We start from the raw sequence: 57,671 nt of genomic DNA on the forward strand, positions 1-57,671 counted from the left end.
TAGCACACTGAATTAGTGTAACTTTATCAACACCCTTTCAGTTTTAGCTTGGTTTTTATACGACAAAAAGACGTATCGCTTACCTTTTAGTCTTAAACTGTTCTATTTTGTAAAATATGTATTGCTATATTAAAAATATACGCATATTATCCACAATGTTATTAAGTTAACTTGTATTTAACTGTTTACCCTTCTGTTATTCATAACTGCACTCGTAAACCCACACTACAAGTCACGCCTTTTGGTTAAACATTGTCATTTGTTTGTCATATGCCTGTGTTCAACTAGACAAAGCAAGTAAGTTGGCGATTAAAATAAATAATCAACACGACTTGTCAGTGTAATAAGCACAGTTAACTTAAGCACACACATTAGCTTCAATAAGCCCAAACTTACGCAACACAACTGCTTAAGGATTTTTATTGTTATTACTTACTCACCAGATAGGTGAAAATTAAAAAAAGGAGTGTGGCATATGTCATACAACATTAATGGTCACGAAATTACAGTCAATTTCCCTGTAAATTCAATATCATCAAACAAAAACTCAATAGCTTTTACTGACAGCCAAGGTAAAACTAAAACAACTTTTTCAAAGCGCACTGAAGCGTTAAAGTTTATGAAATGGTTGATAACGGCTAACAAGTAACACCTTCCATAACGCTTGCGTTATTCATTTGCTCAGTTACTCAATAAACATCGCTTCTCGGTATTTCCTCTCACACTTTACCGGACGTTTATTAGAACTGAGCAACATGAAACAACCCCATTCGCTTCACTTCCAGCACTAATACTTAAACAACTTTCTTAGCTACAGTTAACTTACTGACCATATTTGCGTATATACCTAGCTAGCATACTTGGATTACCCAATAAACCACCTTGGTGTAAATACATAACAGGCCAAGTATTATCGACAGTTTCCGCTTTATAATCTTTATTTAAAAAGTGCTCCAGCATGATAAATCCCACAGGATCATAAAGTAGCTCAAACTCAATGCCAGAATCACACACACGACGCCACATGTCATAACACTGTCGATTAAGCTTTCCAAAGTGATACTTAGTACCATTTGATACAATATGCGGGTGAAACTCACTCTGTGATGTTAACTGACTAAACTGATGCGTTAGGTAATTGTTTCCCCCCACGCAACTGCAGGTTATTACATTAACTGTTACAGTAGGCTGACTCGCCTGCGAAAGGTAGCGCTTAAAAAATCGTTGCAAGAATAATGCTGTTGTGCCCGTACCTGAAGGCAAAAACAGATTTAATCTAGTCATATTCTGCTGATGCATCCAACTCAAAATTTGCATGCCTAATGTTTCAAGCCCTTCTGCAGCATACTCACATCGTCCACCTTCAGGAATATAGATCTCATTCGCAGATGCTTGCTTCGCTAAATCAGAAACATAGCTATCAAGATTGCCGCTTACATGTTTAGGTTTCTCGACAATATTGGCGCCATTATTAAGCGCTGCTAGGTAGTTCCCCTGTGGGTTTTGTTTAAGATAATCAGCGATATGATTCACATGATAATCTAACTGCCATCCGCGTAACTTAGCCAGCACTGCAAGTGAATGTAATGAATTAGCTTGAGGTGAACCGTATCCAATAACCTTATTGATATGAGGAAAGTCCTGGGTCAAGAAAAACTGAAACTTACGGGCTTTGTTTCCGCTAAAATCAGGATGAATCAAGTCATCTCGCTTAACAAAAACCTCACGTTCAGCAAATCTCATTTTATCAACGGGCGTGTCGATTGAGATATCAGCAAGAGATACATTAGAGCCAGCTGCAAACATAAGTAACGTCGCTTAAATAAAGAGTTATGGTCTGTAGTGGTATTTTAACTAACTATTAGCGATTTTCGCTATCATCAATTGTCGACAGCCCAAACTAAGTCAAGTAATGTCTTCTAACCCTCTAAACAAATCAAAATAAAATCAATAATTATCAACCACTTAAAATAAACAGAAAAGCTAATAAAAATATTGGCATAGTTTTGGCTTTCTAGTGATTATTATCACCAATGGAATATTGGTCATTTCATTAACCAGTTTTGTATGACTTAGGGAGCACCAATGTCAGTCTTGAGATTAATTTTTAATATCGCATGGTTCATCATGGGCGGATTTGTAATGGGTCTAGCATGGTGGCTAGCAGGCTTATTGTGTTTTATCAGTATTATTGGTATTCCATTTGGCCGTGCTTGCTTCGTGATTGGTGAAATGGCGTTCTGGCCATTTGGACAGGAAAACGTTAACCGTAAACATTTAAAAGGATTTGAAGATATTGGTACTGGTCCATTGGGCATGATTGGCAACGTTATTTGGTTCTTATTCTGTGGTATTTGGCTCGCGATTGGTCACTTAACCCATGCTGTAGCTTGTTTTGTTACCATTATCGGTATTCCGTTTGCAATACAACACGTAAAACTCGCTCTACTGAGCTTAACACCAATTGGCCAAACCGTTGTGGCAAAAGAAAGCTACTAACACGAGTGGCTAACACATGACTTATTACAAAGCGCCCGATTACAAAGTGCCCTATTTAAAACTAGCGTATTGAAACATGCCGCCTTGCAAAATTCAGGAAAAGCTCTGAAATAAAAACTGCTGTTATAACAGCACTGTAATAAAAAGCGCTATAACGAAAACACCTTATTTTTTTAGATATAAGGTGTTTTTCTTTATTAAATACAAACTTATTAAACTGGCGCACTTACGCCAAGTTAACAATGTACTTAAACTCAGCTTCAGTCACAGGTTGAACACTCAACCTTGCCCCTTTACTCACTAATACCATATCAGCAAGATGAGGATCAGCTTTAAGCGTTTTTAAGGTAATAATCTGCTTAAAGGTTTGCCGATAAGTTAAATCCACAGCAACCCAGCGCGGATTTTCAATATCTGATTTAGGATCATAATAACTTGACTCATTATCAAAAGCGCTCTGGTCGGGATAAGGCTCAGATGATACTGTCGCCAGGCCAACAATACCCGGCACTTTGCAACTGGAATGATAAAACAATACCGTATCGCCCACTTTTACCGCATCGCGTAAAAAGTTACGCGCTTGGTAATTACGGATCCCTTCCCAAGGTTCAGTTTGGTTTTCACATTGCTGTAAATCGTCAATACTGAACTCGTCTGGCTCAGACTTCATTAACCAATACGCCATTTTGCAATCCTATTGTTTAAACTACTTTTGATGAGTGTTTTAGTAAATTTCTTTTTTTAGAACTTTGATTTTGCAATCGGCAGAGATGCATCACTGCCCCACTCACTCCACGATCCATCATATAAGGCAGCATCATATAACCTTGTATCTGTACCACTTGATATAAGCGCTACCAAGCCAATATAAGCAGTAATCCCTGAGCCACAGCTAAATACAACCCGCTTACTATCTTCAGGTAATATGCTGGAAAATAAATGGCGCAATTCAGTAGGATGCTTGTATGTATTACCATTTAGCACATTGGCAAAAGGAAGATTTATTGAGTCAGGAATATGGCCGCTTCTCACCCCTTGTCTTGGTTCATCAACCAAGCCATTAAAACGCGCAGTAGCTCGAACATCAATCACAGTAAATTTTTTATCAGTGAGATTGAGTAACACTTCTTGTTTTGACACAAGCTGACGGGCATCGAAACAAGAGTCCATAAATGAGATCATATCACTGCCAACATTAGCTAGGCTTTCTACGTTTTTCGTATCAATGGTTAGATATTCAGATGAAGTTGGATAGCCCTGTTTAATCCATTCAGGCAGACCGCCATCTAAAATAAACACATTACTCAAACCAAACGTGTTAAATATCCACCACGCACGTGGAGACGAATATATTCCCTGATTATCATATAAAACGAGGGTTAAATGTTCTGAAATACCCAGCTTATTGATAACCTTATTCACTTGGCTTTGGCTCGGAAATGAGTGCACGCCAGCACTACCGGTATCGACTAAATCTACGTTAATATCAAGAAAATGACTATTAGGTATCGTCACTAATTCATCATAAATAATAGGTTCTTTGCCAATCACCTTATCCATACTGACATCAATAATCATCACAGCGTCATCATTGCATTTTTCATACAAGCAGCTAACGGACATTAACGGGTAATTAATTGGTTTTCGATTCATGTATTTTCAACCATGCTTTAATTAGCTAATTGCTACTCATTGTTTTTGATACATTAACACAATGAAAAGGTGAGGTTTAAGCTGGCTTGCAAAAGATTTTTTAATTGGGATATGCAGTTGCTTCCCTATCAATATGCTTCACAAAAGATGGCAACAAAACGCCACGACTTCGGCCTTTCAGCTCCCTAACGTCATTGGATACAAAAACACGATAAAGACGTGCAATTCACAAGCTTTTATTGAGAGACTGTAGATACTTGAATGCTAAGTTAAACGACTGTCGATTGATGTTGTTTACTATCAAACAATGCGAACTCTTCTAAAATAAGATCGGTAAATAATTGCCCCGCTCGCCCTAACGGCCGCTCCAGTGTAGACACCAATTGTGGGGTAAATCGAAAGCGGTGACCACCAACAAAATCGACAATGGCTAATTGCTGAGTTTCAATTAACTCACTGATTAAAAACTCTGGCATCCAACCAAAACCTAAACCTTTTAATAAGGCGTTTTTCTTCATGATAAAGCCAGATAGGTAAAATACTTTATCACCGCCAAATTGCAGTTCGTCTCGCTGCTTTGTGGGTGATGAATCTTCAATGGTTAATTCAACATGTTGCTGCAGCTCTGACAAGCTAACATTACTTTTATTAGCTAGCGCATGTTGGGTTGAACACACCAATAAACTGGTGACAGTGGGCAATGTGGTGGCAGAAAAATACGGCGCTGCGATATAGTCTTTCACTAGCATTAAATCGGCTTTATCTTGCTCAAATCTATGTTGCACCCCACCTAAAAATTCCATATTAAGTTGCACTTTCGTCGGCACATTATTCTCTGACATGCGTTTTAGGGCAGTCATGATTGGCTCCATTGGTAATGCGCCATCAATCACGAGCTCAAGTTTCGGCTCCCAACCTTCGCTAAAGCGGCTGGCTAAATGCTCGATATTGGATAAATGCTGCAGCAAACGCTGGCCTTCGGCCAAAATCACGCGTCCTTCTGGTGTGAGCTCTGCACGATACTGATCTCGATTAAATAATTCGACGCCTAAATGCTGCTCGAGCTTTTTAACTTGATAGCTCACTGCAGATTGCGCCTTGTGTAGTTTTTCGGATGCTTTAGCAAAACTTCCTTCCTCAACAAGTACTTGCAGTACATTAAACGCTTCAACATCAATTTTCATCGTACGCCCCAAGCTCAGTTGCTGTTCAGTTGCCGTGACACTCTTGTAAACAAAATAATACCATCTAAAAATCTGATGGAGTTACACGCTTTATTATTCTTTTTTTTGTTCATACTAGCAACTAAATTGATAACTAGATCACAAAGTGGTTGATTTAATTGCGCTAGAAAACCCATGTTGCAGATGCGTAAAGCATGTATTTAGCACATACAAATAACAAAAAAGAATGCGCCAATGACGAAATCGATCGCTTATATTTGAATTTAAGGAGTCAGTATGCCGGTTTATGTTCAGCAAGGTCAGATACCTGCTAAACGCCATATCGCTTTTGAAAAAGAATCAGGCGAGCTTTACCGTGAGGAGCTTTTTTCAACTCATGGTTTTTCAAATATTTACTCCAATAAGTATCACCACAACATGCCAACTAAAGCCTTGGCTGTTGCGCCTTATGCATTAGATCACGGTGAAGCTTGGCAAGATTCGTTAATCCAAAACTACAAATTAGATTCGCGCCAAGCAGATTGTGACGGTAACTTCTTTAGTGCCCGTAACAAAATTTTTTATAACGCTGACGTGGCGATGTATACCGCTAAGGTAACCCAAGATACTCACGAGTTTTACCGCAATGCTTACGCGGACGAAATTGTATTTGTGCACAATGGAGAAGGCACACTCCTAAGTGAATACGGCGAGTTAGCCGTTAAACAATGGGACTATTTAGTCATTCCTCGTGGTACCACCTACCAGCTTAAATTTAATGATTTAACGAATGTCCGTTTGTTTGTCATTGAAGCTTACTCGATGGTGGAAGTACCGAAGCATTTTAGAAATGAATACGGCCAAATGCTTGAGTCTGCTCCTTATTGTGAGCGAGATATTCGCACTCCACTACTTAAAGATGCAATAGTTGAACAAGGCGAATTCCCATTAGTCAGTAAGTTTGGTGATAAATACCAAGTCACCACTTTAGAGTGGCACCCATTTGATTTAGTGGGCTGGGATGGCTGCGTCTACCCTTGGGCATTTAACATCACCGAATATGCACCTAAGGTTGGTAAAATTCATTTACCGCCGTCTGATCACATCGTTTTTACTGCTAATAACTTTGTCGTATGTAACTTTGTACCACGCCTGTATGACTTTCATCCGCAATCGATTCCTGCACCTTATTACCACAACAACATCGACAGCGACGAAGTGTTGTATTACGTCGACGGTGACTTTATGAGCCGCACAGGCATTGAAGCGGGTTATATGACTTTACATCAAAAAGGTGTCCCCCACGGACCGCAACCAGGTAAAACCGAAGCCTCAATAGGTAAAACTGAGACTTATGAGTACGCCGTTATGGTCGACACTTTTGCACCACTGAATTTAACCGCCCATGTAAAAAACTGCATGAGCGACGATTACAACCGTTCTTGGATTGAATCATAAACACTGATTCACCTTTACATAATCAAACGTCACCAAAGAGTGGCGCTAAAAGCAAAATAAATTAAGGAAAACACAATGGCGAGCGAAACAAACCCACTTGGTCTTTTAGGCATTGAATTTACAGAATTTGCCAGCCCTGACACTGATTTTATGCATCAAGTGTTTATTGACTTTGGTTTTTCTATGCTTAAAAAAGCAAAAGCGAACGATATTGTTTACTACAAGCAAAATGACATTAATTTTTTACTGAACAAGTCTAAGCAAGGCTTCTCGGCGGACTTTGCTAAGTCACATGGCCCTGCTATTTGTTCTATGGGTTGGCGCGTAGAAGATGCTGAATTTGCTTTTAACGAAGCTGTTGCACGTGGTGCAAAACCAGCTGACGATGCAGCTAAAGATATGGCTTACCCTGCTATTTACGGTATTGGCGACAGCTTAATTTACTTTATTGATGTGTTTGGTGAAGCGCAAAACATCTACAAAAATGATTTTGAAGATTTAGCCGAGCCAATAATTGTTGAAGAAAAAGGCTTCATGGAAGTCGACCACTTAACCAACAATGTTTATAAAGGCACCATGGAAAAATGGGCAAACTTTTATAAAGACATTTTTGCTTTCACTGAAGTTCGTTACTTTGACATCAGCGGCGCACAAACGGCATTGGTGTCTTATGCTTTGCGTTCACCAGACGGTAGCTTCTGTATTCCAATCAACGAAGGTAAAGGCAACAACAATAACCAGATTGATGAATACTTAGGTGAGTACAATGGCCCAGGTGTGCAGCATTTAGCATTCAGAAGCCGTGATATTGTTGGCTCACTTGATGCGATGGAAGGCACTGCGATTAAAACGCTAGATATTATTCCAGAGTATTACGACACGATTTTTGATAAGTTGCCACAAGTGACTGAAGATCGTGATCGCATTAAACATCACCAAATTTTAGTTGATGGCGATGATGAAGGTTATTTACTGCAAATCTTCACCAAAAACTTATTTGGCCCTATCTTCATTGAGATCATTCAACGTAAGAACAATCTAGGCTTTGGTGAAGGTAACTTTAAAGCTTTGTTTGAATCTATCGAGCGAGATCAAATGAAACGTGGTGTGCTTTAACCTATTTGTCATGCGAATTAAGGCTTAATCCTCTCCCCGAATTACGCCCTCAAGCGCATGTTAAGGCTAAAGCAAAAGCCCGCTGTTATTAACAGCGGGCTTTTTACATTAAAGGGGTCAGGAAATATTTATCAAAGATTAACTGATGTACAAAAGAGATGACTAAAGTTGTCATCGACACAAGCGGCTGGCTTTTACCAAATTAAAACGGCACTTCACATTCAATATTCATCAATTGTTTGGTAACTGGATGGGTAAAGCTTAAATAGCTAGCATGCAATAGTAACCTTGACGCAAGAGCATGTGACGCACTATTGCAATATAAGTCACACCCTAAAATGGGATGGCGTATATATTGGCTATGAATTCTTAATTGATGAGTACGCCCTGTTATTGGAGTGAACTTCACTTTTGTGATTGGTATTTGTTGAGTGCTAGCGCTATCTACTATTGTCAGCATAGTTCGCTCAAGTACTTCAAACTCTGATTTCGCTTGTTTGCCAGAATCAGGGCAAATCTTCATGTAAGGAAAGTTTTCAGTATCTTTCGCAATTGCGGCATTAATCTCTCCATATTGAGCGAGCGCACTCGATACGTGACCATGCAAGGTTGCATGGTATGTTTTATCAATGGTTTTATCTTGAAACTGTTTCGTCAGTAGTCCATTGATGGATTTATTTAATGCCACCAGCATAATGCCAGATGTACCAAAATCTAACCTATGCACTAAGGTTGCACTTGGAAAATCTTGCACAAGCCGATAATGAACCGAGTCTTTATTCAATGGGTTCTTGCCAGATAAACTCAATAAACCACTGGGCTTATTGATTAGCAGTAAATGCTCGTCTTGATACAGAATTGAGATTTGCTCAGCGCAAGGTGGGGCAATAAATTCAGTCATGGTTACCTAAACCGTCAATCAAGGTTGCATAGTAATAAAAAGGTGGCCAATAGGCCACCTTTTGTACTTAACTTGCATTAAGCCAACCGTGAAATTACAACATTAAACCCACTCTTATTGAGAGTCAGCTAACTTAAATCGAATCAACTCACTAAAAAGCAGTTGATTGACTGTCAGTAGCACCTTGGTTATCAGTTACCGTTAGTTGCACACTATTCGCTGTTCCTGCACGCTTTAACACCAAGCGACGATTAACCATATAGCCATCATTAAATAGCCACTGCTGAGATGTGATATAGCCATCCTCGTCTGTACTAACTGAAATGAACAGATCAACGAACCAAAGGTCGATATGACGAATATTCGCAACTGGTGGAATATTCTCGATAAGATCTACCACCTCGACAACTTGGCTTTTGCTGCTAAGTAACCCTTGAGAATCTGTCACTGTCAACGTGATGGTATACGTGCCATTACTCCTGTACTCATAACCAGCCACATTACCTGAAGATGTCGCTCCATCCCCCCATGACCATTCATGCGTTAGTTGCTCATCATTATCGTCAGTTGATGTAGAAACAACATTGACAACACCACCTGCCAGAGCCCAAGTAAAATCAGCTATTGGCGCTTGATTGCTGGGTAAAAACTGTAACTCAACAATCATAGGATCATGATCCGAAGAGCGATATGCATCAGCTTGATAATAATCACTTAGTTGCGCTTGTGATTTGTTCTCTTCATTGTAATCAATCACAACAGGTTCATCGGCATTTATATGCCACTCTGACACATTTAGCACATGTTCAATTAATGCACTATTTGCTAATGCATGATCTAATTGCCCTGCTTTACCATTATATAGATACGAATAAGCGTTTGATTGGCCAGCGTGTTCAAACAACTCAATATAACCAGCTTGTTTCAATGCCGTAATAGGATCTTCTTTAGCGTAAGCATTTAAATCGCCTATCACTAATGCCTTTAACTCTTCACCATTGTCCGTAAACTCTTGTGCTAACCAAATAGCTAAACCTTGAGCGGCACGAGTACGAGTTACATTGCAATTGCCTTGACCGTCATTCATATCTGGATCGCCAATACTACTGCAGCTGCCCCCTTTAGATTTTAAATGATTCACTGCAACCACGAACGATTCGCCAGATGCATCATCAACAAATACTTGCGCTAACATTGGACGGTTTTTGCTACTATCAAAAAATACAGCGCCATTTTCATCTAATGGCGAATTAGCACTTGAAAGGATTTTCGCCTCACCAACAGGACTTACCTTATCCGCTTGATACAACAGCCCTACTGCAATTTGATCTGTACCAATAATAGAGTTAGTTGCGCTAATGAATTGATATTTTGCTTCCCCCACTGCAGCATTAAGCTCAGCGACTAAGGTAGAGATAGCTGAGTTTGCGCCAAAGCCATCATTTTCAATTTCCATTAAGCCAACAATATCTGCATCAATATTTAATAATGCACTGACAATTTTAGCTTGCTGACGCTCAAACTCACTGACGCTATCAGCGCCACGGCTGGTTGGAAATCCTTGGCCTGCGCCATCACCGTTAAAATAATTCAATACGTTATAACTGGCTATTGTGACATCAGCCGCCAAAGAGCGCACAGGCGATACTGTACGAGGGTTAGTCGACACGACATTGACCATTTCAGTCGGCATCACTCGGTATTCATTAAAACCAAAATGAAGTACACCCGTTAAGCTCGATACAGAATCACCTGCACGTAATGTATTTGTAGCGGATAATTGCGGTGCAGGATAAGGGACGACATCAGGGTTTGAAGCCGTTGTTCCATCGTCAAGTATCACACGGTCATATTGGTAGCTAGCTTCTAGTGCAAGCGCATCAGCGCCTGGACTCATTATTTGTGTCCCAATAAAATGCCTGCTGCTACCTAATTGAGCTTCACCATATTTACCTAAATTACTAACTGAATTAACCACTAAGCTCTGCTCAAAACGCACTCGCATACCTTCGTACGGTTCCAGTCCCACACCTTCTAATGTGGGTAATGTCACCATTGCTGGCGTCGGTAAATTTTGTTGGGTTTGGCAAATTGTCCATGCTGAGACATCCGCGAGCTCAGTTAGGTTATTATACTCTTTCACTTCTGCCTGAAGGCGGACACGGTCACCTGCATTCACCGCAATCGATGCATTTTCGGTATAAACAAATATGCCTTCTGACGTCATCGGATCGGCATCAGATTCAGCATCTGCCATTTGTAAGTAAAAGCCTTTTAAACCAGCTTGCATATCAGCCGTAACAATCGCCTCAACCACGACAGTCTCACCCAGTAGTGGGCTAATATCGGTTGCACCTTGAATCGCATGAATAGCTGTTGCTGTCTCGCCGCAAATTAGCTCCACGGGATCAACAGGATCAGTTGGATCAGTTGGATCAGTAACTGAGCCATTAAAGCTCCCTAAATCTGAAAAGTCATTTTGAGCAAAACCGAACCAGTTGGCTAACGTCACCTCGTCGTCTACAACAACATCAGCCACTACGCCATCATGATCACGTCTTAACGTATTGTCTTTAGTTGATAACTCACCTTCTCCCCATTGCGAACCGGGATCAACCCCAACTTGACCGAGCGAGTCAATAATTTCTGATTGATTAAGTAATACAATGGCATCATCGCCATTAAAAAAACTACTCGTTGACGTTTGATGTGCCTTGTCTAGTATTTCGCTGCTAGCATCATTATCAGCAAGAACAAACGTCGCCCCAGCTTGCACTTGGCCGACTAAGTCGATACTAGTGCCACTGGTTGTATTTCCATTAAAGTAAAACTGTAACTGATAACCCGTTAAATCAATGTCGCTTTCTGTCGGGTTATAAAGCTCAATTGCTTTATTGTTACTGCTACCTTCAATATATTCAGAAATAATAAGATCATCTGCATAGGATGCTGAAGTTATCGCCGTACAAGATAATAGCCCCAGCGATAATGCGACTTGGCTTGGCTTAATGTACTGCTTAATGTATTGCTTAACGTCATTTGGTTTAGCACTTAAAAACATGTCGAGACCCCTAGATTTTTTCTTTCGTTATGTATTCGCCTTTTTGGCGTTTTGGTAAATCTAAAAACCAATCGACTATAATGAGCGTCGGTTGCAAAAATGTTAAATTCAGATTTCAATTATCTGAATTAATTGAAAATAACACTTTCGACTTATAAAACTTGATAGGTAGTTTGCCAGTCTTATAAACCTGCTTTAGGTTAAATGCCAGACACAAAAAAACCGCTCATAGAGCGGCTTTTTAGCTTGATGTACGCCTAACAACTAAAATATAACACGACGTTTAAGCGCTAAAGTTTTCGGTTAAAATTCTGACAGCGTCTTTTTAATTTCTTTTAAGAAGTCTGCGCCAAGTTTTGGATCTCTTAAACCGTACTCAACAAACGCCTTCATATAGCCCAACTTATCACCACAATCATGAGATTTACCCGACATATTAAATGCTTCAACCGTGTCTGACTCAATCAACATATCAATAGCATCTGTTAATTGAATTTCATCGCCTGCACCTGGTGGTGTTTTAGCCAGTAAATCCCAAATTTTTTCAGAAAGTACGTAACGACCTACAACAGCTAAGTTAGATGGCGCTTCTTCTACTTTCGGTTTTTCAACCATTTTAACGATCGGAGATGACTGACCCGGTAAAATTGCTTCGCCATTACAATCAGCAATACCGTATTTGTTAACTTCTTTCTCATCAACTGGCGCTACCATAATCTGACTAGCCGTTGTTTCGTTATAGCGACTGATCATCGTAGACAAGTTTTCAGTTCGTTGATCAGCACTGTAACCATCAAGAATCACATCAGGAAGCACAACGGCAAATGGGTTTTCGCCAATACACGGTTTCGCACATAAAATCGCATGGCCTAGTCCCTTTGCCTCACCTTGACGAACATGCATAATCGTTACGTTTTTAGGGCAAATAGACTGAACTTCGTGTAATAATTGGCGCTTAACACGCTTCTCTAACGTAGATTCAAGCTCGTAAGATTTATCAAAGTGGTTCTCGATAGCGTTTTTACTCGCATGAGTCACTAAAACAATTTCAGTGACACCAGCGCTAACACATTCATCAACAATGTATTGAATCAATGGTTTATCGACAATAGGTAGCATTTCTTTTGGGATCGCTTTGGTAGCGGGCAACATACGTGTTCCAAGCCCTGCGACTGGTATTACAACTTTCATATCAATGTCCTTGTTAAAGATTAAGATTTTTGTCGATGAGATTTTTTGTCTGATGGCAGATAACGAACTTGCCAACACAACGTAATAATGGTGAGAAATAGCAATGTATTTGCAGGTGACTGTAGGTTAAAGTCGACCGAAATATGAATCAGCATGAACACGATGGCCATTGCACAACCAAAGGCGATTCCCTTATATAGTTTATTGTTTCTTAGATACATAGTTCGGCACGCTAACCACAGTGCATACAACACCCAAAGCCCTAAAAAACCCGTGATAATCACACCATACTCAATTGAGAACTGAATATATTCATTATGAGCATGGTCATAAAAACCACTGTAAAACTGGGGTTGATAAGCTGGAAAAACCGTATAAAAGCTCCCCCCACCTGTGCCTGTTAAAAGACGTTCTTTAATGATAGGTAAACTGTCTATAACAACTTGGTCTCGAGTCTCAGAAGCAAAGCTTGTATCTTGAATTCGTTGTTTAACTTTATCGACACCAAACATCGAACCTATGATAATTAAATCAAGGATAAAGATACTCATCACCAAAGGTTTAAAGAACCTAGGCTGTCGTTTATAAATAAAAATCGCGATTAATGACGTCAAACCTAACGCAGTAAAAAAACCTGCATTTCCCATTCTAGACCGGCTTAGCACTAAGCCTATCACCATGATGACTATGGATAAGCGCAATATTAACTTGCGGCTAAATAAAGTGGATAAGACAGAAACAACAAACTCTCTAACATCAAATTTAGCACTTGATGTTTTTAACTCAGACACTAACCAACCAAATGCAATACATAGGCACAAACCAAGATAATTAGCGAAATGATTTTGATATACAAATGATCCTCTTGCTTGTGAGCCATCATTAAAACCAAATACCGGTGAAGCATCTAAGTTTACTAAGCTTAATCCTGTACCATAAGTGGCTTGAAAACATCCTGAAATAACAATAGCAATCAACAATAACTTGAGTGTTTTTAGAGTTTGAAAATACTCCGATAACAACACAATATAAATGACAAAACAGCACGTTTTTATCAGCTGTTGAATTGATTGATAACTGTCAACTGTTGATATGCTAGGTATCCATCCCACAATTTGAAGGCATTGATAGGCAACAAAAAAACCAACAGGTAATAGCAGTTTTTTTTGCCACTTAAACGTCAGAAATAATCGATCATGCTTAACACAGTTAAGTAAGTGGATTAACCCTAATATGACAATAAATATTTCAAGTAAGGACAGTGCCCAAATACGATTACTACCTAGAGGAATGGGTGCCCAGATCACTAGAGCGCAAAGGCACCAAGTCATCAGCATCGAAAAGAAAGTGGTTTTCGCCATTATTAATGCACTTCTTTAATCAGGTTTTCAGAACAAAGCGCACGATTTAGCCAATCAATATTTTCTTCTGATAAAGGTTTTTGTTGATAACGAAAAAAAGAACAAAGAGTGTTCTGCCTGTTATATTTTGTTGATAAGTATTCTAATTTTTTGCGTAAACGCCAATTTGAATTAACCGCTAAAAGTGATAAATCAAAAATACGACTCTTTTGCGTTGCAGATAGATTTGGCCAATAAGCCAGTCCAATCGCCAAGGCCTGTTCAATATTTTCAGTAATATAAGGTCCGTATTCAAAACTTTGCTCACTGTATTGCCAAGCTTTTGGAAAATCATGCTGAATAAAGGCTAAGTTGTAGGCGTAATCAGCATAAGCATTTGGCCAGGTGGGACGGTTCTCTATTGCGCGCATGTATAAATGATTGAACAACTCATTATTAGCAACGGAGTAACCTTCAAACACTCCCCACTCCATCACTTTGGCAAATGTTAGCAAATAATGAGGGTTGGCAGGTTCAATATTAGCGGCAAACTCAGCAGCAAGATAAGCATTGGAATATTGTTCTTGATTAATGGGCTCATTTTGCCATTTATCAACATAAAACGATGACTTAAAATGATATGCACTCGCCAATATTTTTTGCCCTAAAAACGGCAATGAAACCAGCATTGATATAATTAAAATGCAATATATGCCATTTCTGATAGTTAGATTAAATTTCATCATGATTTTAAAAATAATGACTCAGAAATGGCTCTAGGATTATCAAGCACCAATGCATCAGCGCGATGTTGACCTACGAGTTTTTCAGCGACTTGATATGCCTGTTTTAATTTAGGCGGACGACGGTTTATCGAATGAGAGTCAGAAGCAATAATAGTATAAAGATTTTGTTCTAAAAATGACTGACTTAATTGCAGCGGCTTTTCTCCCATATCACCAAGAAGTGAAGATGCAGTTAATTGAAATAAACACCCCAACCTTTGAAACATTTGAATTCGTTCAGGGTGAGTTTGAAGTTCCCTATTTCTTTCAGGATGAGCAATCATAGGAATAATATTGCGAGCAACTAACCAGCGAACTAATTTATCAGCACCAGGCGGTATATGACTACTTGGAAGCTCTAACAATAACACGTCTTTATCTTGGTATTTTCCGAGAAAAGGAATTTGACTGTTTTCAATAAATGGGATTATTTCTGGGCAAATTCTCACTTCTGCAGCTGTATTAAGGGCAAGGTTTAACTGGCTAAACCGAGTGTCATTCACCAGCAATTCGTATGCGGCATTGATGGACGCCAACGTATTGTCGAAAATTCCCAAATGGATATGTGGCGTAGCAACAACATGGGTTATACCTTGCTCTGCTGCAAGCTGCAGCAGAGCAATCGATTCATCTATTGACTTAGCCCCATCATCAATACCAGGCAAAATGTGACAATGCAGATCTATCATGATGCTTTTTCGTTATCTTGTTTAATGGCATAGTCTTGGCCATATGCTTGATAATAACCATAATCACCGTTGTAATGCTTCGCTTCTTTAGTATTAAACTGATTAAGCACAACACCAACCACTTTTCCACGTGCTTGATTGATTTTCGCTAAGGTCATTTTAATAGCATCAATCCGTGTATTAGCAGATTTTACAACGACAACTACCGCATCACATTTCGAAGATATAACCAATGCATCACTGACTGCATGCACAGGTGGTGTATCGATGATGATTTTTGTATAAGACTTTTTCAGCTCAGCTAATAGCTCAGCAAACGTTTCAGAAGATAAAAGTTCTTGTGGATTTAGCGGAATAGCACCAGCTGGCATGATGTCTACATTTGGCTTAATATCGCTAATAATACAATTTTCAACTGAGTCCGTTTTAGCCAGTAAATTAGCCAAACCCGGTTGATATGTTGGTAAACCAAATCGCACACCCAAACTTGATTTACGTAAATCCGCATCTATAAGCAGAACCTTCTCCATCGTCGAATAAGCAAACGCTAAATTCATTGAGACATTTGTCTTGCCTTCGTTGGGCACAGAAGAAGTGACTTCAATGGTATTTAAATCACTACCAATGCTCATCAAAGAAATAGAAGTTCTAATTGTACGTACAGCTTCTGAATGTAACGGAAGGTTCTTGTCATAGAATGCAAAATTAATATCTTCGAAAGAGGCTTTTTTATTTGCTTTCGGAATATAACCTAATGCACGTTGAGCCAATAGCTTTTCTACATCTTCATTACTCTTTACCGTGTCATTTAATGCCTCAAGTAAAAGCACCACAACGCCACCAAAAACTAAACTTGCAAAGAAGGTTAATAAAACCAGCACTTTCTTTTTAGGTTTAACTGGTAATAACGGGACAACAGCTCTATCGGTAAACCTTGCAATCGGCGAGTCAAAATCCCCTGTCACTTCGGTTTCTTTTTGACGAGCAAGAAAGCTTTCAAACAATTGCTGATTTGTATCAATTTCACGGACCAAACGGCGATAGTCAGTGTCAATACTACTCAAATTTTGATAAGAGCCTTTTGAATCATTGAACTGTGTTTGCAGATCTTGTAGCTTTTGCGCGGCAGTTTTTGCTTCATCCTCAATACCTTGAACAAGGCGTGTAATTTGTCGATGTAGGTTTTTCTCAACGGTAGCGAGCTCTGCATAAGCTGCAATCATTTTAGGGTGTTTAGGGCCGTAAACTTGCTCTAATTCAGACACTTTTCTTTCTACTAAAACGACTTCCCGTTTCACATTTTGAATTGATTGATGTGACGTCACTTCTGGCAAACTTTCGAGCCTACTGATATCAGTTGCACCATATCGTTGTACCACAGACATGAAACTATCAGCTTGGGCTTTTCGTGACCGTGCTAACGTTATTTCGTCACGCAGGCTTTCGAGTTCTTTAGCATCTAGTGCTGTAACACCTTCAACGTCAATGAGTCCATTATTGATTTTAAACTCTTCAAGGCGATTTTCAGATTCATCGAGCTTAAGCCTCAACTCTTCTAAACGACCACCTAACCAGACGTTCGCTTTATGAGTCATGCCAGATTTAGCTTCGAGTTGACTTAATATATAGGTATCACCAATAGCATTCGAAACCAGTGCAGCAAGATTAGCATCAGGGCTTTCGTAACTGATTTTAACTAATTGCGTATTTCTGACAGGTGAAACTGAAATATTCTTTGAAAAGCCTTCTATCAAACGTTGTTTTACCGCGTTTTCATCGACATTAAACTCCCCAGCTTGTTCTTTGGGGACAAACTTTAAATTCGATTTTAGCTGAGAAAGTAAACTAGGCGGTTGGTTAAAAGTGGGATGATTAATTAAATCTAAATCATTAAAAACTCTTTCTGCGATAGTGCGAGATTTTATTATTTCAAATTGGGTTAAATAATACTCTTGTTGACCAGAGTTTATACCATACACTTCATCAATTTTAATCGCTTTCGCTTGCTCTGATTCTATTAATAACGTTGAAGTCGCACTGAAAATCGGTGTCATACTTAATAGAAAAAACGAAACTAATACAGATACCAAAACTGAGAACGTCAGTATTCGCCATTTATATCGAAAAAGTGGCTTAAACATTTTCTTAAAATCAACAATCTGATCCATAGGTTGCTGAAGAAAAGAAGTTGCTTGATTATCGTTTTGAATCATTAAAAGAATCTCTGTTCAATTGTAATAGTATCGCCAGCATTTATTTTGCTGTTAATTGACCCTTTTTCTGAGTCGATTTTACTGTTTTCTCGAGATATGAATATTTTATCTCTCGATGCTCTTTCCGTTAATCCACCAGCTAACGCAATAGCTTGGTTAATTGTCATTCCAGGATTGTAAGGATAACCACCAGGTTTATTAACTTCACCATGAATATAAAATGGACGATACTCAATCATGCCAACATATACATTTGGTTTAACGAAATAGTCGCCTTTAAGGCCGTTGTAAACTAAGTGTTCAACTTCTTTAATCGTTAACCCTTTGACATTTAAAGAACCTAGAAAAGGGTAATTAATTTTACCGCTATTTGTTATTTGTGTTTCTAACGTTAATGCTTCTTCACCGTAAACTTGAATAATAATGGTATCGCCAGAACCTAAACGATAACTTTCATTGGCATAAGCATTTCCAGTTATGGCAAATAAAAAAATTACAAGTGAACAAATTATAGTTTTCAACGACCTCTCCTTTACATTGTCATTTCAGCACGGATGAAATAAACATTGCGATCATAATCGAATCTATCTTCAGTTGAAGAATTTTGATTAAAGTCGACTCCTGGTTTTATCAATAACCAACGAGTAACTGCGTACTCTAAGGCAATTCTTACTGAGCTGGTGTCGTCTTCTCGAGCAACCCCTGTGTATTCTTCATTTGTGAATGTATACGCAACTGTACTTGCTAAAAAGTCAGACCATTCATGTTTCCATTTTACCCCATAGTTGGTTTCTTTAACGTAGTCACCAAAGCTATTAGGATCTTTACTATCACGGCCTGTTGTGAAATCAAATTGGCTGTATGTTAATGGTTTCCAAGTTAATTTCGCATCCCATGCAATACCACTAAAATCTTCTCTGTCACTATTATCAAACGATTTATTTTGATAACCAACCTTAACGTGACCTTCTGTCGTTGATGTGGCTTCCCAGCTCATACCAAGTTTGGCATTTTGAGTTTGACTATCGCGATCCCCTGTAGGGTCAAGTTCATCATAACTCGTATCGATGTTCTTCAATTCAAGGAAAAAGCTACTTGATGATTGAGTATCATAAAAAAATGTCGCCCCTAAAATGACATCATTATAATTACGGTACTGCGTCACTGACTTAAAGTTGGTATATTGTTTCTCAAAATACTTAGCGTTAAGTTGGACTCGTGCTGGCGTCCCACGAGCACCATATTCGTAGTACCCCCCTACCGAATACAATTCATATGTATTAGGCTCATCTTGTACACCACCAGCACCAGCAAAAATCCCCGTACCTCGATCGTCATGACCATTAATATACATAGCATTAAGGTTAAATTTATTAGATTGATTTATCTCAACATCGCCATTAGCTTTTAATAAGAAATCAAGATAATTATCATCTGAACTATCAAAATATTCAGCATACTCAAGACCCGCTTCTACTGAATAAGCATTATTACCATCAAGTAATTCGGCTTTAACAGCAGGCGTAACAGTTAGTATCCAACTGTCTTGTTTATTATCATTTGAACTAGCAATGTTATCATCGTATTTCAGAGCCGTATTTAAACCTGGTGTGATATCAACGCCAGATTCCGTTCTAATAACACTCGCATTTTCATTCGCAGAAAAAGCAGAATGACTCATAAAACTTGTAACAACCAATGCTAATGCTTTTACTTTAAACTTAGGATTCATTTCCTTTGACCTTAATAATTAATCATTAATTAAATAAACTGTTAGTAAGCGTTTTTTCCAACAAAACCTTTAAAAATAGTCATAAATACAATTTTGAAGTCCCACATTAAGGACCAATTTCGTATGTACGCTAAATCGAACTCAACTCTTTTTTCCATCTTATCTAGGGTATCGGTTTCACCACGCCAACCATTGATTTGAGCCCATCCTGTAATTCCTGGCACGACTTTATGGCGGAGCATATAATACGAAACAAGGCTTCTATATTCTTCATTGTGGGCTACAGCATGCGGACGAGGACCAACAACTGACATATCACCAAATAACACATTAAAAAACTGAGGTAATTCATCCAAAGATGTTCTTCTTAAAAACCTGCCAACACTGGTGATGCGAGCGTCGCCTTTTGTTGCTTGCGTGACCACTGATGCGTTTTCCACCACAGTCATGGAACGAAACTTCCATACTTTAATCTTGCGACCATCTAAGCCGTATCTGTCTTGTTTAAATATCACAGCCCCTTTCGAATTAAGCATAATAGCGATACTAATCGCGATTAATAAGGGAGAAAGCGCAGTAATAGCAACGGCACTGAAAATAATGTCGAACGTACGTTTATAAAAATGTTTCATTCCATTTAGTGGCGACTCAAATACACTAATAGTATCGATTGAGCCCACACTGCCAATCCTTGCTTGCATCAAGTTTTTAAGCATGAAGTCAGGGATAATGAAAACGTCCACAGTGGTATCACCGGTTTTTTTGATGATTTCGGCAATTCTTTTTTCAGCCACCATAGGTAAGCAAATATACAACTTTTGAATGCGACCAGCTTTTGCTAGATCAATCGCTTTATCGATATTTCCTTCTAACAAATTAATTGGTAGACCAGTCATTCTATCCGGCTGTCTGTCATCGTAAAAACCTGCAAAACGAAAACCTAATTCAAAGTGCTGCTCGATTTCATCGTAAAGTTGATGCCCACTTTTTGTTAGGCCAATGATGGCAATATCTTGATTATTCCGACCACTTTTACGTCTGTTACTTTTAATAACTTTCGTAACGACTCGCCAACTGATTAATAAAATAAATGCAGAGAAAAACCAACCAACAATAACAACCCTAGAAAATGAGTCACCAAGTTTAAAAATAAAAAGAATTGCCGATAAGCACATAAAAGTAAGCGACACAATACAGCTTAATAACAAAATCATTTTTGAGAACTTACCTACTCGCCAAGAGCGATATAATTGCATTGACTCTGACAAGTAAGCGTAAATTAATAGTGTACTTATGATTAAAGTAAAATAGTCCTGCGAGAATTCAATACCATATGATAATGCAGCTATAACAAATGTTGTAATAATTATAAATATATCTACCAAACGATATAGAAAACTATATCCATCAGTTTCTAATGAGAAAGAGTTATTAGCTAACATTATAAAAACCTTAATGTTGGTTTAGTTGATTACGACTAAATGAGGTATTCGAACTTAAAAATAAAAATATAATGAAAGTAAGCCAAATAAAGCCAACTCCCATAAATGCACCACTTTCAGAAAAACCAAAACACAAAATAGTGACAATTCCTGAAGCGGAAAGCACTCTATTTGCTGATGCATAATGACTAAATGGAAACTTGAATATGTTAGTTAAAACAAGCGATAGAAAGGCAAATAAACCGACAAATCCTATCCCTAGAAAAACATCTAAAAACGAATTATGTGCAGACTTTGCTTCCCAACCAAAATCTAGTGAAAACTGATGCATAATCTCTGGTCTTGAAAATAGGCCTAGGCCATGACCAAATAAAGGTTTATCCATACCGACATAAAACAGTATTTCCCACAACTCCGTTCTGCCAGTTAACGTAGGATCTTTACCTAAAGCATAGGTAATTTGCTCAAAGTACACTGAAAAAGTGAACGTACTAACAAACACAATGGCGAGAAATAAATAGTAAAGAATGACTCTGACTTTAGGGTTGGACAAACTTAGAATAAATGTAAAAAAGACAAAACAAATCAATCCTAAACCAAATAAAACTAAAGACGTTGTAGATTGTGACTTTGCAACACCGATAAAGCTTAAAAAATAAATAAATGCATATAATTTATTATTACTCGCATTTTTTGAAATTATATAATACAAACAAAATAGTGAGGTTAATACGCAAAAGAAGCCAAATACATTTTTATGTAAAAAAAGCCCTCTTAACGCCCCTGCATGATTTGCTGCCATAATGCCATATTGTGGAAGAAGCAAAGCATAAATAAAGCTGCAGATTAATACCAAAAAAACAAAAACGGAGAAATTATGTACCATTGCATTTATACCAAATCGTGCACGGTAAAAACATAACGGCAAAATCACCACAACAAAAGACAATAAATATCTTACCGAAAGCCCTTTGTAATGCGACAGCACAATAGATAAGACTATAGCTAGACCAAGCAGCATTAATGAAACTGAGTTAAAACGCAGAGCCTGCAAACATTTAGGGTAAATATAAACATATACAATGATTAGCCCCAAAATTAACGCCTGAGCAAGTTTTTGAGGTAGATAACTTGCTGAACCCAATTGAGACTCAACATTTGGATAACCAATGCCGATTCCTGAAGTTCTAAAAAATACCAGGAAAAGCATCGTACTAAGCAAAATGTATTCTAATCTATCCCTAGTTAATCCCAAGATATTGCCTCAAATGTGTAATCCGAATATGAATAGTTAAATCGATCACCTAAGCGCCATGAAGTAGGTTTATAGATACCTAATTTAATAAATGGGCCTTTGTTGTCATTAAACGTATTCGGCCCCTTCAAAGAAGCAATTTGCTCACCATTAATGTTAACTGTTAGCCATGCTGAATCGGATATTGATAATATTCCTTTTAATTCGAACTCATAGATTTTGTCAGGTTCAATGTCGTAATCAGCAAAAAATAACCGAGAAGAAATAGTATTTCCAGAGTTTGAACAATGACCAGAATCAGTTATTGATAGCTGACTTTTATCCCAACGATTAAACATACGTAATTGACCGTTTAACACTTCTAATGCCATGACAGGGCAACGCCAGTCTTCACCTATTTTTTTATCTGGAAATGAATGTATTTGGAAAATACTGTGCCACTGACTATCTGTTTTATTTACACTGCTTGTTGAGAAACTGAATGAAAGACTAAAAGGTTTATCTAGCACTAAATCTGCCTGATTAGTTATTTCACAACGTTTCTTACTTCTTTCTCGGTAACCTAAAGACGAGTAAAAATTATCGGTATTTATTTGATGCTCGCTTGAACTGCATTCGCGTCCCCACTCGTTAAAACTCTGCGATGTTTGCGATTGTGCAGCGCTCATTAAAGTCATGAACAGGCCGCAAGCGAAAAATAGGGCTAGGTATATATTACGCATGTAAAGTTGAGTATAAAAATTTAACATTACCAATTACATAGCGCTTAAACATCCGCTTTGGCTCTATTAGAAGCCTGTAAAGCCACTCAAGCCCCATATTTCTGATAAATGAAGGGGCACGTTTCACTTTACCACCAAGAAAATCAACTATTGCCCCACCACATATAATTAATCCTTTATCTAACTCTGTGGTTAACTGCATTGCCACCATTTCTTGTTTTGGCATTCCCATCGCAAGCAAATAAATATCAGCTTGCACAGATTTAGACAGTGAAACGTAATCTTCGGCGCTTGCAAAACCATTCTTTACAGTAACAACTTCTAGGCCTAGTTTTTCAAAAGCGGGTTTAGCAGATTGAAGGATTTCATCGCTAGTACCAAAGATTGCAAGTTTCAGCGGTGTGGAGCTTTGCGATGATTTGTTTGCCAAATGGCTTAATAATTGAGGAATGAAATCAGTGCCATTTAAATTAAAACCAAAATCCATATTCAAATTTTTAAATAACAATTTGACCCCTATTCCATCTCGCAAAACAAAATCACTATTCAAAAGGTGCTGATAAAAGTCTTTATTTTGTTTTGCTAAGTTGAAACCGTGAGCATTAGCAAACGCAACAGTCACCGTTTTTTTGGCTTCTAATGCATTTTGAATGGATTGAATAGCTTGTTCTGGTTGAGAATAAATAGTTAATTTCTCAGCTAAAGTTTTAAAAGTTGAACTCACGTAAAAGCCTTTAGTTTTTGAATGACGAAATCAGCGCGGTTGTCCCAGCAATTATTTTTCGCAAAATTGATGCGAAAGTGTTTTTTCGCTACTGTGTTTGTCGTTAATTCATATGAAATTTTTTGAATAAATTCATCTACCGAAGAAGTAACAGACAGGTAACCCTTTGCATTCTCATCGACATCGCAATTGGTACAAACGACAGGTAGACCATACGAGAAAAACTCATATACCTTTAACGGGTTGCGATATGTGTTAAATGTGTCGAAAGAATATGGACAAATGCCAATATCAAAAGTAGAGATTAACTCGCTTAATTCTTCATAAGGCACATAACCTTTCTCGATAATATTTGAATGGCTATCAATAACCTCTTGCGCCTTAGCATTCGATACCGGACCAACAAGCACTATCTGATATTGAGGGTACTGTGAGGCAATTGACTCAAGTATTTCACTGCTAAAACTGTTATCAATTTGACCAATAAATCCAATAGTGACGCTATCTTTAACCACTAATTTATTAGGTACATTCTCGTTAATTAAGCTTCGAGATATTGCATTTGGATAGTAGAAAGAATGACTGCGTTTAACACTTTCTTGTTGAAGTAACCTATTACTGGTAAATAAGCTTACTAAGCTGGTATTTATACATTGTTCGACAGTCTCATCAAATCGGTCATTCCGGCTGTAAAAATATCCTTTATCATCTTTATAGTTATCGTATTGTAAATACACTAAATTGTCGGTTGGAAGGTACAAAAATTGATCTGGTTTATATATCCAGTGAAATAATGAGGATTGTGAAATATCATTCTTCATTCGATATAGCGTTAGCTGGCATAAGATTGGCAACTTAACAAATAAAAACAGCAAAAGACTATGCTTAAAAGCGATAGACAGAGGCAATAATGTATATAACTCTTGTTCAGTTACCTTAGATGAGCTTTTAGCGAGCGCGTTTTTATTGTTACGAGAGCCTAAAAAAAACCTTGGTCGATTAAAGAACGTACAACCACCATCCAACTTTTCTGAAATTACCTCGACTTCGCGTTTTCTATGATAACTTGAGAAATCTTCAGAAGTTGAAAAGAAAAATATGTGCATTTTATCGCCCTGAAGCTATTCCATCATTCACAATCAAGCCGCGATAGAATCCGAGCATCCAATAAACACCGCAAACATACATAAATGGGCTATAAATAAGTAAGTTCGGAACACTAAAGGCATACTTTAATTGACGAACGTTAATACGAGTCACTTTAGCTAACATCAATAATGGCAAGATCATCGCCATCAAAATTTTCCATAACACTTTTTCTGAGTGATTACCGTAACGAATGAAATATAGGTTATTACCCGTTATTGAAATTTTTTTAAGTACTTTTTTTAATGGAGAGTCTTGAATTTGATAGCCAATAACATCAGGGGCTAGATATAACGTTTCACCATTAGAAACCAAACGTTCTGTTAACTCAGTGTCTTGCATTCTAGGTATATCTTTAAATCCACCGTAATTAAGAAACACTGACTTATCGAAGATCATAAATGCTGAACTTAAATTACTGCGCTTTTTAACTTTTCGTGTAGATTGAGATTCATGATTGAAATAGAAGTGCTCTACGTTAGCTGAAAAGTCATTATTGATATCACGATTTAACTCTAAAGCACCGCCAAAATTATTGAATCCGTTAGTAATATTTCGGCGTATGTTAGCAATGGCATTTTGCTCCAAAACAACATCAGCATCAATAAATATTAAATGACTGCCTTTACTTGCTTTAGCACCGATATTGCGGCCTTCACCAGGGTTAAACCGAACCTCTGACTTGATAAAGGTAACAAACTGATATTTTTCACAAATACTTTTAACTTCATCGTGTGGAGAGCAATCAACCACGATGACTTCGACATTTTCATCCTTTTGACTATCTATTGATTGCAAGCAAGGATCTAGGTTCTTTTCTGCGCAATAAGAAGGAATGACAACTGACAACATCATGTTTTTTGTACTCCAATGACTTCGTTATAAATTTTTTCTAACTTTACTATTTGTTTATTAAAGCAATGCCTTGTTTTAACTTGCTCAATCGCTGCAGTACTAAATGCCTCTCTAATTGATGGGTTATCAATTAGATAAATCAGTTTTTTGGCAAGTAATTGCGTATTTTGGGGTTCGACCACATATCCTGATTGATTATTGATAATGGCTTCTGGCATTCCGCCAGAGTCAAAAACAACTGCAGGGATCCCCATAGATTGTGCTTCTACAATGGTGAGAGCCAAGGCTTCTTCATGGCCATTTTCAAGTTGTATACTCGGTTGACAATAAAGACTTGCTGTACTTAATTCTTGTTTCACCTCATAGCTTGAAAGACGTCCTTTCAATTTAATTTGAGGAGAAATGGCATTTGCTTGTTTTTTTAATGAATCATGTAAAATACCATCGCCGATAATGACCAATTCCCAATCAGGGTGATACTTTAATATGATTGCCATAGCATCAATCAAATACGATAAACCTTTGTATTCAACATTCCTTGCTACACATAATATTTTTTTCTCTTTATCAGCATTATTATTTGAAAAGTATGCTGTATCTATTCCAATATAATTGGTGATAATTTTATGTTCCGGAAATCCTTTTTTTATCAATTTTTGTTTTATAAAATTTGATACTGCAATAAATACATCACCATTATCAGCAAGTTTACCCATATCCTTATGAAATTTATTTAACAGTTTTCCATGTTTTTGTGAATTAACGTGATCAAGGGAAATATCCAACCCATGAAAAGTTGTAATATGCGGAATACTATTTTTTTTTGTTATGCCAATTGAAGCATAACCGTTTTGCCCGAAATGACTATGAACAAGTCTGACATTATTATCTTTAAAAAAGCGACTAATAGATGGAAGCTTGATACCAAGCTTATAAATAATATCTTTTATTTTTCCGAATAAATTAGTATTTAAAACTAGCTCATTGTCACACCTTACCGATAATCCATCTGATAATTTTTCACTGACCAATACAACAGCGTTAAATTGCTGTAGGCCCTCGATGTGATTTTTTATAAATGTTTCAGAGTAAGGCAGGTACTTATTAGTGTTAATAGCCACTGTTAACTTATTTGCTTTCATTAGAACGCCTTAAAAACGTGGTTAAGAAGCTCTTTTCAAGCAACATAATGAACGAACTATAAATCAATACACCTATAGCAATTGATGCCATTAACATGTAGAAATTATTTAGCACAAAGTTATCTTGTGCCACTAACACCAGTAATGACATAAAAACCAATGAAATAAACGTTTTAGTATGTATAGTGAACTGTTTTAAAACAGGTATATTTAATCGAACACTCATTTGATATGTCGTAAATGGTAAATTAAACAAAGACCTAAACAAAATTGACATTACAACAGCATATAAACCTAAATGTGGAATTAATAAGTAGCACAGTAATAGCGAAATAACGCTTGATAAAATATCAATTTTTAGCGTTGTTTTTGGTGTTAACAGCGCAGTCAAGACTGTTGGAATATACATCGTCGTTAATGACACAACAGTACAAATAGCTAATCCTATGATGATAGGAACAGCATCAATCCATTTTTCGCCAAATATCGTTAAAATTAAAGGTTCAGCAACCAACGCTAAGCCGACAAATAATGGGGCAAAAATTAACATCGACAGTTTTGAAAACTTTATAAAATCAGCAAGTAGACAAGTCGATGTTTTATGTGCAGAAAAAGTTGGTAGTGCATAAGAAATTGCACCACTCATTAATGCAGTCCTTGGCATGTCCACAATTCGCCATGCAAAAGCAAATACACCAACGGCTCCTGCTCCGAGGGTTGCACCAATTAGTAATGGTAACCCTTTGATATACCCTTCCCAGCTTAATTTACGCAGTGCTACAGAGACACCTAAATGAGTAATGTTAATAAGCTCTTTGAAGTCCATCCGACCTGACAAAGTTATCTTTTGAGCATTAATTAAAAAGATAAGCCCGAAAAACTCTATTAAAATAGCTTGGATTACCATGGACATGGCGCCAAACCCTAACGTCACCCCTATTATTCCTAAAGACGCTCCCAGCAATTTACCAATCAATAAGCGCTGAGATAATGACTTAAATGCATGTCTTCTGCGTAACAGCGCTGTATATATAGCATTAAGAAACAGTATTGGAATAAGCACAGATGAAGTAAGGGCTAATTGCTGATAATCAACACTCTCTGTCACCCAAAAGCTAACAAGAACGAGAAGTAAAGCCGTCAATAAGGATAACGTTAGTCCTCCGATAAAAACGGTATTAATTGCTTGCCCTTCGAGTTTCTTAACACACACCATTGGATCTTGAAATAATGTACCAACAACCTGCCCCAAGCCCATAGATGCGGCTAAGACCATGGTTGCGATACCAATTTCAGTTGGCGTTAGAAAATATGCATAAATAAAAAACGAGGTCATTGAAATAAATGACGCGCCGAGTTTTTCCGATATTATCCAAATAATAGAATAGAAACTTTTAGACAACTTAATCTCCAACTATATTAAGCGTACCAACGCTTAATATATCGCTCTAATTTTTTATATTTATTATCTAAAGCTTCACAATTCATTTGTAGTAACTGGCTTAAAATCAACCCATGTAATCTATCCGTTTTGATTGTTTTAAACCCAATAAAATAGCTATAGGCTTTATGTACCAATTTTGTATGTAAATTCTTTACAAGAAATCCAGTTAAACCGCGAATATTAAGTCTATTGTTTTTCTTAATGATAAACTTGCTTATTTCAAATAACCTATTGAGATGCTTTGGAATAATGTCTATCCAGTCAACAGATATTGCAGTTTCTGTATTGGGTGCCGCTTCAACATCTTTTCTTAGAAAATACAGCTTAGAATCTATAGCGGCTTCTGATGGGTTAAACGTTCCATAAAGAACAGTCGCGATATCAGGACAAAGTGTTACTTGACTGACATTTTCAGACACAAACTGTTCAAAAGAGTGTTCGTCTCTGACAAAAATGCTGAAGTTTCTACATGTTCTGTAAAAGTCACAATCATCTTTAAACGTATTTAAGTTACTATAATGTATAGACTGCGGCATCAAAACAAATTGATTGTTAGGGAATTTAGACAGAGCTAAATGTCTAAAGTTTTGATGTAAGGAGTAAATATCTCCGAAATTACCTCCACCTTGCAATACGCAAACAACATCTTCCTCAATTTGTAGTTTATCTAATCTCGCTGGTTCATAAGCTGAAATAGAATCAATGACTGTCACATTTAATAGTTTAAACAGTTCCAGTGTTCCTAGATATAGCAGGCTGTCACCAACATTTAAATTTACAGGAACATCAAGAAACAAGACTTTTTTATTTTCAAGAAGTGGCTTAAAAACCGTCAGTAACTCTTCTTTTTGCTCTAGCAGCTTACTAACGCTGCAACTCACTTCAATCACTTTATAATTCCCTTAATCCGTCTTAAAATCCTTGTTGGTATACTGCCATCTGCACCAGGGGTATACTTCCTGTAATACTCTTCTGAATCAGGGTTAAATGCACATTCAGCAAGGTTAAAATAAAACTTATTTTTTTGATACATTTTAAAACCAGCATACGTTGCCTTTAATGTATCGATAGGCATCCCTTTTTTTAAGCCATCTATTTGCAACAGAAATGAATGAAACACGACGCTCAGCATTGGAGATTTCAGCTTTAAAGATAAATATGTTTTATTTCTAGCATGATAAGTCCAACGACCCGCATTCCATGCAACCCTGTGCTCAGCAGAGACCTTGTGACCAACGCCAATATTATGTAAATACTCTATTTCATAACCTAAATTGATGAACCGTCTCGATAAGTCAACTTCTTCATGGAGAAAAAATAATGAATTATCATAGCCATTAACTTGTTCAAAAGCAGATCTTCTGATTGCGTGACCTGCACCAACAAAACGCGTAGTAAAGAAATCCCTATTGGACCAATCAACGCTTGATAAACCATAAGACCAACTTGACTCATCATTACTTTCTGTACCAAACCTTTTTATATTAAAGGCAATAACAGCAGTTTTTGGCCTAGTATCATACGCTTTTACTACTTTTTCTAATTCAAAAGGCGTTAGAAATTCAGCATCATTATCAAGTGATACAATATAATCCCCGTTACCTAATTCCGAAGCTTGATTACGCCCTTCTGGTACCCCTGTATTCGTTATATTCTTTTGTAAATGAACATTTGGATATACATTTACAAGCGTCTCAATATCTTGAACACATTCAATCTTGGAACCTTGATCGACTATATAAACATTTAAATCTATATTTTGTTGTTCTACTGCACTAATAATGGCTTTCTTAGTATCTTCTGCACGATCCCAGGAAAGAATAATCACATCAACTTTTTTATCAATTGTCATTTAAGGGTCCAGCTTATCCAAGTAGAAACTAATTTGAACTTAATTTATTCCCGAAGAAAATAAAGTCAGAATACTTATTTTTATTAAAAACAAACTCAATAATTATCGGTCCAAGAATACCGGTAAATAAGCTTGTAAAAATGATGAGTGATGTATTTTCTATACCAAGTTTATGGCTAACGATTCTCGTAGCAGCTGTAAAAAAAACATGAAACAGGAAAATGCTATATGAAAAGCGACCTATGGCACTAAATGTTTTTGATTTAAAATTAAACACATACAATAGAATACAAACAAGCAGGCTTATAAACACTCTATTCGCTCTTTCTAGCATTTCTGCAAACTCGCTAAGAAAAAGATGAGAAACTATCAGCGAACAAAAACAAATCAGCGTAATTTTGATTAACAAACTGAAATCAATACGAAAGCGAGAGAATAAACTACCTATTAAAAAAAATGGCAATAAATAGAAAGCCCCCTCTATCGAAAAGTATTTTATGTTTACGCCTAAAATGTATATAGAAGTCATGATGACTAATAATATAATCCAGTAGGGTTTCGCATTATTACTGATAGAAAAGAATAGCTTTTCAATTAACGCTACAAACAAAAAAATGAGGAATAACGACTCAATGAACCAGTAATGCCCTACTGGTAATATATGGATAAGGAACAAATTTTCTTCACTATTGCTTCCAGGAACCAACCATTGAGTGATCGCAAATAACGTACCGACCGACAACATGGGCAGCAAAAGCCTTCTTGCCTTTTTAGTGACAAAGTTATGATAATTTGCCGAAACAGGCCTTAATCCATAAACAAAACCAGCCAACAAACCAAAAAGTGGCATTCTTACATAGATAAAAATATCATTCAGTTCTCTTAAGAAACCGTTTTCAATTTTTAAACCATACTCTGGTGTTGATCCAATGACGTGATACAAGACCAACATAAAACATGCTAACCCTCTTAGACAGTCAATGTTACTTTGAAATCTAGAATTGATTGTAATGGCCGCCGTCACTTTACACACCTTGCAGGGTTATTTTGCCACGCTACCGCCCCTGAATTTATAGCTTCCAGTGCGCTAGGAGTTCCAAATTTTGGTTATGCTACTTAAGAACAATCTTCTTGATATCGAAAATTCCACTTAGTTAGTCGTTACTTAGCATGGCGATAAACTCTGAAAACCAACGCTGAATCACAACAAAATAACAACAAAGGAACACAAAAAAAGATCTCAATGTAACACTTTGTCGCATACCGTTATATTTTAACGACTTAGCTATTATTTACTTTCTTGGCTTCAAAAAAGCGATCATTATAGTCAAGTTTTTGACGCAGGTGAAAGGTTATTTTTATTTTTTTGCCAATTAATCCTGTTTAGCTCAAAACGATTATATTTTTTGTTTATTACGACTAGATTAAATTGCACTACAATGAAGCACCAAAGCACCAACATTTTCAGCACCCGTTTCAAAAAAAATAAAATACATTTCTTTTCAACAATATAAGTAAGATCAAAAAACGTTCTATTACTCAAAACCCTGTAAACGTTTATGCAATCAATACTTATGCCAACTCGCGAAATTATGGGGTTGAACAAAAAAATTATTATTATTGCTTATTAAATCCCAAAAGTTGGTATCATGCCCGATGACTTTTGCACATAACTCCGTCAATTTTTCGCCAAACACAAGGTACAATAATGAGCAACATCAGTTAATTTTTTGTGATAAAAAATTTCTTTTACGTTATTTAATTACATAAAAATAGCTACTAAGGAGAGGTTTAATTTAACATTCAGATGATAAATTCACCTCAATCAGAGGAAAAAGTGACAGAGAACGCGGGGCTAATGTAGCTGACTGACTTAACAACAAGGTAAACACCTTGTTGTTAATTCTATGAATTCTGATGGGTTATTTTGATGAGATAGCAATAAAACAGAAATATTTGTATCCAATACTAAAGTTTAAAATAACGAGAACTAGCTCAATAAAACAACCAGACACACTTGGCGTGGCTGTGTAATATATTGATTCAATTACTATAAGTATGGTTTTTATTCTAATGCCGTTACGTTATGATTGTTTAGACATTCACTCAGTTACGTCATCAATGATAAAAGTGGACAATCGAAAATTTGCTAATTAGTCGCAATATAAATCAACTTAGGCATTTTATTCAGTTGAAAATCAAAGCGCTTAGTGTTGTAAGTCTTATTAGTTTGACTTGCATGGCTACGGTTGCCGATTATTTTTTTACCGACAATTTTTATCAAGATATTGAAACCCGTTATGGCATTAACAGTGTTCAAGATTTTAAAGACTGGCAACAATTGATTGAAGATGGTGAAAATTTAGATGACTTTAGCCGTCTCAATCTGGTAAATCAATTTGCTAATAGAAAGATAAGGTATCGCTTAGATATTGATCACTGGGGTAAAAGTGATTACTGGGCAACACCTATCGAGTCTTTAGGTACCCGAGGTGGGGACTGTGAAGATTATGCCATTTTTAAATTTTTTACTTTAAAGGCAATGGGGGTTGATGAGTCCAAACTGCGTTTAATGTACGTTAGAGCATTAACGATAAACGAGCCCCATATGGTTTTAGTCTATTTCGAAAACTTGAGAGACATGCCATTAGTATTAGATAACCTTAAAACTAAAATTTTACCAGCCAATAAAAGAACTGATCTGAAGCCGATATATTCATTTAATGGCCAAGGTCTATGGCTAGCAAAGGCTCAAGGACTTGGAAATGCTAAACCGACTAGTACCGGTAATAAAAATTGGACCGAGTTACTCAAACGAATAGAACAAGGCGATTAAGAGGTATAACTTGAATTTTTCAAATGGACTTTCACTCAGAGCACAACTTTATATCTTGGTTTCAAGTTTATGTATTTTTACCTTGAGCGCGTCTTTATATAATAATGTATCAAACATGCAAGATTATCTGAATGATCAGCTGGCCTCTCACGCACAAGGGGCTGCGCATAATCTAGGGTTATCTATTTCACCATACATGGATGAAGAAGGCTTAGTGACAGCAGAGATAATGACTAATGCCATTTTCGATTCAGGTTACTATCAATTTATCCGATTCACTGATTTTGATGACAATATTCTATTTGAGCGAACGAACCCAACGTTAGCTCACCGAGTACCACAATGGTTTATGAACTGGTTCACATTACAACCTCCTATCATGCAAAGTGAAGTGAGTGACGGTTGGCGATTAGCTGGAATATTAAAAGTACAATCTAATGCAGGGACATCCTACACAGCACTTTATGATCATAGTATCAGCGCATTAAAATCGACACTTTTACAGTTATTCATTGCCCTAATCTTTTCATACTTCATCTTAAAATCGGTGCTTATCCCGCTGCTTTCTATTGAAAAGCAAGCAAAAGAAGTGACTCAAAAACAATTTAATTTTAACCCTTCGAAGCCTTTTACAACTGAGTTACGTACTGTTGTCAATGCTATGAATACCATGGTTGCCAATATTCAGCGTTCCTTTTCTGAACAAACAGCACTTGCAGAACAGCTATCACAAGAAGTATATGTTGATTCGTTAACTCATCTCCCTAACCGCAGAGCACTGCTAAAAAGATTTGATTCGTTACAAGCTGAAGCCCAGATACAAGGGGATCGTTTTTTTGTCAGTTTAGTATCAATGCCCTCACTCCAATCAATTAATAGTAATGAGGGCTATGGCAGCGGTGATAGCTATATTAGTGAAGGATCGGAGCTGCTTTTATCTCTAAGTCATAATATAGAAGGTATCGATGTATATCGAATTTCAGGTTCTGAATTTGCAATTCTGGCTTATGTCACTGAAGAGATAGCAAATGAATTTAGCCAAAATATGCTAGATGCCTTCAACATTGCCAATTCCTCTCGTTTCGAAGAGGGTTTTGCTAACCAAGTTATTACTAAAGTGTCGTTAACAGATTCTTTTACCGACGTTACAAAGCGTTTAGATACATTACTCACACACGACAATTATTTAGCTTCTCCGATGACGACCAATATTGCGACTCCCAACGAAGCACGTTCGCGCTCCGAATGGGTCAATATTATTTCTGAGTTCACTGACTATTATCAAAATGAAATAGCAGATGCGAGTAGTGCTGATTTCAGTATTAAATGCATCCCATTGGAAAAATTATTCGACCTCACTATGCAACCTGTAGTCGATAAAGATAATAATATTTTATATGTTGAATCTTTTGTTCGCTTTAAGCATAACGGTAAAGAGCTTCCCACTGTCGATGTTTTTGCCATGGCAGAACGCCTAGGGTTACTCGATAACTTAGAGCGTGCTGTAGTAAGCTTTATTTTTCTTAAACTACAACAAATTAAGCAAACTACTGTTGCCATCAACATCAGTAATACAGCCCTCCATGATGCTAACTTTCATCAATGGTTATTTACTTTATATCGCCAATTGCAACACCGATTACCGCCAATTTTATTTGAATTTAATGAAACAGCAGCTATGGTATCGCTAAATTCCACGAAGCAATTTATCTCTCAGGCGAAAAGCGCAGGTATTGGGATTACGATCGAAAGATTTGGCTCTAGTTTGACCTCTTTCCAATATATAAAGAATATGGACATCGATTTTGTCAAATTAGATGGCAGCTATATCCGAGACATAGAGCAGGCAGATACGCAATTTTTCATTCAAACGGTGACACAGATTTGTCACGGCATTGGAATCGATGTTATTGCACCACAAATCGAAACAGAACAAGTATCACAGCACTGTTTACACATGAATATTGATGGCCTTCAAGGCAACGGTTTATTCGCTGTGAAGAATTTTAATCATATTGATGGACTAACAATCAATACTGCAACCATGCTAGACTTAGCAGACTTTAATTAATCTATTTATCGAGGAACGATAATGTTAAAGCAAAAATTATTAGCATTAGCTATATCTTCACTATGTATATCTGGAGCATATGCAGAAGTGAACCAAGAAGAATTCACTGCTGGTTTGGTCACTGCCTCAGCTGAAGGCAATTCCCCTGCGCAGTACGCTCTGGCTCAAATGCAAAATAATCCTGCTGATAGTGCCGACATACTTGGTTTTGCTTTAATTGCTGCTGATAGCGATATGGCAATCGTTAAAAGTGTCCTAGCTGCAGCCCTTGAAAGTGGAATGGATCCAGATGAAATTCTAGCTATCGCGCTAGCCAATGGCATTGACCCTTCTATCGTTTCTGAGGTTATCGAAGAAACTCAAACTGCAGCGGGTGCATTTGCACTGGGCGCAGCCCCAACACCAGGTGCACTAGGATTAGGTGGCGGTTCTGGCGGTGGTGGCGGAACAATTTCGGGTAACTAATCGCCTTACACAAAAAAACCTGCATTATGCAGGTTTTTTTGTACCATTTTTAATATATAACTATCAATACTGAATTAACTACATGTCCACATCGACAATGTAATGCCCCTGAAGCCAATTGCGACCAATGAGTAATTTGTAGGTCATTTTGCTTCGGTCCCTTAAGTTAACATCGACTTTGAATTCTTGACCTGGTTCACCAATGGTTAACGTCACCATATATCTAATTTCACTACCCTGAGCATTACGAATAAGTGACGTGCTATGAATTCTTGCAGTAACGTCTACTGTTTCATTTTTCTCATTCATGGTTGTAAATGTCACATCTTTACCGACATTGTTTTCCATGTTTTCTTTATCTTCATCTTTAATTCTTAAGTTTGTTGCATGAAGTGAATTCTCTACCGCACCAGTATCAATACGAGTATCAAACATCAAACCAGACTCAACAATGCTAATGCCCGCTGTTGGACCGATAAATTTTTTTTCTGAAACATCAACCACATACTTTCCTTTAAGCCAATTACGACCAATAAGTAGTTTGTAATCCATGGTTGTTCTATCTCGTAAATTAACCTTAACTTTACGCGTGTTATCACCAAACTTAATCGGTAACTTTACTGCATAACGTGTTTCTGTACCTTGAGAGTTACTTACCGTAGATGTACCAACAATTTCAGCAGTAACAACTTGCTTCTCGCCTTTTTCATTAAACGTAGTGAAAGTAACGTCTTTACCCACATTATCTTTCATTTTAGTTGCGCTGCCACCAGCAACAGAAATATCTAATGCATGTAATGATGAGTTCACTGCACCGGTATCCATTCTTGCCTCAAACACGATGCCATCAGCACTAACTGACATCATCTCAGTTTGTCCTAAGACTTGTTTGTCTACAGCAAAACTTGAAAAAGAAACTCCACCTATTAATAGTGCGGCAATGACAGATTTAAGCATTTGGATTCCTAATTATGACTTTTAAAAACAAGGAGCGGGTTTATCGTAAAATTTGTTCGATTTCTTTATCAAAAAGGTTTTTGATTAAACCAGAAAACTCTGTAATAAAAACTGATTGCTCTGGCGTGGCATTATGGCTAGCTACACTTGCTAAAATTTCTTCAAGATCATAGACAATAGCGTCGATTTCTCGAATCACTTTATTACGTTGCGCGAAAGATAAATTAGGGTTTTGACCACAAACCATGATGATTTGTGCAGAGAGTTGATCTTCAAATAATTCCATCACCGTTTGATTATTGATGCTGGTATCTTCTGAAGCTTCAAATAAACCAAGGTGTTCTGTTAAATATTGAATTAAGTGAATATAGCCGTCTTTATCAGTGACCATTAAATGCCCTATTAACGTGGCTTAAGCTGTTAACTATAAGCCACATTGTATAATTATTGAGACAGAGTGAGTACAAACGATACGGGAACAGCTAAGCTTATACTGCTTAATCCAGCTATTTCACGTAATTTGTTAACCCCTTCTACTAAATCGAAATCATTCGCCTGTACAATGACTGGCGCTAAACTGCTTACTACCATTTTGGTATCAGAAAGCTTTGCCACCAATACATCAAACGACATTCGGCGGGTTTTACCATGCAAATCAATTGTGCCATCAATTTGTGTCATTAACGTTGAGCCGACACTCAAATCTGCCAGCAATTTCGGGTTAATCACTGAATTTAATTTCACTTGTGGGTATTTAGCCACTTCGAATAACATGGTTTGCATTCTTTCATCACGTATTTCAATCCCTGTATCTACACTGACTAATTCAATCGTTAAATTGAATGATCCTTCAGGGGTTAAGCTGCCACTGACCTGTTTAAAGTCATGTACTTCTGCAATATCGCCTTTTTTAACAGAAATAAAACTGACCTTTGAGTGTCCTTGCTTGACCTGCCAGTCAGCGGCGAACGCCGATGCAGATAATAGCGCTGTTGACACTAATGCCACTGGTAACGCTGTTAGCCATTTTTTCATCATTAATCCCTTTTGTGAATAAAAACAGTTAAATTATAGATTAAAATTTATTAACTCGGCTGGAATCAGCCAAGCTATTATTTTCTGAACTTATAAACGGCTCAGCCATTTATCTAACGCCTGTGCAAATGCATGTTTATCTGCCTGAGAAAAGCTATTTGGCCCCGTGGTATGGACACCACTGCTGCGAAGCTCTTCCATAAAGTCTCGCATAGTTAATCTTTGTTTTATATTGTCAACAGTGTATATATCACCTCTTGGATTAAACACGACAGCGCCTTTGTCTATCGCATCTGCAGCCAAAGGAATATCACCAGTGATCACCAAATCACCCGCGTTAAGCTGCTCAACAATGTAGTTGTCTGCTTCATCAAAGCCAGAGCTCACTCTAACAACAGAAATATTAGGTGAAGCAGGTACTCGAATTAACTGATTAGCAACAAGTATGAGAGGAATCGTTTTACGGTCTGCCGCTCTAAATAACATGTCTTTTACTGGGTTTGGGCATGCATCTGCATCAACCCATATTTTATGGCTCATTTTTTCTTCTTTAAAGTAAAGTCTGGCTCATTAATCTGGCTTCCCTAAGAAAATTAAGGCGCTAATCTATCGATATTCCAACCGGATGGTAACTTTTGATATATAAATCGATCATGTAAGCGTTTTTCACCGCCTTGCCAAAACTCGATACTTTGCGGCTTAACTCTATAGCCTCCCCAAAACTTGGGAAGTGGCACATCGCCTTTTGCAAACTTGGCTTTCATTTCGTTAAATTTGGTTTCTAATGCTTGGCGTGCACTAATTTTACTTGATTGATTTGATACCCATGCAGCAACTTGGCTATCTTTTGGCCTTGTCATAAAGTACTTAGTCACTTCCATCATCGATAATGGCTCAGCTTCTCCGGTAATAGCCACTTGGCGCTCTAGAGGATGCCATGGGAACAATAAGCTGGTTTTTGCATTATTCGCTAAATGGGTGGCTTTTCGGCTTTCAAGGTTGGTGAAAAATACAAAACCATCATTATCAAATTTTTTTAATAACACAATGCGCTGAAAGGGTTGACCATCAGCATCCACTGTCGCAACACACATCGCAGTGGGATCTGTTAACTCAGCATGTTTAGCCTGCTCAATCCACTTTTCAAATAACACAAGTGGGTTTTCAGGTAAGTCTTTGCGGCGTAATCCACCTTGAGTATACTCTCGGCGGATATCAGTTAAATCATTCATTAATATCCCTCTTTTATTCTCATCATTATACTCAAAGATACTGATATATGATCATTACATACTGGATAAATTCAGGGAAACATTAAGCTCGACGATTCAAGTCATTTCAAAAGGCTTCACTCTGAATATAGCCACAACACGGCGTCTGCATACGACGCTAAATAAGGTTCAACCTCTTAAATATAAAAAAGCCAGCAATAATCGCTGGCTTTAATTTAGCTATAAACCTTGGTGCTACTTTTTCACCAAACCTTTACCTTCTGCCCATACGTGCAGCATTTCTAGTCCCAGTGTTGCGCCTGCTAGTGCGGTAATATCAGCAGAATCATATGCTGGAGCAACTTCGACTACGTCCATTCCGACTATGTTCATGCCACGTAATCCACGAATGATTTTCATTGCTTTATCACTTGTTAGGCCACCACACACTGGTGTACCAGTACCTGGCGCATAAGCAGGGTCTAAACAGTCAATATCAAATGTGACATACAAAGGCATATCACCTACCCGCTGTTTAATTTGCGTGACGATTTGATCTGCTGTTAACTCATTCGCTTGTGCTGCATCAATAACATCAAACAAGTGCTCCGCTTTGTTGTACTCGGTTCTGATCCCCACTTGAATTGAGTTTTCAGGCGCAATCAAGCCTTCATTAGGCGCATGATAAAACATGGTGCCATGATCATACTTACTACCTTGGCTATATGTATCGGTATGAGCATCAAAATGCAGCAATGCCATTTTTCCGTACTTTTTGTGATGAGCACGCAGCAAAGGCAATGTCACAAAATGGTCACCACCAAAACTTAGCAAGGCTTTGTCACTCTCTAAAATGCGCGTTGCAAATGCTTCTAGACGAGTCGTGAAATCTTCTTGATCGCCACAATCAAAAACTAAGTCACCCGCATCAACGACATTAATGGTTTCGCTAATAGAAAAATCCCAAGGCCAGCGAGTCTCCTCCCAAGCCAGGTTAACAGATGCACGGCGAATGGCTTCAGGTCCCATACGCCCGCCAGAGCGGCCTGTCGTTGCCATATCAAAAGGTAGACCGATGACAACAACATCAGCATCGGTTTCTGTTGGTTTAAAATTTAATGGCTGACGTAAATATCCAAATGCATTGGAATACAGTGAATAATCTGCTTTTTCAGCAAAAGTGCTCATATAACTCTCCGTAAAGGCAATAAGCCAATAACTACAAATATTCTGGGATCAGTACTTCATGACAAAGTTGCTGATAATGACTGAAATCAATGTTGTAACCTTGTTCGGTTGCCAAAGAGCAACTGCCTAAACAAAGGTGAGCAGGAAATCCTTGGGTATTCTTAGGTGAATTAAACCCAATCACATCCCAACTGCCAGGGTTCAAAATTGACAGTAAACGCGCATAAATATCGACACTGTGATTGGCCAAATTAACATTGGTTTCAAGGCTCACATAAGAGCTTTTCTCTTGAGGTGTGATATGAATAGTAAAATATTCATTGCCTTTAATGCCGTTAATTGAATAACCAAATGGCTCAAATAAAAAGTCATCAACAGCGAAATCAGGAAACAGCTCAGATAACGCTAATAAATCCCGTATACCTTGTTTACTTTGGTTTACGCCACGTAAATAATCCGCAGCCTTACCGTTAATGTGGTACATGAGTAATTCATTGGTTACGTCTGAATCAGGTGCAATAAATGGCCGCTTTGTACTGAACATATAGTGGTGATGTGAATCTAAGTGGCCAATTCGATATGCATTTCCTGCAATTGTTTTGCGTATTTTTTTCAAGTCATCTTGAAAAGAGCTTGATTGTAAGTGAGACAAATATTCATTTTTACGTTGGTAACTGGCAAATGCAATAGACTCTTCACCGACATGTTCGATGAATGACATCACAGCATCAGCCAGTGTTGTAGTGCCGCAGGTTAACATCACAAAACGGTCTTGCCAGACAAATAAACTAGACTCACTGAGTAAATAAGCATCGCAGTCTTCATTACTGATCGATGACAGAATTTCTGCATTAGCGCAGGCGACAATATCAGCCCAGAATGCTTGTCCAAATTCACGTATATTCAAAGATGAGTCAGCAATAATGACTTCAATCTTTTTCTCTGAACCTTCAAAAAACATATTAAAACCTACAAAAGCAGAGCCATTTTATCGGCTCTGCGGGTACTCGTATTACGAAAAATCTTCTAAATAGGTATAACCTTTAAGACCTAACTGTAACTCTTCTAGTATTGATGTTCTTTCATCCTCAGCAATATGCTGATTGACCAATTCTTCATAAGTTCGCATAAACGCAACGGCGTCTAAGTTCACATAGCGAAGTACATCAGCAACGGTATCACCAGCAAGAACTGACTCAATATTTGGAATACCGCTTTCTTCAACCCTAACGACAGCAGAGTTGGTATCACCAAATAAATTGTGCATATCACCTAAAATCTCTTGATAAGCACCAACCATGAAAAAGCCGATCAAATAAGGGCTTTCAGGTGTCCAAGCAGGAACAGGTAACGTAGTCTCAATACCTTGACCGTCTACATATTGATCAACAATACCATCCGAGTCACAGGTAATATCTAACATCACAGCCCGTCTTTCTGGTGGCTTATCAAGTCCGCTCAATGGCAAAACAGGGAATACTTGATCAATCCCCCATGCATCGGGAATAGATTGAAATAAAGAGAAGTTTACAAAGAACTTATCCGCTAACTTTTCATTCAACTCATCAATAATGGGTCTGTGATAACGGTTATTATTACTCAACAAACTCTTAAGAGCATGACAAACACGCAAGTTAGTTTGCTCAGCCCAAGCACGTTGCATTAATGTCAGTTGCCCGACAGAAAATAACGAGTGCGCTTCAGCAATATCGCTTTGAGTATCATGATAAATCTCAATAATAGCCCGATTATCAGGACGCTCACTCATATCAGTCCAAGACATCCACATATTATGAAGTAGCTGCGGCGCATCTTCCTCAGGCGGTTGAATGTCCTCAGGCTTGTATGATTCAGTGCCAATAACGTCAGTGATTAACACCGCGTGATGCGCTGTTAAGTGACGACCTGACTCAGAAATAATACGTGGCATTGGCTGCTCATATTCATTACAAATATCAGTTAACACATTGACGATATTATTGGCGTATTCAGTCAAACCATAATTCATCGAGTTATTACTTTGACTTCGAGTACCGTCATAATCTACAGCTAAGCCGCCGCCCACATCAAAGGTATCGATAAGTGCGCCCATTTTACGCAACTCACAGTAAAAGCGGCCAGCTTCACTTACACCTTGGCGAATATCTCGAATATTGGCGATTTGCGAACCCAAGTGGAAATGAATTAATTGCAGCGAACTCATCATATTGAGCTCTTCTAATTCATTAAGCACCTTAAGCACTTGCGCTGCAGATAAACCAAACTTTGATTTTTCTCCACCGCTGGCTTGCCACTTACCTTTGCCTTGAAAAGCAAGTCTAGTGCGGATACCCAGTCTTGGCGTCACTCCCAAATTTTTAGATTCTTCAAGAATCAACTTAAGCTCAGAGATTTTCTCGATGACGATGTAAACTTTATGGCCAAGCTTTTCACCGATGAGTGCTAAACGCACATACTCTTTATCTTTGTAACCGTTACAAACGATAACTGAGCTGGCTTTTTGCGCCATAGCAAGTACGGCCATTAACTCAGGCTTACTACCTGCTTCCAGCCCTAGTTGTGGCACTTCCTTTGACTTTTGGCTAGCCAAAATCTCTTCAACAACGGTTTGCTGTTGGTTTACTTTAATCGGATACACTAACAAGTAATCATTTTGATACTCGTATTTTTGAATCGCCGCATTAAAGGCATCACATAAGTTTTCAACTCTGCGATGTAAAATTTGTGGGAAACGCACTAAAACCGGTAAAGCAACCCCTGCTTTAACCATATCTTTAGCCAGCTCATTTAATCCGATAGTGCATTCTGGTTTATTCGGATCAGGGGTTACTGTCACCTCGCCACTATCATCAATACCAAAATACTGTTGACTCCAATGTGTCACGTTATAACTTGCACGAGCATTTTCGATAGACCAATCTTTCATATTATCCATTCCGTCTATTCAAGCAGATTATGCAGTTACCGACTGTGCGGACTTCACTGCAGTTTCAACAAAAGCGGGCAAAGCAAAGCTCGCCATGTGTAGAGCTGGCGTATAATACTGAGTGCTAATATTCGCCTTTTCAAAACGTTGCTTGAGGCTAGTCAAGTCAAGTTCTCTGGCCGATACATCATCAGTTGCCCAAGCAAACGCCATTGTGCCACCAATATAAGTAGGTACGGCAGCATTGTAAAACCAGCAATCTTTTACATAAGGACTTAACCGCCTTACTGTGTCTTGTAATTCTTCTGGTTGCATAAATGCAACCCCATTTTGAGCGACAAAAATCCCTTTTTCAGTGAGGCATCTTTTACAGTTTTCATAAAATGCAGAGCTAAATAATACTTCGCCAGGGCCAATAGGATCGGTGCAATCTGAAATAATTACATCAAATTGCTGCTGACATTGCTCGATAAAATGCATTCCATCATCAATCACTAACGATACTCGATCGTCATCAAATGCGCCCTGAGAATGTTGTGGGAAATAGGTTTTACACATTTCGACTACGTTAGCATCGATTTCTACCATAGTAACCTGCTCAACGTGTTTATGCTTCAGTACTTGGCGCAGCATACCACCATCGCCGCCACCAATAATCAACACCTTTTTAGCATCACCATGAGCAATAATAGGCACATGAGTCATCATTTCATGGTAAACAAATTCGTCTTTTTCGGTAGTCTGAATTGCACCGTTCAACGCCATTACACGGCCAAAGTGTTTATTTTCAAAAATACTTAAATGCCACTGTTCCGTTTTCTGTTCAAAAAGAACGTGTTCAACTTCAAAGTATTGGCCATAAGCCGGATGTAATGTTTCGTAATAAATATTTGATTTGTTTAGCATGTATATTGTCCAACGTTGTCGCTAATATCCAGACATTAACAACGTAGATTTAAGTAAAAATAACAATGTCGACTCAATTCAACCACGATGGTGATTGAGTCTCTATCCATGAGCTTCGACTCTTTGGTAGCCATAACAGTTAATCCGTCAAGCTAAACCCGACTTTTTCAAACTCTAAAACACTCATTGAGCTCAAACAAAAAAGCGGCGCAATTAAACCCTGCAAACCAGTATAATGCAAGTAAGAAAAACCTATTTTAGTATAAATTTAATTCAATATTTCTATCATCGCTTTGACATATGTTTTTTTTGTTAAAAACCAGTCATTTCGCAATCTTTTTTCTTTATGAACAACTGCATTTATTTAACGAATTGCACGCCTGTTACTGATTATATTTGTTTAGTTGGCTAACCCAAGTTACATGCCTTGCATATTGAGTATATAATTAGCGTGTTTTTACATTATCTTTAAGTCAAATAGAGTCAACAATGATACAAATCGGAAAGCGTTATTCTTTAGAAGTCGTTAAGCAAGTTAGTTTTGGTGTATATGTTAATGCCCAAGAGTTAGGACAAGTATTACTACCAAACAAATTTGTGCCTAAAGACTGTCAAGTCGGCGACATGGTAGATGTCTTTCTGTATCTAGATTCTGAAGACATTGTTATTGCAACAACCCAGAAACCTTATGCTCAAGTAGGCGAATTTGCTTACCTAGAAGCAATTGCAACAGGACCTTATGGTGCCTTTTTGGATTGGGGACTAGAAAAAGATTTACTTCTGCCTTTTGGTGAACAGCACCGTAGCATAGAAGAAGGTAAATCTTATTTAGTGTATGTCCATGCCAATCATGTTGATGAACGTATTATGGCGTCATCTAAAGTGGATAAGTTTTTAGATAAAACCCCGGCTGAATACACCGTAGGTCAACAAGTCGACCTTATTATTGGTGGCACCACCGATTTAGGTTTCAAAGCCATCATTAATAACGCTCATTGGGGCGTGTTATTTCAAAATGAAGTATTCCAACGTCTAAGTTTTGGTCAATCTATCAAAGGTTATATCAAACAAGTACGTGCTGATGGCAAAGTTGATTTAATTTTACAAAAAGCTGATAAGCAAAACCTTGATAGAAATGCTGAAACGATTATTAATAAATTGCATCGCGCAGGTGGTTTTTTACCTCTCAATGACAAAACCGATTCAGCGATTATTTATGATCAGATGGCGATGAGTAAAAAAGCATTCAAGCGCAGTATCGGCGGTTTATTTAAAGCAGGCCAAATCAGTATCGAGGATGACGGCATCAGATTGCTCAAATAGTCTGCAACACTGCTGAATTATTTGATAAAAAGCATGGTTCTGTTATAACAAACCATGCTTTTTTATTTGGAGTAATTTATGGAACTTAGCAATCAAGAAGCCCGAGTCATCGGCTGTTTATTAGAAAAAGAAATTACTACCCCAGAACAGTACCCGCTTTCAATCAATAGTTTGACCATGGCATGCAATCAAAAAAGTAGCCGTGAACCTGTAATGAGCTTGTCAGAGCAAGAAACTCAAGACATCATCGAAAGCCTCACTAAAAAACGTCTTATCAGTGAACAAACAGGCTTTGGCAGTAGAGTCGTTAAATATAAGCATCGCTTTTGTAATACTGAATTTAGTGACTTACAGTTTTCTGCAGAACAACTAGCCGTCATCATCGTGTTATTGCTACGTGGCCCACAAACGCCAGGGGAGCTCAAAACACGCTGTAATCGACTATTTGATTTTGACAGCCCACAACAAGTTGAAAGCGCCCTTCACTCTTTAGCCTCACGAGATGAACCTTTAGTTGTGCAGCTTCCACGTGAGGCCAATCGTCGAGATAGCCGCTATGCTCAACTCTTCTCTGATAAGCATTATCTAGAGCAAGGGACAACGCAATTTGAAGTCAACACAGCGCCAGTAGCAAAAACGTCTACGAACCAAATACTGCAAGAGCGAGTAACCACTTTAGAAGAACAGGTCGCCGATTTGACAAAGCGCTTATCCGAACTTGAACAACTACTTGATTAAGCTAATGAGTAAAAAGTACAAAGTAACATTGGCTTAACAATAATTAATCTCTAAAGCATGAGCCATAGCGTATGATGGCTTTTCTTTTATCTCTTTCTCAAGGAAATGTGTAAATGGACTCAACACCCAGTTCATCGTCTTTGCGTCAAACCTGGCTAATTGCCAGTTATGAAGTTAGCAAACGATTTACCAATACCAAAGGTATTGCAGCGCTTATCGCTTTTTCATTACTTTGGACGATAATATTATTATATCCAGTTCAAAGCGCCTCAGTTTATATGCTAGAGCCTGGTTTTAAAGAACTGGTGCAACATATTTATGGCCCAGATGCACTTAATCAATTATTTAGTTGGAAAGTCGCTGAGTTTGCTGTGTTTTGGTGTATTGCCTTATATGTCTTTCCAATGTTCAGTATTTTCATTAGTGCCGATCAATTCAGCTCAGATAAGCAGCGTGGCTCATTCCGTTTTTTAAGTTTACGTGTCAGTCGTGACAGTATCTTCTTTGGCCGTTTTCTTGGACAAATGCTAATCCAAAGCTGTTTGCTATTACTTACCATTCTAGCGACGATAGTATTGGTTCTCAGCCGTGATACAGACTTATTTATGGACGCTTTAGTCAGCGCAGTGTCAGTATTCATCAATGTCTTTATTGCTCTGCTACCCTATACAGCCGTAATGGCCGTTTTGTCTTGGTATGCCAGTAGCGCAAGACAAGCTAGTATCTACGCTATTATTTTAGGCCTTGTCAGCTTTATTCTGATCGCAATTATTAATAGCCAATTACCAGCCTTGTCTTTCTTAAGCTGGGCACTCCCAGGCTCTCAGCTATCTCTCATGATTGATACTCAAGGATTGCAATCATTAATGTACGCACCAATACCTCTTATTCAAGCTGTCGCAATTCTTATCGCTGGGCGTATTTACATGCAACGGAGTGCATTATGAAGCTAATTACATGTGAAGGTGTCAGCAAACAATACGGCACAAAAACGGCGCTAAACAAGATTAACTTGTCCTTAGACACCGGAGCACCAATTGCGCTAGTCGGCCCGAATGGAGCAGGTAAAACAACGCTATTTAGCTTACTTTGTGGTTACATTCACCCATCTGAAGGCAAGATAACGATTTTAGGTGAAAAACCGGGTAGCCCGCAGTTACAAAACCTAGTATCGGCATTGCCACAAGATGCCGCATTAGACCCGAATTTTACCGTCGTATCGCAACTCACCATTTTCGCGAAGTTACAGGGATTTACTCGTCAAGACGCCAAGCATGAAGCGTTGAGAGTCTTAGAGCTTGTCGATTTGTCATCAGCCGCTTTAATGCTACCAAAAAGCTTAAGCCATGGTATGAGTAAACGTGTGTCAATCGCCCAAGCATTAATTGGCTCCCCGAAGTTAGTTTTACTGGATGAGCCTACTGCTGGTTTAGATCCCGCTAATGCCAAAAAAATCCGCCAAATCGTTAAGGATTTATCACCTAAGACGACCTTTGTCATCAGTTCTCATAACCTTGAAGAACTTGAAAAATTATGTGATCAAGTGTTGTACCTCGAACAAGGAGAGCTTCAACAATCGGTTTCTATGAAAGCGGATGCAGAAACCGCCTTCTTAACCCTTACGATGCTAAACGCTGACATTGAGCAACTGGCTGATAAGGTCAGAGCGTTACCCAATATTCTTAATGTCAAAATGAATAATGATAAGCAACTTATCATTGAGCATCATATTGATACGAGTTTACGCCTAGAAATGTCACTTTTGGCTCTATTTGTTGACAACAACTGGCAATATAAGGCCATGATGAAAGGAAGAAGCTTAGAGGAAACCTTATTCTCAAGTTAAATTAACTAGTCAGCTTGTTGTTTTTAGAGCCAATAAGCACAATTACTGTTTATGACCATTCATATTTAAAAAGCCTAGTAATCACTACTGGGCTTTTTTGTGTCACCTACACGGCAACACTGGCCAAACACTAATAACGGCCGAAATGCTAATTCTGAAACGCGATTAATAACTGAACTGACAATGACGACAGTACAACAATCAACAACAAAATATGCATCATAAGCTCAGCTTTTGGCGGTGTTAGCCAAGTAACATGACCAAAGGCGTTAGCAAACTTAAATACTGGCCATACAAGGCCACATAGACTCATAAACAATGATTAACGACGTATTATAGAATGCGATGCGATAGCCTGAACTCTATCAATGCTGTTAACGACGTATAGGTAGAGTATTAAGGAATTTATAACAATGCTTTTAAAGTCATCGATAAAGCCATCGATAAATTAATAAAAGGTCTAGCGACAAAAAGCGCGATGAAGATGACCCGTTATACTTTTTCAGGCAAAAAAAAACTGCAGTCATAGACTACAGTTTTATTTAATTATACTAGCCGAAGCTAGGAATAATTAAACTACAGTTACGTTCTCAGCTTGTGGGCCTTTTTGACCTTGAGTAACAGTGAACTGAACTTTTTGACCTTCGTCAAGAGTTTTGAAACCGTCTGAGTTGATAGCACGGAAGTGAACGAATACGTCTGGGCCAGACTCTTGCTCGATAAATCCGAAACCTTTGTCAGAGTTGAACCACTTAACAACACCAGTAACTTGAGACATGATATAAATCCTGTATATATAAATTAAAGCCTTAACGGCGGTAGAGCTGAAAATGCCGGTTTTACTTATGTTCACAGGACGAAACTGGTCGTATTGAAACACATAAACTAAGCCCAACCTTCAAGCCCGATAGATTATGAACCTTTTTGCGGGTATGTCAACTAACATCAGCATTTTAATTCAATTAGTTATTACCATGCCCAAAATTCATGAATTCGATAGCTGTTTCCAACTAAATATCAGATTCAAAAAGTAAAATAGCAAATTTAAATGACAAATCAATTACGTTGATGAATTTCAATACTAAAGTCTAACTCACAGCTAAGTCCTTGATCTGCAATTTGGGTCTTTTGTTCTTGCGTCAACTTCCAAGCATAAGGGGTCATGTTTAAAAAATGTTCAATATCAACAGGGTCAGATAAATCCAATTGATAGCAAAGCCTTTCGTTATGCAGACAAGTAAAACCTTCAAGCTCTGCCTTTGAGGCTTCATGTGGTTTAGGCTCACTATAAATGATTTTTTTCATCGCGAAATGGTGCATAGGACCAGGAGATACAGTAATTAGCACGCCATCTTGTTTGATCACCCTTTGTAACTCATCCAGTTTAGAAGGCGCATAAATTCTCATCGCTAAATCAAATAACCCGTCTTCAAAAGGCATTTCATAGGCACTGGCTACACAAAAATGTAAATCAGGGTAGCGTTTGGCGGCATACTTAATTGCAGACTTAGAAATATCCAGCCCTTGCAGTACACAATCTACTTCCCTTGTCTGCGCCATGGCTTCAAATAGCCGATGACTGTAGTACCCTTCTCCACAACCTATATCTAATATATTTTCAGCATTAGCTGCGTATTCAATCGCAAGCTCATTTACCCTATCACTTAGTTTTTGGTAGTAGCCTTTATTTAAAAACTCACGACGGGCAAACATCATCGTTTTATTGTCGCCAGGGTCTTTTGAGTTCTTTTTCTGCACAGGCAATAAATTAACATAACCTTCTTTTGCACAATCAAATTGATGACGGTTTTCACAAGACCATGATTTGGCATTTAGGGTAAGCACCGTGCGGCACAAAGGACAAATATATTGCATTTTTTACTCAACAAGGAATTGAAATAACGGTTACTCAACAAGAGCAACGTTTAACATGACACTAAAAATGACAATGGTACGCAATGAGCACCCAAAAGTCAGTTATCTTCGGTTAACTTATCAACCATCAAACTCACATCTGCAGGAGCAAGTAACGCAAAGCACTCTAATTTACGTTGTAAATCTTCAACATCTTTGGACAATTCATTTGCTGCTGATGCGTAATTAGTTCGCTGCTGTGATTGACTATACGTTCGTAACAGCCATTGTTGTTTATGATTAAGTAGATTATCAAGCTTTAACAATTGCGCTGCGATAATGGCGTGAACTTTATTTCTTTCTTCAGATAAATAGTGGCTAATATCAGCACGTACTTGTTCAATTTCACTAATATTCAAAGCGATAGTTGCTGGAGGTTCTTCATAATCAAAGTTTCTCGCTAAAATCGCTTTAGCCATGATCAATTCTTTGGGTTCTTGATTAAGGCGTAAATCTTTCTCTAGTGTAATCGCTTCACACACCGATTGTTCATATTCAATGACGACACCTTGATCAGAGTGAATAAAAGAAAACGTTAATCTAACGCCTTTTCTTAGCATGGCGGCAGATATTCGTGGCGCTATACCGACTCTGGCATACAAGCGGCAACCTTGACCTAATGATCTTGTAACTTTACCGAGATGTTTACTGACATCACATTGATGAGAAATAGTGCCAGAGCTGGGGCTTGTGTCAGGAACAGAATTTAGCGAATAACCTGCTGACGCTGTTGCCTCACTCGCTTTATTAACTTTCCCTTGATCAAGTTGCTCTTTATCAAGTCTGTCTTGGCCATGAGTATCTTTGTCATCCAAGCTTTCAACACGATTGACAGTAAAAAAAGGCTGGCAAGTGAGAATGATGCTAGCTCCCTGCTCATTTGTATGAGAGGGTAACTCACTAATAATAATTTCTGCTAAAGGCTGGCTCAGCGCAGGAAGCAACACAAAATCACTGACATCATCAGCCAAAGAGACCAAAAGAGATTGATTTGGCTTTATTTCATATTGTATTGGTTGGCTGAATAGATGGTTGTACATATAGACTCCGATGACGTTATATAAATTGTAACCATCAAACTGACTTACGTCACCTACTTAAAAAGCGTTCAATCACTAACGCCCCCTGTAAACATTAGTAATTAACAGTGTTAAGATATTTGCAATCGAAAAATAGGATAACTCTATATTATGGCAAGCGCTTTTCAACCTACCCTTTTTTGGCACGATTATGAAACATTTGGGGTGAGTCCAGCAAAAGACCGTCCTTCGCAATTTGCAGGCATTCGAACTGATTTAGATCTTAATATCATTGGCGAGCCAGAAAACTTTTATTGCAAGCAATCAACAGACTACTTACCTGCCCCAGAAGCCATTTTAGTGACAGGGATAACGCCACAGCTTGCGAATCAAAAAGGCATGGTTGAAACTGAGTTTATGGGGCGCATTAATGCCATTTTCACTCAACCAAATACCTGTGTTGTTGGGTATAACTCATTACGATTTGATGATGAAGTCAGCCGTTATGGTTTTTATCGCAATTTTATTGACCCTTATGCACGTGAGTGGCAAAACGGTAACTCACGCTGGGACATTATCGATTTAGTTAGAGCCTGTTATGCATTCCGTCCAGAAGGGATTAATTGGCCGCTTAAAGAAGATGGTTCACCTAGTTTTAAATTGGAGCATTTAACCCAAGCTAATGGGTTGAGCCATGAACAAGCTCATGATGCTATGAGCGATGTCTATGCAACGATTGCTATTGCAAAACTCATCAAAGAAAAGCAGCCTAAATTATACGATTACTATTTTGAGCTTCGAAATAAGAAAAAAGTCGCAGAATTAATCCAAGGCGACTTCATGCAGCCGCTTGTTCATGTTAGTTCAAAGATTAGCGCTGCCAATGGTTGCGTCACTTTAATTGCGCCTGTAGCACCTCATCCAACGAACAAGAACGCGATGATTTGCATTAATTTGGCAATGGATTTAAGCCCGCTCATTGACTTAACTGTGGCAGAAATCGTCGAACGTATGTATACACCTCGAAGTGAATTAGCCCCAGATGAGCAGCCAATTCCACTAAAGCAAATACATTTAAACAAATGTCCGTTTATTGGTACTCCTAAACTACTATCAGAAGCCGTAGCACAAAGGCATCAATTTGATATGGATTTTGCCCGCAGCCAATATAAATTATTCAAACAGCACCCTGAGCTTCGCGATAAAATGCAAGCGGTTTTTGATGTAAATGATCACCCTGCAGTAACCGATCCTGATTTAATGCTCTATAGCGGAGGCTTTTTTAGTCACGCCGATAAAGCCAAAATGGAAATGATCCGCAATACCAAAGCCGAAAACCTCGCCGCTCTTAATCTCGACTTTGACGATCCTAGGCTCAGTCAAATGTTGTTTCGTTATCGAGCCCGTAATTACCCTGAAACATTAAGCCATGATGAATCAATGCAATGGCGAGAGTTCTGTCAGCAACGCCTTTCTGATGCTGATTATGTGATAAACCTCGAAAACTTATTAGAAGAAACCAGCGAGAATGAACACAAACAAAAGTTATTAAAAGCCCTATGTTTATATCTGCAATCTCTTTAAGCTTTTATCATTAACTTACTTTGTACTTATTGTATTAATAAAAGGAATTGGTCATGCAAAATCGTTTCATTGATAGCATCACCCAACTGCCCAAACCACTGGCAACAGCGCTTATCCCATTACTTAATGATGATTTTTGTGGGCACATCGATGCGAATCAACTGACGGAACTTGTCAATGTCAGTAAAATGACAGAAGAAGAACTTCTATTAAGTTTACTGCCAATCGCTGCAGCACTTGCCAAACCAAGTATCAGCGAGTTTTATGTTGGTGCAATCGCTAAAGCTGAAAGCGGCGACATATACATGGGGGCTAATTTTGAATTATCTTCTGAAGCGCTATTTCACACGGTACATGCCGAACAAAGTGCAATCAGCCACGCCTGGCTAAACGGCGAACAAAAAATTATTGATGTCGTCGTCAACTTCAGTCCTTGTGGCCATTGTCGTCAGTTCATCAATGAATTAGTCAGCGGTATCGATATTAACATCCACTTACCTGGTCAGCAGCCACAGCAATTAGCACACTATCTACCATATGCATTTGGGCCAAAAGACCTACAAGTCACTAAGCCACTGTTATCAAAAAGTCATATCGAATTTAGTTTACAGTCAGATGACCCAATGATCATCGAAGCTGTCGACCAAGCAGGTTTAAGTTATGCCCCCTATACGCAAAACTACGCAGCGGTAGTTATTGAAACAAAAGACGGTAAAACATACTGCGGCCGGTACGCAGAAAACGCGGCATTTAATCCGTCAATGATGCCAATGCAAATGGCGTTATCAAACTTAATTCGCCACAACAGAGACTACAGCGATATTAATCGAGTGGTATTAATAGAATCATCTGCCGGTAAAATCAGTTTAGCTAATGCCACTATGGATACACTGCAAGCTGTTGCCGCAATTGAGCTTGAGCATATCGTTGTAGACCCAAGCTAGACAGATCATTTTGCTGCACGTTAATTGAAATTACACTGAATTAGCCTTTCTTAGTTTCGATATTAAGAAAGGCTTTTTGTTACCAATCATTATTTAGCACCTCGAAGGCACGTATTCACTTTTTTGTTTGCACAAAAGCTGTAAAGCCTTACACTCTTGCTCTTCTCATATAAGAATTGATTTAAGAACTCTAGCCCATGCCTGATTTAGCAATACTTGCTGTATTTATTCCAACATTCTTTTTTGTTTCTATTACGCCAGGAATGTGTATGACATTAGCAATGACACTCGGCATGAGTATTGGTGTTAGAAGAACGCTGTGGATGATGGCAGGTGAATTAGTGGGTGTTGCTTTAGTTGCTATTGCTGCGGTTATGGGCGTTGCCAGCGTCATGCTCAATTACCCAGATGCCTTTGCCATTTTAAAATGGCTCGGCGGCGCTTATCTTGCGTATATAGGTGTTAATATGTGGCGTTCGAAAGGCAAAATGGCCATTATTGAGGGGCAGCAAACAGACAAATCGATTAGTAATATTGCGCTAATTTCCCAAGGGTTTGTCACAGCAATAGCCAATCCCAAAGGTTGGGCATTTATGATTTCACTTTTACCTCCTTTCATCAGTGTTGATAAAGCTGTCGCACCTCAGTTGTTTTGGCTACTTGCGATTATTATGCTGACAGAAAGCGTATCAATGCTCGCTTATGCCAGTGGCGGTAAGAGTTTAAGAATGTTTTTATCTCGGGGCGATAACATTAAACTGATGAACCGTATTGCCGGCAGTTTAATGATTGGCGTCGGTTTTTGGCTAGCACTTGGTTAAACGTTAAATACACTGAATATCGCTAAACGAAAGAAGTATAGATAAAAATAAGCCGATAATGTTTTTGATTACGCCGCTTTGTCGTAATACGGTTTAACACAGTTTCTTCCGTTTTCTTTCGCCATATACAGGGCTTTATCCGCTCTCATAAGTAAGTCTTTAAGCTCTTTCGCAGATGCTGTTTTTTCAGCGATACCAAAGCTCGCTGTGCACTGGAGGTTTTGAGAATCGGTTAACGGAATTTTACACTCAGCAATGTGTTCACGCATTCGCTCGGCCACTTTATTAGCATCATGCAAATGGGTATTTGGCATAGCAATAACAAATTCTTCCCCGCCAATCCGCGCACATAAATCTTGTTCACGGCACAAGGCTTTAATCGTTTTAGTCACTTCAATTAAACACTTATCGCCAACTAGATGACCGTGTTTATCGTTAATCGTCTTAAACAAGTCTAAGTCGATTAGCACCAAAGTGAATGGGAGTTGATGCGCCACAGCTTGATCGAGCAATGATTTACCCTCGGTAAAAAAGGAGTGTCGATTTGCCAATCGTGTCAAAGAATCAGTACTTGCTTGCAATGTCAGTTGCTTTTCGTTTTTATCAATCTGTTTAGCAAAAATATATAAGACAACAATCACTTCCAGCATCGTAAAAAATACCACTGATTGATAAAGCATATGGTTAACTTGAGCAGAAAGTTCAATTAATGGCGCTTCGTTTACGGTATTTTCGCAATAGAAAAATAACACCATTGCCAGTGCACTTAATGTCACCTGCTCAAGTCGCTCTCTTAATTCAAATAACAAAAAAGCCCCAGTTGGCACAAGGAAGTAATACAGGTGAAAACCACTCGCATTAGTTACATAAACATTGGTACACACAAGTAGATGCAGCATCAACACGCTAAAAAACCAAATTTTAGCGATTTTAGGCTGCTGTTTGGCGGTAAGTACATTAGTGACGAAGTACGCAAACGTAAATCCAAGGTTGATAAAACCGACAGAAGGATTATCAAGAAACAAAATATAGTTAAGCGAATATAAAAATGAGATAGCAGCCGTAATTAACCCTATGATATTCATAGTTCTTATTCGGTTAGCTAATGAAAATGACTGTTGATTCGTGCCCAGATTAATAATTGATTTTAAGTTCATGGGGGTAACAAATAGGTTAACGACATGTAAACTTTAGCACAATTTATATTTTTAGTTCTATCCAGAATATCAGTTAACAGAGTACCTAATTCAATTGTCGATTGTTAAATGAAGATGACTTAACTCCTCTAAGTCGTTGTCATGCTATTCTGAATTTTGTTTATACGGGAGTTTTGCGCTCATTTGCGTCATGTACTGCTTAATGTGAAGTTGTTCTTGCTGGCAATAGTGATTAATAGCATGACTAAACTCGGCATGTGCGATATTGTGATTCGAATAGGTTTCTATAGGCTCAAAACCTCTAGCAACCTTATGCTCCCCTTGTGCCCCTGCATCAAACGTCGTTAATCCATGTTTGATGGCATACTCTATCCCTTGATAATAACAGGCTTCAAAATGCAGACCGTCAACCTCCTGTAAGCAGCCCCAATAACGCCCGTATAAATGAGTTTTAGAAACAAAATATAACGCCGAAGCCACCATTGTTTGCTGCGGATCAGAAATGATAAGTAAGCGAATTTGATTACCCATAGTGTCTGCTAGCTGCTCAAAAAAATCGCTGGATAAATAACCTGTATGACCAGATCGTTTTAAATAGGTTTGCTGATAACACTCAATAAAGTGCTCCCACTGTGCTGAAGATGCTTGTTCGCCTGTAATAAATTCAAAATGATACTCAGAAACCTTACGACGTTCTTTAACAATGGTTTTACGCTTACGTGAGACTAACTGTCTAAGATAATCATCGAAATTCTGATAACCTCGGTTACCCCAATGAAACTGTGTAGCAAGCCTTGCAATAGACTGTTGACTGGCAAAGTTAAAATCATCTTTAGGTAAGAACAAACAGTGCCAAGACGAAAAATCCTGTTCTATACTGCGATTAAGAAAGTTGAGAATACAGCTCATAAGATGATGTCTAACTGATTTACTGGCCCCTTCCATGACCCCGAAACGCTGCCCTGTTACAGGAGTAAACGGTATAGCCGCGACTAATTTGGGATAGTATTGTAATCCGTTTCTCTCATATGCTTCAGCCCAAGCCCAATCAAACACATACTCTCCCCACGAATGGGTCTTCTCATAGCATGGTAAAATAGCCACTACCTTATCGCCTGTCTGAACCACAATATGTTTTGGTGTCCAACCCGTAAGTGGGCAAACACATTGGCTTTTCTCAAGAGCCAATAAGTAATCAAACTGAGTAAAAGGGTTATCATCACGAAACATCAGCAGCCAATCTTGCCTACCAATAGCTTCAACTGAATCGTAAAAGCTAATGTGAATATCATCAAGAGCTGTCAGTGCAGAGTCCTCTGCTAATGAATCACTAATTAAGCCAGTTTCAGACATATTTCCTCAGAATACCGTTTTAAATATTGTGTATTAGATCATACTTATGGCACATTGCAACATATGATTATACTTACAAAGGACTGAAAATGAGCGTTTTTTCTCAGATAAAGCCTATCGTTGTTTCTACTTCTATTGCGTTACTACTTGGTTTTACTTCACTATCCGCAAGTTCTGTACAAGCTGCCAACGAACAGTCAATTTACAGTCGCGCTGCAACAGCACAACCAATTTGGGCTGAGCACGGCATGGTCGCCAGCCAAGAGTCATTAGCCACACGAATTGGCGTAGATATTTTGAAACAAGGTGGTAATGCTGTAGATGCCGCAGTTGCTGTAGGTTTTGCTCTTGCAGTCACCCTTCCTCGTGCTGGCAATATTGGCGGAGGCGGCTTTATGTTAGTCCACCTCGCTGAAACGAATAAAACAATTGCTATCGATTATCGAGAAACCGCGCCTTCAAAAGCGCACAAAGATATATTTCTAGATGAAAAAGGTAAGCCAAACCCTAAATTAAGCCGTGAACATGGTCTTGCTGTCGGTGTCCCAGGAACAGTCATGGGTTTTGAGTTAGCGCTCGAAAAGTATGGCACTATGAAGTTAAGTGAGGTGATTGCGCCAGCCATAAAGTTAGCAAAAGAAGGTATTAGTGTTAATCCAGATCTTGCTAACTCCCTGGATGGACTTAAACGCCGAATTTCTCAATGGCCCAGTTCAGCCAAAATCTTCTATAAAAAGAACGGTGACAGCTTTGCTGTAAACGATACCTTAGTACAAACCGATCTCGCACATTCACTGTCTTTAATTGCAACTCACGGCAGTAAAGGGTTTTATGAAGGTGAAACTGCAGAAAAAATCGTTGCCTCAATTAAGCAAGCCAACGGTATTATGACCTTGGAAGATTTAAAAAACTATCAAGTTGTTGAACGTAAGCCAATTCGCGGAGAATATCGTGGTTACGAGATTGTCTCCATGCCACCTCCTTCCTCTGGCGG

General features: G+C 38.2%; 52 protein-coding genes (1 of these 52 only partly in view). 14 read left to right on the top strand and 38 right to left on the bottom strand.

All coding sequences use genetic code 11. The features are described from left to right. Positions 1–822 precede the first annotated feature (822 nt). Positions 823–1,806, bottom strand: a complete 984-nt coding sequence (locus tag J8L86_RS04515; RefSeq protein ID WP_247663189.1) for a 1-aminocyclopropane-1-carboxylate deaminase/D-cysteine desulfhydrase — start codon at positions 1,804–1,806, stop codon at positions 823–825. A 279-nt stretch (positions 1,807–2,085) separates the two neighbouring features. Here J8L86_RS04515 and J8L86_RS04520 point away from each other — a divergent pair, with 279 nt between their 5' ends. Beyond that, a complete protein-coding gene (locus tag J8L86_RS04520) occupies positions 2,086–2,499 on the top strand; it encodes a YccF domain-containing protein (RefSeq protein ID WP_055023294.1) in 414 nt (137 codons plus the stop codon). Positions 2,500–2,725: 226 nt separating this feature from the next. On the opposite strand, the gene J8L86_RS04525 is transcribed toward J8L86_RS04520, so the two are convergent. The 3 genes from J8L86_RS04525 to J8L86_RS04535 all read right to left on the bottom strand — a co-directional run bounded on the left by J8L86_RS04525 (position 2,726) and on the right by J8L86_RS04535 (position 5,336). Continuing rightward, complete coding sequence (locus J8L86_RS04525) at positions 2,726–3,184, bottom strand: EVE domain-containing protein (RefSeq protein ID WP_065107892.1); 459 nt, start codon at positions 3,182–3,184, stop codon at positions 2,726–2,728. Between the two features lie 56 nt (positions 3,185–3,240). Further along, positions 3,241–4,152, bottom strand: a complete 912-nt coding sequence (locus J8L86_RS04530; RefSeq protein ID WP_211028933.1) for a sulfurtransferase — start codon at positions 4,150–4,152, stop codon at positions 3,241–3,243. A gap of 269 nt (positions 4,153–4,421) precedes the next feature. Continuing rightward, positions 4,422–5,336 (bottom strand): LysR family transcriptional regulator, encoded by a 915-nt coding sequence (locus J8L86_RS04535; protein WP_065107891.1) that lies wholly within the window; start codon positions 5,334–5,336, stop codon positions 4,422–4,424. A 276-nt stretch (positions 5,337–5,612) separates the two neighbouring features. Between J8L86_RS04535 and J8L86_RS04540 the strand changes: the two genes are divergently transcribed. Together J8L86_RS04540 and hppD are read left to right on the top strand one after the other, a co-directional pair. Further along, positions 5,613–6,773, top strand: a complete 1,161-nt coding sequence (locus J8L86_RS04540; RefSeq protein ID WP_055023299.1) for a homogentisate 1,2-dioxygenase — start codon at positions 5,613–5,615, stop codon at positions 6,771–6,773. Positions 6,774–6,848: 75 nt separating this feature from the next. After that, positions 6,849–7,889 (top strand): 4-hydroxyphenylpyruvate dioxygenase, encoded by a 1,041-nt coding sequence (gene hppD, locus J8L86_RS04545; RefSeq protein WP_211028935.1) that lies wholly within the window; start codon positions 6,849–6,851, stop codon positions 7,887–7,889. Positions 7,890–8,091: 202 nt separating this feature from the next. On the opposite strand, the gene J8L86_RS04550 is transcribed toward hppD, so the two are convergent. The 20 genes from J8L86_RS04550 to J8L86_RS04645 all read right to left on the bottom strand — a co-directional run bounded on the left by J8L86_RS04550 (position 8,092) and on the right by J8L86_RS04645 (position 31,407). After that, a complete protein-coding gene (locus J8L86_RS04550; RefSeq protein ID WP_211028937.1) occupies positions 8,092–8,790 on the bottom strand; it encodes an RluA family pseudouridine synthase in 699 nt (232 codons plus the stop codon). A 151-nt stretch (positions 8,791–8,941) separates the two neighbouring features. After that, positions 8,942–11,851 (bottom strand): ExeM/NucH family extracellular endonuclease, encoded by a 2,910-nt coding sequence (locus J8L86_RS04555; RefSeq protein WP_211028939.1) that lies wholly within the window; start codon positions 11,849–11,851, stop codon positions 8,942–8,944. 303 nt (positions 11,852–12,154) lie between these two features. Beyond that, entirely contained in the window at positions 12,155–13,042 is an 888-nt protein-coding gene (galU, locus tag J8L86_RS04560) for a UTP--glucose-1-phosphate uridylyltransferase GalU (RefSeq protein ID WP_055023303.1), read from the bottom strand. Positions 13,043–13,062: 20 nt separating this feature from the next. Beyond that, positions 13,063–14,403: an O-antigen ligase family protein gene (locus J8L86_RS04565; protein WP_211028941.1), complete on the bottom strand. Its 1,341-nt coding sequence runs from the start codon at positions 14,401–14,403 to the stop codon at positions 13,063–13,065. A 2-nt stretch (positions 14,404–14,405) separates the two neighbouring features. After that, positions 14,406–15,035 carry a hypothetical protein gene (locus J8L86_RS04570; protein WP_156669075.1) on the bottom strand — a complete coding sequence of 210 codons (630 nt, stop codon included), beginning with the start codon at positions 15,033–15,035 and terminating at the stop codon, positions 14,406–14,408. Positions 15,036–15,124: 89 nt separating this feature from the next. After that, positions 15,125–15,856, bottom strand: a complete 732-nt coding sequence (locus tag J8L86_RS04575; RefSeq protein WP_211028943.1) for a CpsB/CapC family capsule biosynthesis tyrosine phosphatase — start codon at positions 15,854–15,856, stop codon at positions 15,125–15,127. Next, positions 15,853–18,069, bottom strand: coding sequence for a polysaccharide biosynthesis tyrosine autokinase (locus J8L86_RS04580; RefSeq protein ID WP_211028944.1), 2,217 nt, complete (start codon positions 18,067–18,069; stop codon positions 15,853–15,855). Before J8L86_RS04580 ends, J8L86_RS04575 begins: the two co-directional genes overlap by 4 nt. Continuing rightward, positions 18,069–18,581, bottom strand: coding sequence for a polysaccharide biosynthesis/export family protein (locus J8L86_RS04585; protein WP_348772647.1), 513 nt, complete (start codon positions 18,579–18,581; stop codon positions 18,069–18,071). Before J8L86_RS04585 ends, J8L86_RS04580 begins: the two co-directional genes overlap by 1 nt. A 20-nt stretch (positions 18,582–18,601) precedes the next feature. Continuing rightward, positions 18,602–19,801, bottom strand: coding sequence for an outer membrane beta-barrel protein (locus J8L86_RS04590; protein WP_065107883.1), 1,200 nt, complete (start codon positions 19,799–19,801; stop codon positions 18,602–18,604). Between the two features lie 41 nt (positions 19,802–19,842). Next, positions 19,843–21,243: an undecaprenyl-phosphate glucose phosphotransferase gene (locus J8L86_RS04595; RefSeq protein ID WP_065107882.1), complete on the bottom strand. Its 1,401-nt coding sequence runs from the start codon at positions 21,241–21,243 to the stop codon at positions 19,843–19,845. 10 nt (positions 21,244–21,253) lie between these two features. After that, positions 21,254–22,498 carry an O-antigen ligase family protein gene (locus J8L86_RS04600; RefSeq protein WP_211028948.1) on the bottom strand — a complete coding sequence of 415 codons (1,245 nt, stop codon included), beginning with the start codon at positions 22,496–22,498 and terminating at the stop codon, positions 21,254–21,256. Further along, positions 22,489–23,175 (bottom strand): heparin lyase I family protein, encoded by a 687-nt coding sequence (locus tag J8L86_RS04605; protein WP_211028951.1) that lies wholly within the window; start codon positions 23,173–23,175, stop codon positions 22,489–22,491. The genes J8L86_RS04600 and J8L86_RS04605 overlap by 10 nt, the downstream gene beginning before the upstream one ends. Before the next feature lie 37 nt (positions 23,176–23,212). Continuing rightward, positions 23,213–23,944 (bottom strand): WecB/TagA/CpsF family glycosyltransferase, encoded by a 732-nt coding sequence (locus J8L86_RS04610; protein WP_065107879.1) that lies wholly within the window; start codon positions 23,942–23,944, stop codon positions 23,213–23,215. Beyond that, positions 23,941–25,050 (bottom strand): glycosyltransferase, encoded by a 1,110-nt coding sequence (locus J8L86_RS04615; RefSeq protein WP_211028953.1) that lies wholly within the window; start codon positions 25,048–25,050, stop codon positions 23,941–23,943. Before J8L86_RS04615 ends, J8L86_RS04610 begins: the two co-directional genes overlap by 4 nt. A gap of 1 nt (position 25,051) precedes the next feature. After that, positions 25,052–25,945 carry a glycosyltransferase gene (locus tag J8L86_RS04620; RefSeq protein ID WP_055023314.1) on the bottom strand — a complete coding sequence of 298 codons (894 nt, stop codon included), beginning with the start codon at positions 25,943–25,945 and terminating at the stop codon, positions 25,052–25,054. Next, positions 25,942–27,087, bottom strand: coding sequence for a glycosyltransferase (locus J8L86_RS04625; RefSeq protein ID WP_211028955.1), 1,146 nt, complete (start codon positions 27,085–27,087; stop codon positions 25,942–25,944). Before J8L86_RS04625 ends, J8L86_RS04620 begins: the two co-directional genes overlap by 4 nt. Continuing rightward, a complete protein-coding gene (locus tag J8L86_RS04630) occupies positions 27,074–28,489 on the bottom strand; it encodes an oligosaccharide flippase family protein (protein ID WP_211028957.1) in 1,416 nt (471 codons plus the stop codon). Before J8L86_RS04630 ends, J8L86_RS04625 begins: the two co-directional genes overlap by 14 nt. A gap of 17 nt (positions 28,490–28,506) precedes the next feature. Beyond that, positions 28,507–29,421, bottom strand: coding sequence for a polysaccharide pyruvyl transferase family protein (locus J8L86_RS04635; protein WP_211028959.1), 915 nt, complete (start codon positions 29,419–29,421; stop codon positions 28,507–28,509). Beyond that, a complete protein-coding gene (locus J8L86_RS04640) occupies positions 29,418–30,383 on the bottom strand; it encodes a glycosyltransferase (RefSeq protein ID WP_211028960.1) in 966 nt (321 codons plus the stop codon). Before J8L86_RS04640 ends, J8L86_RS04635 begins: the two co-directional genes overlap by 4 nt. Positions 30,384–30,411: 28 nt before the next feature. After that, on the bottom strand, positions 30,412–31,407 hold the full coding sequence (locus J8L86_RS04645; protein WP_211028962.1) for an acyltransferase: 996 nt from the start codon (positions 31,405–31,407) through the stop codon (positions 30,412–30,414). A 1,215-nt stretch (positions 31,408–32,622) separates the two neighbouring features. On the opposite strand from J8L86_RS04645, the gene J8L86_RS04650 reads away from it, so the two are divergent. The 3 genes from J8L86_RS04650 to J8L86_RS04660 all read left to right on the top strand — a co-directional run bounded on the left by J8L86_RS04650 (position 32,623) and on the right by J8L86_RS04660 (position 35,755). After that, positions 32,623–33,219 (top strand): transglutaminase-like cysteine peptidase, encoded by a 597-nt coding sequence (locus J8L86_RS04650; protein WP_211028971.1) that lies wholly within the window; start codon positions 32,623–32,625, stop codon positions 33,217–33,219. Between the two features lie 82 nt (positions 33,220–33,301). Then, positions 33,302–35,290, top strand: coding sequence for an EAL domain-containing protein (locus J8L86_RS04655; RefSeq protein WP_269454715.1), 1,989 nt, complete (start codon positions 33,302–33,304; stop codon positions 35,288–35,290). Between the two features lie 21 nt (positions 35,291–35,311). Beyond that, positions 35,312–35,755: a hypothetical protein gene (locus J8L86_RS04660; protein ID WP_055023322.1), complete on the top strand. Its 444-nt coding sequence runs from the start codon at positions 35,312–35,314 to the stop codon at positions 35,753–35,755. A gap of 78 nt (positions 35,756–35,833) precedes the next feature. Here J8L86_RS04660 and J8L86_RS04665 read toward each other — a convergent pair whose 3' ends face one another. The 9 genes from J8L86_RS04665 to speE form a co-directional block, all read right to left on the bottom strand. Next, positions 35,834–36,712, bottom strand: a complete 879-nt coding sequence (locus tag J8L86_RS04665; protein WP_055023323.1) for a RimK/LysX family protein — start codon at positions 36,710–36,712, stop codon at positions 35,834–35,836. 40 nt (positions 36,713–36,752) lie between these two features. Next, on the bottom strand, positions 36,753–37,103 hold the full coding sequence (locus tag J8L86_RS04670; protein ID WP_055023324.1) for a DUF3802 family protein: 351 nt from the start codon (positions 37,101–37,103) through the stop codon (positions 36,753–36,755). Positions 37,104–37,156: 53 nt separating this feature from the next. Then, positions 37,157–37,747 (bottom strand): YceI family protein, encoded by a 591-nt coding sequence (locus tag J8L86_RS04675; protein WP_065107869.1) that lies wholly within the window; start codon positions 37,745–37,747, stop codon positions 37,157–37,159. A gap of 90 nt (positions 37,748–37,837) precedes the next feature. Next, the gene (locus tag J8L86_RS04680; RefSeq protein ID WP_211028979.1) at positions 37,838–38,287 is read right to left on the bottom strand and encodes a YaiI/YqxD family protein; all 450 of its coding nucleotides are present in this window, start codon (positions 38,285–38,287) and stop codon (positions 37,838–37,840) included. A 53-nt stretch (positions 38,288–38,340) separates the two neighbouring features. Further along, on the bottom strand, positions 38,341–38,979 hold the full coding sequence (gene pdxH / locus J8L86_RS04685; protein WP_065107867.1) for a pyridoxamine 5'-phosphate oxidase: 639 nt from the start codon (positions 38,977–38,979) through the stop codon (positions 38,341–38,343). 234 nt (positions 38,980–39,213) lie between these two features. Further along, the gene (gene speB, locus J8L86_RS04690) at positions 39,214–40,146 is read right to left on the bottom strand and encodes an agmatinase (protein WP_211028982.1); all 933 of its coding nucleotides are present in this window, start codon (positions 40,144–40,146) and stop codon (positions 39,214–39,216) included. Positions 40,147–40,177: 31 nt separating this feature from the next. Continuing rightward, complete coding sequence (locus J8L86_RS04695) at positions 40,178–41,107, bottom strand: adenosylmethionine decarboxylase (RefSeq protein ID WP_055023329.1); 930 nt, start codon at positions 41,105–41,107, stop codon at positions 40,178–40,180. A gap of 51 nt (positions 41,108–41,158) precedes the next feature. Then, the gene (gene speA / locus J8L86_RS04700; RefSeq protein ID WP_055023330.1) at positions 41,159–43,072 is read right to left on the bottom strand and encodes a biosynthetic arginine decarboxylase; all 1,914 of its coding nucleotides are present in this window, start codon (positions 43,070–43,072) and stop codon (positions 41,159–41,161) included. A 27-nt stretch (positions 43,073–43,099) separates the two neighbouring features. After that, a complete protein-coding gene (speE, locus tag J8L86_RS04705) occupies positions 43,100–43,978 on the bottom strand; it encodes a polyamine aminopropyltransferase (RefSeq protein WP_065107865.1) in 879 nt (292 codons plus the stop codon). Between the two features lie 489 nt (positions 43,979–44,467). Here speE and J8L86_RS04710 point away from each other — a divergent pair, with 489 nt between their 5' ends. From J8L86_RS04710 to J8L86_RS04725, 4 genes are all read left to right on the top strand, one after another. After that, positions 44,468–45,301 carry a S1-like domain-containing RNA-binding protein gene (locus tag J8L86_RS04710; RefSeq protein WP_065107864.1) on the top strand — a complete coding sequence of 278 codons (834 nt, stop codon included), beginning with the start codon at positions 44,468–44,470 and terminating at the stop codon, positions 45,299–45,301. 78 nt (positions 45,302–45,379) lie between these two features. Beyond that, complete coding sequence (locus J8L86_RS04715) at positions 45,380–46,039, top strand: DUF480 domain-containing protein (protein ID WP_211028984.1); 660 nt, start codon at positions 45,380–45,382, stop codon at positions 46,037–46,039. Between the two features lie 113 nt (positions 46,040–46,152). Then, a complete protein-coding gene (locus J8L86_RS04720) occupies positions 46,153–46,986 on the top strand; it encodes an ABC transporter permease subunit (protein WP_065107862.1) in 834 nt (277 codons plus the stop codon). Then, the gene (locus J8L86_RS04725) at positions 46,983–47,885 is read left to right on the top strand and encodes an ABC transporter ATP-binding protein (RefSeq protein WP_211028986.1); all 903 of its coding nucleotides are present in this window, start codon (positions 46,983–46,985) and stop codon (positions 47,883–47,885) included. The genes J8L86_RS04720 and J8L86_RS04725 overlap by 4 nt, the downstream gene beginning before the upstream one ends. Before the next feature lie 571 nt (positions 47,886–48,456). Here J8L86_RS04725 and J8L86_RS04730 read toward each other — a convergent pair. From J8L86_RS04730 to J8L86_RS04740, 3 genes are all read right to left on the bottom strand, one after another. Beyond that, on the bottom strand, positions 48,457–48,663 hold the full coding sequence (locus J8L86_RS04730; protein WP_012155714.1) for a cold-shock protein: 207 nt from the start codon (positions 48,661–48,663) through the stop codon (positions 48,457–48,459). A 278-nt stretch (positions 48,664–48,941) separates the two neighbouring features. Further along, positions 48,942–49,760 (bottom strand): 23S rRNA (guanine(745)-N(1))-methyltransferase, encoded by an 819-nt coding sequence (gene rlmA / locus J8L86_RS04735; protein WP_211028989.1) that lies wholly within the window; start codon positions 49,758–49,760, stop codon positions 48,942–48,944. Positions 49,761–49,858: 98 nt separating this feature from the next. Further along, positions 49,859–50,839 (bottom strand): hypothetical protein, encoded by a 981-nt coding sequence (locus J8L86_RS04740; protein ID WP_211028991.1) that lies wholly within the window; start codon positions 50,837–50,839, stop codon positions 49,859–49,861. A gap of 150 nt (positions 50,840–50,989) precedes the next feature. On the opposite strand from J8L86_RS04740, the gene sbcB reads away from it, so the two are divergent. The 3 genes from sbcB (at position 50,990) to J8L86_RS04755 (ending at position 54,167) form a co-directional block, all read left to right on the top strand. After that, entirely contained in the window at positions 50,990–52,402 is a 1,413-nt protein-coding gene (gene sbcB, locus J8L86_RS04745) for an exodeoxyribonuclease I (RefSeq protein ID WP_065107858.1), read from the top strand. A 53-nt stretch (positions 52,403–52,455) separates the two neighbouring features. Next, positions 52,456–53,346 (top strand): cytidine deaminase, encoded by an 891-nt coding sequence (gene cdd, locus J8L86_RS04750; RefSeq protein WP_211028993.1) that lies wholly within the window; start codon positions 52,456–52,458, stop codon positions 53,344–53,346. Positions 53,347–53,543: 197 nt separating this feature from the next. Further along, positions 53,544–54,167, top strand: coding sequence for a LysE family translocator (locus tag J8L86_RS04755; protein ID WP_055023340.1), 624 nt, complete (start codon positions 53,544–53,546; stop codon positions 54,165–54,167). Positions 54,168–54,235: 68 nt separating this feature from the next. Here the strand turns inward: J8L86_RS04755 and J8L86_RS04760 are convergent, their stop codons facing one another. Then, on the bottom strand, positions 54,236–55,324 hold the full coding sequence (locus J8L86_RS04760) for a GGDEF domain-containing protein (RefSeq protein ID WP_348772642.1): 1,089 nt from the start codon (positions 55,322–55,324) through the stop codon (positions 54,236–54,238). Positions 55,325–55,468: 144 nt separating this feature from the next. After that, the gene (locus J8L86_RS04765; protein ID WP_211028996.1) at positions 55,469–56,677 is read right to left on the bottom strand and encodes a GNAT family N-acetyltransferase; all 1,209 of its coding nucleotides are present in this window, start codon (positions 56,675–56,677) and stop codon (positions 55,469–55,471) included. An 89-nt stretch (positions 56,678–56,766) separates the two neighbouring features. Here J8L86_RS04765 and ggt point away from each other — a divergent pair, with 89 nt between their 5' ends. After that, positions 56,767–57,671, top strand: the 5' portion of a protein-coding gene (ggt, locus tag J8L86_RS04770; RefSeq protein WP_211028999.1) for a gamma-glutamyltransferase. The gene runs 850 nt beyond the window's last position; the window shows 905 of its 1,755 coding nt (coding positions 1–905); it begins with the start codon at positions 56,767–56,769; its stop codon lies beyond the right edge, outside the window.

It is taken from the genome of Shewanella sp. MMG014 (assembly GCF_018100775.1).
Classification (GTDB): domain Bacteria; phylum Pseudomonadota; class Gammaproteobacteria; order Enterobacterales; family Shewanellaceae; genus Shewanella; species Shewanella japonica.

Excerpts from the sequence above, each read along its gene's own strand:
- J8L86_RS04515 (WP_247663189.1), bottom strand. The coding sequence starts at position 1,806 with ATGTTTGCAGCTGGCTCTAATGTATCTCTTGCTGATATCTCAATCGAC.
- J8L86_RS04520 (WP_055023294.1), top strand. The coding sequence starts at position 2,086 with ATGTCAGTCTTGAGATTAATTTTTAATATCGCATGGTTCATCATGGGC.
- J8L86_RS04525 (WP_065107892.1), bottom strand. The coding sequence starts at position 3,184 with ATGGCGTATTGGTTAATGAAGTCTGAGCCAGACGAGTTCAGTATTGAC.
- J8L86_RS04530 (WP_211028933.1), bottom strand. The coding sequence starts at position 4,152 with ATGAATCGAAAACCAATTAATTACCCGTTAATGTCCGTTAGCTGCTTG.
- J8L86_RS04535 (WP_065107891.1), bottom strand. The coding sequence starts at position 5,336 with ATGAAAATTGATGTTGAAGCGTTTAATGTACTGCAAGTACTTGTTGAG.
- J8L86_RS04540 (WP_055023299.1), top strand. The coding sequence starts at position 5,613 with ATGCCGGTTTATGTTCAGCAAGGTCAGATACCTGCTAAACGCCATATC.
- hppD (WP_211028935.1), top strand. The coding sequence starts at position 6,849 with ATGGCGAGCGAAACAAACCCACTTGGTCTTTTAGGCATTGAATTTACA.
- J8L86_RS04550 (WP_211028937.1), bottom strand. The coding sequence starts at position 8,790 with ATGACTGAATTTATTGCCCCACCTTGCGCTGAGCAAATCTCAATTCTG.
- J8L86_RS04555 (WP_211028939.1), bottom strand. The coding sequence starts at position 11,851 with ATGTTTTTAAGTGCTAAACCAAATGACGTTAAGCAATACATTAAGCAG.
- galU (WP_055023303.1), bottom strand. The coding sequence starts at position 13,042 with ATGAAAGTTGTAATACCAGTCGCAGGGCTTGGAACACGTATGTTGCCC.
- J8L86_RS04565 (WP_211028941.1), bottom strand. The coding sequence starts at position 14,403 with ATGGCGAAAACCACTTTCTTTTCGATGCTGATGACTTGGTGCCTTTGC.
- J8L86_RS04575 (WP_211028943.1), bottom strand. The coding sequence starts at position 15,856 with ATGATAGATCTGCATTGTCACATTTTGCCTGGTATTGATGATGGGGCT.
- J8L86_RS04580 (WP_211028944.1), bottom strand. The coding sequence starts at position 18,069 with ATGATTCAAAACGATAATCAAGCAACTTCTTTTCTTCAGCAACCTATG.
- J8L86_RS04590 (WP_065107883.1), bottom strand. The coding sequence starts at position 19,801 with ATGAATCCTAAGTTTAAAGTAAAAGCATTAGCATTGGTTGTTACAAGT.
- J8L86_RS04595 (WP_065107882.1), bottom strand. The coding sequence starts at position 21,243 with ATGTTAGCTAATAACTCTTTCTCATTAGAAACTGATGGATATAGTTTT.
- J8L86_RS04605 (WP_211028951.1), bottom strand. The coding sequence starts at position 23,175 with ATGACTTTAATGAGCGCTGCACAATCGCAAACATCGCAGAGTTTTAAC.
- J8L86_RS04615 (WP_211028953.1), bottom strand. The coding sequence starts at position 25,050 with ATGCACATATTTTTCTTTTCAACTTCTGAAGATTTCTCAAGTTATCAT.
- J8L86_RS04620 (WP_055023314.1), bottom strand. The coding sequence starts at position 25,945 with ATGATGTTGTCAGTTGTCATTCCTTCTTATTGCGCAGAAAAGAACCTA.
- J8L86_RS04625 (WP_211028955.1), bottom strand. The coding sequence starts at position 27,087 with ATGAAAGCAAATAAGTTAACAGTGGCTATTAACACTAATAAGTACCTG.
- J8L86_RS04640 (WP_211028960.1), bottom strand. The coding sequence starts at position 30,383 with ATGACAATTGATAAAAAAGTTGATGTGATTATTCTTTCCTGGGATCGT.
- J8L86_RS04650 (WP_211028971.1), top strand. The coding sequence starts at position 32,623 with ATGGCTACGGTTGCCGATTATTTTTTTACCGACAATTTTTATCAAGAT.
- J8L86_RS04660 (WP_055023322.1), top strand. The coding sequence starts at position 35,312 with ATGTTAAAGCAAAAATTATTAGCATTAGCTATATCTTCACTATGTATA.
- J8L86_RS04665 (WP_055023323.1), bottom strand. The coding sequence starts at position 36,712 with ATGCTTAAATCTGTCATTGCCGCACTATTAATAGGTGGAGTTTCTTTT.
- J8L86_RS04670 (WP_055023324.1), bottom strand. The coding sequence starts at position 37,103 with ATGGTCACTGATAAAGACGGCTATATTCACTTAATTCAATATTTAACA.
- J8L86_RS04675 (WP_065107869.1), bottom strand. The coding sequence starts at position 37,747 with ATGAAAAAATGGCTAACAGCGTTACCAGTGGCATTAGTGTCAACAGCG.
- J8L86_RS04680 (WP_211028979.1), bottom strand. The coding sequence starts at position 38,287 with ATGAGCCATAAAATATGGGTTGATGCAGATGCATGCCCAAACCCAGTA.
- pdxH (WP_065107867.1), bottom strand. The coding sequence starts at position 38,979 with ATGAATGATTTAACTGATATCCGCCGAGAGTATACTCAAGGTGGATTA.
- speB (WP_211028982.1), bottom strand. The coding sequence starts at position 40,146 with ATGAGCACTTTTGCTGAAAAAGCAGATTATTCACTGTATTCCAATGCA.
- J8L86_RS04695 (WP_055023329.1), bottom strand. The coding sequence starts at position 41,107 with ATGTTTTTTGAAGGTTCAGAGAAAAAGATTGAAGTCATTATTGCTGAC.
- speA (WP_055023330.1), bottom strand. The coding sequence starts at position 43,072 with ATGAAAGATTGGTCTATCGAAAATGCTCGTGCAAGTTATAACGTGACA.
- speE (WP_065107865.1), bottom strand. The coding sequence starts at position 43,978 with ATGCTAAACAAATCAAATATTTATTACGAAACATTACATCCGGCTTAT.
- J8L86_RS04710 (WP_065107864.1), top strand. The coding sequence starts at position 44,468 with ATGATACAAATCGGAAAGCGTTATTCTTTAGAAGTCGTTAAGCAAGTT.
- J8L86_RS04715 (WP_211028984.1), top strand. The coding sequence starts at position 45,380 with ATGGAACTTAGCAATCAAGAAGCCCGAGTCATCGGCTGTTTATTAGAA.
- J8L86_RS04720 (WP_065107862.1), top strand. The coding sequence starts at position 46,153 with ATGGACTCAACACCCAGTTCATCGTCTTTGCGTCAAACCTGGCTAATT.
- J8L86_RS04725 (WP_211028986.1), top strand. The coding sequence starts at position 46,983 with ATGAAGCTAATTACATGTGAAGGTGTCAGCAAACAATACGGCACAAAA.
- J8L86_RS04730 (WP_012155714.1), bottom strand. The coding sequence starts at position 48,663 with ATGTCTCAAGTTACTGGTGTTGTTAAGTGGTTCAACTCTGACAAAGGT.
- rlmA (WP_211028989.1), bottom strand. The coding sequence starts at position 49,760 with ATGCAATATATTTGTCCTTTGTGCCGCACGGTGCTTACCCTAAATGCC.
- J8L86_RS04740 (WP_211028991.1), bottom strand. The coding sequence starts at position 50,839 with ATGTACAACCATCTATTCAGCCAACCAATACAATATGAAATAAAGCCA.
- sbcB (WP_065107858.1), top strand. The coding sequence starts at position 50,990 with ATGGCAAGCGCTTTTCAACCTACCCTTTTTTGGCACGATTATGAAACA.
- cdd (WP_211028993.1), top strand. The coding sequence starts at position 52,456 with ATGCAAAATCGTTTCATTGATAGCATCACCCAACTGCCCAAACCACTG.
- J8L86_RS04755 (WP_055023340.1), top strand. The coding sequence starts at position 53,544 with ATGCCTGATTTAGCAATACTTGCTGTATTTATTCCAACATTCTTTTTT.
- J8L86_RS04760 (WP_348772642.1), bottom strand. The coding sequence starts at position 55,324 with ATGAACTTAAAATCAATTATTAATCTGGGCACGAATCAACAGTCATTT.
- J8L86_RS04765 (WP_211028996.1), bottom strand. The coding sequence starts at position 56,677 with ATGTCTGAAACTGGCTTAATTAGTGATTCATTAGCAGAGGACTCTGCA.